This window comes from Vibrio sp. 970, assembly GCF_033339075.1.
This window is the reverse complement of the sequence record NZ_JAWOTW010000004.1, coordinates 346,028-389,160: the sequence shown is the minus strand read 5'-3', so window position 1 is coordinate 389,160 and position 43,133 is coordinate 346,028. Positions and strand designations below refer to the sequence as shown.

Genomic DNA, 43,133 nt, shown 5'->3' with positions numbered 1-43,133 from the left:
AGTCTTTCTAAACCAGACAACTGAGTGATGGTGACGCTTATGTCATCGACAGGTACGGTTTTTGTTTTCAAAAAAAGTTGCGTCATGATTATGCTCCTGCGCCAGCGGCTTGTTCAGCAATCAGCATTTCCGCGAGTTTTGGCTTGCCAATGTTTTTGAATTTAACTGAGCGAGTGATTTTCTCTTTAATCGTCACCGCTTTACCCAATGAGTTGATGTAGCCCGAATACGCATCCACAGTGCCATTCGGGTACTTGGCGCGGTACTCGGTCACCACTCCTTTATCGACATCATCAATGAGCTGCTGTTGGCCAGGCTCTCCTGGCTTCCAAACGATAGTTAAATTGGTTTCGCCTGCTGACTTTTGACCTGGCGTTGTTTTAGCCCAATCAGACTCAGGATCGTCTAGGTAGTTATCTTCTTCGTCTTCTACGGTGATTTCACCTGGTTGAAGCTCTTTAACGCCGCCTAACTTGTCCCATTTGTCGTCATTAAGGTAATCTGCAGGCGTTTGCAGTTCTTGGTTGTCTTTCAATCGCCAGAACGTAGTGCCAGCGCCTTTGATTGATTGAGTTGGGTCCGACATGATTAAACCTCTTCGGTGTATTCAATAGTAAATGTTAAAACCGAGGAACCCCATGGGGCCCCCTCTTCGCGTACATAAGAAAAACCAGAACGATTACACAGACTGAGCAAACCATTAGCGGTGTAGTGACGGTCAATTACGCCCCGAACTTTCTCACTAAAGGTATCGAGGTCGTCATCCAGTTGATTGGTGGCTAAGTCCATAATCTCTACAGCAAGTACCGAGCTCCACTCCTCTTCATCAAAATCCTGCCCAGTGGATTCACCATCAAGCAAGTAGACTGAAATGGCTGGAACTTCGAGGTATCCTGTCTCACCGTCATCACTGGCTGTAACTGGTTCACCTCGGCCAGAAAAATAAGCAGCGATAAGAGGGTGCCCTTCACTGTCAATGAGTGCTTTTTCCAAGTCAAAAATGACCTGTTTTCGAATTTGTTTGTTAATTTCCACGCCCTACCTCTCTGCGGATTACAAGCCTGATTTGCTGCCCCATGGCATAAGAAAGCTCTTTCGGCATATCTGTCTTCATGAGCTTTTTGCTATTTGTTTCAAAGGCAGTGGTGATTTCGTTTTTGATGGGAATTGCGCACATCTTGATTGGGTAACGAGCATCGCTGGTACGTTGCATGATATGCCACTTTCCATTCTCCAATTTCTGAAGAAAGGCATTGTCAAACTTATGCTTACCCACTTTTATGGACGTAAAGCCGGATACTTCACGCTTGGTATAGCGACCATCCTTGCCACGGGTTGCGCTTTGCACCTGGTAACGCCCTTTTTTGCGGCGGATTTGAGTACGGGCTTCCCCTATGTGAATGGCTGGTATGTCATTGCGTCTGACTCTGACGTAGGCAACAGGTTGCTTTGGAGATGCCTTTTTGGATACTCTGGCATAGCGTCTTATGATTTTTTGCTGAACCTTAACCACCTTAGAGGTGTCTTTTACTGAATGGCTAATAGCTCTCTTAGCGATTCGGTTTATTGCCATAGAAGCTGCACGAGGTACCGCTTTTTCGTCTAAAGCACTGAGGTTCTTTACTGCAGTTGCCAACTGGCGGTCTAGTTCATTCATTTCAGATCAAAACTAATTAAGCCATCATGGTACTCGGGCACATCAGCAACCACATGGCTTCGGCCTTTATAGGTAACTTTGTCACCTTTGCGAACCTTCACTCCTGATGAGCCAGAGATAGACAAACGGGTCACATTGGCAGCCATCATCCCAAATTGATCTTGTGATGTATTTGGAACCACTTTTGCAGACTGACCCGCAATGGTGGCTGACTCTCCGAATGCGCTAAATAAAGCAGCATCCATTTCAGCCACAGATTGAGACCAATTACTCATCTTCGTCCTCTTCGACTTCAAGATCGTCTTCTGGTATCCAGACTGCTTTCTTTTGGCCAACCAGAGAACGTGCTTCAGACGGTGTAATGTCGCAGCCTTGCCCCACTTCAAGTGCAGTTTCAGGCTTCAATAATTGACCGCGACAACGAAATGGTTGTGTAACTAAAATTGCTTTAACTGACATTTGTTTCTCCAAATAAAAAGCCACTCGATTGAGTGGCTTAGCTAGTAGTTTTTGGTTGATTAGGCTGCTGGTTTTTTACCTAGGCAGAAAGAAGCAGGATGGCGAACAGTTACATCAGCGTCTTGGAATGCAACAACACGCAAGCGCCCTTTCGCACTATGAGTGTATGGGTCAATAGTCAGGTCTAGGCCTCCCCACAAACCAATCAGCATTTCGGACCAGACGCCAAACCAATAATCACCGTTGTTGATCTGGTTAGAAATGTGCGTGCCGTAGCCGTTTACAGTGTTACCCCCTTCCCAAATAGGTGAGCCGTTGGTATTAGCAAACTTTTGCGTTGTCTTACAGTGACCACGGCCAGTAGCGTTCATCATGTAAAGCATGGAACCAACATCAGCATTGTCAGCAGTTATCTCTGTTTCCATGTTTACAATTTCTTGGAACGTCGGATTAACCGCAGTGAAATCTACACCGTTCACACCCGTGATGTTTGCTAGACCAAGCGGTTGATCACCACCAGTGCCGTACAAGGCAGCTTTATCAATAGTAAGAGCCAGAGCTTTAGCAATATCCGCACGAGCCAACATCTCAACATCTGGTGAAGACTGCATCAGCATCTTACGAGTCATTTCTACTAGCGCAGCACAAGTACGGTTTTGTAGGCCACGCTCACCAAAGGTGATTTCAGATAAGGTTGCATCTACATCTTCACCAAGCCAATAGCCCGTAGCGCCACCCTCTTGAGTCGGGATAGATAAATCACCGACTAGGCCTGTTAGCGTAGTTGCGTAGTTCATGACTGCTGATTTGTTATAGAGCATATCAATGAAGCTACCCGCCATATGGTCAGTAGCAATCAAGTTGCTACCGGAACCACTAGCACTTACTGGCGCAGCTGCACGAAGAACATCGTTAGGTACAATAATACCTTGTGCTTCACGCTTCATTTTATCGGCTGCGGCTTCAGAGGCTTCAAGCTCAAATGCAGCTGCTCGACGATACTTTTCATTCGTTGGCTGAGACAGGTAACGCAGAACGTTCAGGAATGAATACTGACGAATTTCATTGTCAGACAAGCCAATGTCTGGGCTGTCTGCAACCGTTGGTGTTGCGCTACGTACTCCCGCTGGTTGACCGCCATTCTCCGACGCTGCATCAAGTAAGGCGCGTTGGTAATCGGCAGCTGTCTTCTTTTTGTCTCGAAGATAAGGGTTAGGATCAACACCACGACTTCCGTATTGCTCGAACAGGTCTAAAATATCACGCACACGGTTTTGTTCTGCTTCAATACCAGCTTGACGTTCTGTGTTGGACTCCTCAAGAACTTCAATAATCTCAACAATCACATCGTTCTCATCAACTTTTGCACGAACTAAGCGGCCACTGGCATCACGCAGGGTTTTAGTCTTCATATTGGATTCACTCCGGTTTTCAATTTCACGTTCATTTTCTGTTGCGCCAGTTGGGATGATGATCCCCATATCACGCAGGTGGTTTTGGTATTTGGTTGTATCTAAGCTGCGCCCAACACCAACGGAAGGGTCAGCGGGAACCGTGACAAAAGACAGCTCGAACGGCTCCCAATCTGTCACACGATAGGTGCGAACATCATCCGTATCACTTTCAAGAACCATCGCATGGACGATGTAACCAATAGAAACGTGCTTACGAATGCCATCTTTAACGTCCTGCCAAATTTCCTCAGCTCTTGGGCTAGTACCGAACCGAACAACCGCTCGGCCCTTATTCTTTTCGATTCGAGCTGATTCAATGACACCAACTAGATCGTCCCAGTCATGGTTAACCAAGGCAGAAGCACCAGCATCAAAACGTGCCATGCGTACTGCACCAGATGAATGGTCGAGGACTTCATAGCCAAACCAACGCTCAACTGGATATTCGCTAGAGAAAGCCAGTTCAACCGTACGGTTTTCTTCATCCACTGACTCAACCGTGTAGTTTCGATACACAGGTTGACCTGTGACCTGACGAATCAGATCACTCGTCGTCAGTTTCGTCTTCTTCTTGCTCACTTTGATTTACTCCTGCAGGTTGCCCGGTGGCTTTTATTCCCAAAATCTGGGCTATCATTTCGTCTGGAATCCCTTCCGCTCTTATTGCCTTGATGTCCTCTGCATATCCCTTCCAGACATCTACAGGCTCACGACCAGATTCACGTATTGCTTCACCAGGGGACTTACGACCATTTTCTTGAGCTTCGGTAATGGCTTTCTCTTCTTTAAGAGGGTCAATCCATTCCCAACGGCGAGGTTGCCAATCTGCTTCTAGGAATTTGCCTAAGCGGCTAGCTGGGATAGGATTACCATTGGAGTTAATGACTTTTCCGGCAAGTAATGAATACTGAAGCCAACGTTCATAAACTCGATGACAAACCGACTCTATGAACCATTCTTGTAACTCTTTCCACCCGTCACGCTCGTCAAGCTTGCCTTGGCGAATTGAACTAAGGTTGACACCTTCCAAGTCATTGGCGTACGTGTTGTAAGCCATACCTTGACCCGTAGCCATTCCTCGCAACATATGCTTTGAGAACGTTGCCGTCTCTGTTGAAGGAAAATCCGGCGAGTAATCAACAGGAGTAAAGCCTGGAGGCAAAGTCACAACCGTATTGGGTTCTAACTCAATCTCTGGCTCTTCAAACTCTTCGGATTCATCCGGTTCATACACATCAGCGTCTGCTTGAAGTACCAGTGTTTTACTAGCACCCGCTCTGGCGTTTACAACAGAAGCTTCTTCAAACCCAGAAAGGTTACGCATTCGACTTAATGATGTGTGATTCCATGGAATACCACGGAATTGCTCAGGATGCTCTTGGTCATAAACGTGCAGCATGTCTTCAGCGGAAACACGTTCAAACTCTTTACCTCCATGGCGAAATGCTTCAGCTAAAACACCTGCTTTTGTTTCAACTAAGTAAGCAACCAGGCGTCCATAAGGGGTCATTTCGATGCCGTTTCGAATTACGTTTCCGTTTGCTAGTCGGCTTTCGTTGACCTGAATCGGTACTCTTAGAGGGTCTATGAGCTGAATAGCAAATCCCCAGGGACCAGCATGTGGGCCTTCAACGATTCGTATGAACGCTTCACCGCTCCCCACTACCGTATTGAGAATGACACGCTTGGCTCTGCGCCAATCAAGGCGCCCATCAACGGTACAGTTTTCGCGTCGTCCCCACTTTTTAAAAGCTTTCTCAACGGCGGCATTTCCGTTGGTATCCAATGAACCATCAGGTTCTTTGCCCCGAACCTGAAGAACAATACCTTTATGTCCGAGTACATTTTTACGAACTTCTCGGACAAACCCTCGGGCATAGTCATTGTTACTGATCTGTTCGCGTGAGCGAGCGACTAAAACCGAGAGTTTTTGATCAATCACCTTGCCAATGGGCACAGGTGAAGAATCCCAAGTACTATTGTTTCTGTCTGGATCAGCTGCCGAGAATAGGCTTCGAGAAACAGGACTCAATTTGACATATGGCGTCTTGCGACGTTTCTTTTTGGCCTCTGGCTTAGCGTTGCGATTAAAAGGATTCCACATCAGCGCATCCTCACTTTATGTACTGTCAGAAGACCTCGGCCAGACTTCTTACGCTTCTCCTGATTCACCCTATTGAGAAATCGCTGCTCTAACTGCAGCAGTTCGCTCAACGGGGTCTTCTCCAGACTACGACCACCAAACGACAGCTTAAGCTGATCAGATGTAGCACGATTGGTTAACGTAGCCTGAATAGCTGCCAATGCTTTCTCTGCTTCGCTGCGAGGGTCATGTACATCCAATGCTGCCAAGTCTGGCAGTACAGTTAATCGGCTGGTAAGAGGCTGATGTACATCGGTGCCATCAGTTACACGCAACACAACGCTGTATTCTTCTGCGGGCCAGTTCGCTGTCTCGCTTGCTGGTATCGAGAATTGGAACGCATCACCCTCCGGTGTGCCGACAATGTCTGCCTTACCGGATGCGGAACGTAGATAGATAGTGGCTACCCAAGAACTAGCGGGGTAATCTGGATAAGAGAGTTTGAAGTTGACCGACAGACCTGAAGTGATCTTTGTCGGTATTACCATGATTTAGCAAAGTTTCCTTTTCGCCGTACTAAGCGGCGCTTGCGTTTTTTCAACTTAACAGGCTTACGCTCTTCCTCGTCTTCCTGCTCGTCTGCCTCATCGGCTACCGATTCAGGTTGAGTTTCTTCCTCATCATCAATCGGTTTTGGTTTCTTTCGGTCAAGTCGTAGCATTCTGGCCACCATATAGTTCATACCTTCACAGTCGAGAAAGTGGTTGTCTTTACTGACTCGATTCCACTCTCCTTTTTCATCATCAAACTCCTCAGCAACAATCTGCTTACAGTAATCTTCTGAGACATCGGAAGGCAGTAACCAATCACCAACGGTGCCGCGTTTCCAACGGACACGGTTATGTACCCACGCTTTCGCCAAGCTGGCATCAAAGTCCCATCGCTTGTCACCACGCTTTCTAACCTTGCCCTGCTTATCAACTTCAACGCGAGTGACACGAAAAGGTTTGGGGAGCTTCTGCCAACCCATTAACGCTCGTGCACGAGTTTTATGGCGACGAACCCAGGCATAAACCTCATCAGTTCTGTAGCCTGCATCGACACCGCACTGCTTGATTTTTAAGTTCCCCCATTCGTGCTCCATCAAGTCATCTAGTTCACTCCATACCTCCGGCTTATCGGTATCCCCCCATAGCTCGCCAAACTCAATCAGGCGTGAGGACATACCATCAACCCAACCGCGTACGATATAAACAAGACGGTTTTTCTGGACATCCACAGTACAAATTAGTGTGTGTACCCCATCAGGAACTTCACCTGATGAGAACGTCGAGCGTAGCTTGTAGACTTCTTCCCACTCAGGAGCATCACCAACAACAGCAAATATTTCTCCAAACCCTGTGTTATAAACAGAGAGTAATTGGTGTGGGTCACCGCTTCTCTGCGCTTGAAGGAGTTTTCTGGCTAGATAGCCATAACTCTTTTTACCGGAGAACGAGCAAAGACCACTCACCCAAATACTGAAGTGGTTGTTGTCTTCCAGTGGATGAAGCATGGAATGAAATGGGACAACGGTTGATTCACCGCCTTGTGTAATTAATACAGAGCTATCGTCGTACTTCTTAGCGTATTGCCCAGGAGCAATAGCAATGCCTTGAGCGTTCATTACTTTGCGGTGTTTGTCTTCAATCTGTCCCCCACAATGAGGGCAGATTAAACGGGCTTCACGCGATGCAGCTGCGGGAGAGCTTTCATTCTCTGTGCCTTTGCCTGGCCACCAAAGTAGATCACTTCGTGGTATGAAATACTCACCGCAATCTGGGTCAGGGCATGGGACAGCCCATTCATGTCGAGTTCCTTGTTCCCACTCCAACCAAATCGGGCTCGACACTTTGCCTTTTGGTGCAACTGCCCAATGAGTCATCCCTGTTTCAGGGTGTGCATAGGTACTTGCCTTACCATGCGTTGGCGTACTAGTTAACCCAAGCTTTGAGTCGATATAAGCATCACCACGCGCTTCTGCAATTTCCGCTAATGAGCCCTCACCTGTTGCATTGGTATCAGGACGGTCTAACTCATCAACTAGCGTGATAACCGCAGAATCCGATGCCAATTCAGTTGCCGAACCAGCCCATGCAAAACGCAAAGACACGCCCCCAATACGCTTTTTATGTTTGGGGCTTTTATCATCGTACTTTAACCACAGCGTTGAGCACTCTCGGAGCATCTCCATTATTTTGGGCTCAACGACGTTGTTAATGTTCGACTCGGTCGGCCCCACATAGATGATCGGTGCAGGTTGGTCATCAAGGCGCCATCCAATCACGTTTTGCATCGTGGCCGACTTTCCCATCTGCGTTCCCATAACAAAGGGGATTTTTGAATAAGCAGGGTCGGCAAACGCGACACAAACAGGAATCATGTATGGTGTTGAAGTCGTATCAAACGGACCAGGTATTGGCGAACCCGGAGGCATAATTCTATTCTCAGTTGCCCACTGCGCAGCATTCCTCAGCGGCTTCGCTCTGATCATCTCTGCTACGTTTTGCAAGATACTCAGCAACGAACGCACTGAGGTGGTCAGCGGTGGCAGTGCGTATACGTCGAGCTTCTCGGTCAATTGTGTTTTTGCATTTGGCGGGTTCATGTTCTGACGCTACCTCTAAAGCTGTTCGAGCCCCTATGCCATCCAGCTCACTACCAAATAAGTTTCCAACCATGTAAAGGAACTGGGCTAACTCTCCCAAATCCATCACTGTTTCTTCGGCCTTTTGAGCTTCAATTTCAGCTTTGCGGCGTTTGGCAGCAGTGAGCAATAAGTCTTCACCATCTTTGGTACCAACTTTGGGGCTACTGTGCTCTTTCTCGTACTGGCCAATTTGCTTTTTGATTTCACGGTCGATAATCCACTGAATGGCTTTATCTGTTTCAATGATTAGAGGCTTACCTCGTCCACCACCGCCTTGGTGTGGCAAGCCCTCTTTGATGAGGTCACCCACCCACTTCGGTGAGTAACCCATAATTCGAGCAAATTCATTTCGGTTTACTTCAGCCATAGCGACATTCTTCTAGCGTTACGCGTTATGGTTCACTCCCTTCTCGACCCACCCGATAGAAGGGAGTAAAAACCGGACATTAAAATGAGGCGGAATCGGCGAGTCTCAGCCCCGTGGGTTATTGAACCTCTGGGAAGGACCCGCAATCTTTCGCAGCCCTTGTGGGACAAGGCGTGAGTGGGATTTGACTTGAAATTAATTGAACAGCGTTTTTAAACCCAATTTTCACTGTGATTTTCAACCACTCAAAAAACGCTGAAATCAGGCGTTTTTGGGGTCAAAACCAGTAAAACTCCCTTCTACTCCTTTCTCGGTTTTTTGGTCATTTAGACGTCCAAACATCCAAATAAACACCTATCACCACAATTAACAGATTTTCTTAAGAGTTAAATCGGTCAGCGATGCGTGAAGCCTTATCGATTCTAAGCTCACACTAGATGATCATGTTTTAGGATCTTCCCGCGATCTTCCCATGGAAAAAAATAAAGCCCTGCAGATCTAACCAATTGTGATAAGTCTGCAAGGCCTTAAGTTTCAAGGCTTCCGTTGTCGTGTGTATGTAAGCTTGGTCTAGGTCTGACATCTTGTGATTAAGAATGCGTTCACGTACAAACTTATCGACACCTAAGTCAGTCAGCCTAGTGCCAACTAACTTACGGCAATGGTGGCTAGTAAACTCACCCTCACTCCATTCCGCATATGTACTGTTGGCCGTGTCCTTACAGATGGGTGCATCCCCTTTCGCATTGGGAAATATAAACTTCTGTCCTTCCTTTTGGGTAAGGCGATACTGTTGAAGTAGGTTTTTAATCTGCCAGGTCATCGGTAACATCAAAGCTTCACCGTTCTTGGCATTACAGGCGGGTATCCTCCAGATATTCTCGTCCCAATCGATATGGCTCCATCGAGCTAAGCGGGTTTCACGAATACGTGTCCCGTGAGCTAACTGCATCAACACAAACACCTGCTTTTGCACTGAGTGTGTCTTTAACCTATCAAGTAATTGGCTCACATCATCAGACTGAATTTTCCCCTCGTTAGGTGTGATTTTCTTGCTGATAAAATCAGTAAATACCATCGCAGCCACTGGGTTTGAAGCGATATGCTCTTCTCGATATGCCTGATTAAACGCTGCTTTTAAAATAGCAAAGTAGCCTTTAACCGTTCTAAGTTCATAGCGCTCACGCAGCGGCCAAACCAATAAGTCCTTGATATGGTGCTTCCGAATATTAGCAAGAGGCAACTCCCCAAGAGCTGGTAACAAGTGATTAAAGACCACCGACTTAACGGCACTTTTCCTCTCTGAAGAGATATCCTTGTTCGACTCAATATGCTGCACATACCAGCGCAAGCAATCACTAAAACAGGTCCAGTCTGTAACCACTTGGTCCGTATCCGTCGCCATCCTAGCAATCTTTTGGGGTAACAACTCAAACAGTGCCTTAGCGCTTAGACGAGGCCAAAGTCCAAGCCGTTCCCATTTTGGTTTTCCGTGTTTTCCGTTGTTCTTTCGTTTATCAATCAACCACCAAGTAGCACTCTCGCGAGACTTGTGAAAACGAAGCTCTAAAGCATACCTTTCATCCCTAAGCCTCGTGACAGTATCACTTTTCAAATAGCTTTTAATTTTCGTATCAGAGATACGCAACCGTACTGTAGTCATAGAGTTAAACCGCTAAATCTGTCTCTCCAGTGTCACGCCGCTTCTTCGCCTGTGGCTGACGTTTCCAGTAATGAAGGGGAGTTTCGCCCCTCAGCTTGAGCCTTATTGATTTTCTTCGTGCGCTCTCATGTTAAGGATTAAGCAACGGGTCAGGTTACTTCATGGTCATAGCTAACACAGAGAAACAGCGAGGCACCAACGCATGTCCGTGAAGACATTAGGAATAGGGTCACCACCGTAAGCACTGTTACTAAGTGGCCGAAGCCTGGCAATGCTCGACGACATTGCAAATCGTTAACGTCTTTGCTTTTGGTGGTAAAAATGGGGTTACTGCTCTTTACCGAGGTGCTTTTTCACAATATCAATCAAGCGATCGTCCGTGTCGGTTTTGGTGTTTTTGGCATGAGCATCAGCAATCGTGATAAGCAGCTCAGTCACCGATTCAGGGCTAAGTAGCTTTGCAGCCCAGTAACCAAGCAAGCTTTTAAAGAAGGTAAACAAGAAAACTTTCATAGTATTAGCTCCAATAAAAAAGCGGCCGTTATAGGCCGCTTCTAATTCAGTATGTCTTTAGGGAATTTATCGATGAAGTCGGAGACCTCTCCTGCTCCTTTATGTGTGTTGTAATACGTCTTCCAATATCGTGCCAAGGCAGGAATATCACCTGGACTAGGTAAAGACTTAGGAACGCGTAAGTAATGCACTCGGCACATCGCCACCGCATAAGCTAAGTTCGTGATAAGTTCCTGTGCTGTACCTTCTTTTACGAGCAGACTTACCTTTTCTTTCAACTCAGCGCGATAAGCCAAATAGTTTTGCCAAATATCGTCATGAGTGGCGGGCTCCATCTGCACGATACCCAGAGCCGGACCTTTACCAATTTGCTTAAGGTACTTGCCTCGGCTCTCAACAAAGATAGTGCCGACCACCAATTGCTCTGCCGATGTACTATACAAGCCAAGCTGCTTTAAAGTCGGCCTAACGACCAATTCGGTCAGTTGCTTTGCATCCATCTATTTTCTTCCTCTGTTTACGCTTATCGAAATGAACCCAGATATCAAAAATTAGCCTCGCAATGACAACGACAAGACCACCGATAGAAATTAAATTAGCAATGGTGATATCAGAGCTACTGGCAGCCAATTCACTGGATTGTTGGGCCTTAGCAGCCACGGTTTCACTGAATATGCTAACCCCAGTGCCGCCACAATACGCGATTAGCCTACCTTTCCATTCATGGAGGTTTTCAAGAAATGTTTTAACCATGTGGAACTCTTAGAAACAAAAAAGCACCCGAAGGTGCTCCGAAACAGTTTTGTTGAGATATAAAAAAACCCCGCCGAATGGGCGAGGTTTTTCATATTGGGAAGAGTGCGCCATTTAGGGGTGAATGTCAACACTCACCCACCATATCATTCATCTACTTTGAACACGATTTAAAATAGTTAAATCTTTAGTAGGGCATTTAGTAATACATTCGTGATAGACACTGTTTTCTAAATACTTCATTGCCTGTAGCGGTAAAGGGGCTTTACGTGAAGAACAGATTGTATCTTGAATATAACCTTCTAAGGACTTTAAGCTTTCATTTTGATCAAAAGCTTTCAAACTATAACTACATATTATTTCTGATTGCGCGTTCATTTTCATTTTGGGAGTGACAGACCCTAATTGTCCAGGCCGAAACAACAGGGATGGGCTAAACTCTAAGTGCTCTAAAAAACCATATCGTTCGAGCAAAAGAAAATAATTTCTAAATGAATTTGTTAATTTCCCTCCCTGACAGCAATTAACAGATAATAGACATAAAACATTATTAGGTATCATGGACCGTACAAGACTGGAGTATCGTTTTTCTTCTAAAGACACATTAGAGTTCAAGTACTCTTCGGAAAAGTTCCTTTCTGTATTCTCAACATGGTTTGTTGCTACAAATTTCAACAACTGATATAGCATCCGAAAATAGCGACGCAATTGGCTATTTTTTTCAATCATCCTCTTAACAAAAGAAAACTCTATTTCTCCAAGGTTGACTAAATGTAAGCCTTCATTTCTATTTTCTTTATTACTCGATATGAGGTCGTCTAGAGCTCTATTATGCTCCGACAGCAGGGCATAAAAACTTGTTTCGAACTGCTGTATCTGAGTCGCCAATCGTTGTTCTGTAGCTAGCGCTTTTTGCTCTGCGGCAGCGCTTTGAGCTTCGTCTACTTGTTGACGTAATGCGTCTGCTTGCTTTTCATTAGCTATTGTTGTTTTCTCGATCTCTTTTCGTGTTAACTCCAACTCTTCGCGAGTTAAGGCCAACTCTTTCAGTGATAGTTGATGGCTTCTATTCTGCTGGTAGATGGTAAATAACAGCCCCATAAAAGAGAAAAAAGACAATATAGGAGCAGAAAAATTATTAAAGAAGGAGCCTGATTTATCAAACCACTCGACATTTACATCGGTTTTACTGGTAGCGCCATTTAATGGGAATTCACTTGTATAAAACCACCAAAGGAAACACATAATAAATATGGCACTGAAAAATAAAGCCAAATAAGGAACTTTTGATGGCTTACGCCTTCCAATAGGCTCTGGCTCTACTCCCAACATAGCGCAATTCTCATAGAAGTAATCTACCCTATTTTTAAATTGCTTCTCTAACTCTTCAATAGAGCTAGCTTGGTAAGTGCGATCGCCATTCATGTTGACGACTTTCCCAGAAAACGTACCGTCTTCTAGTACTTGAACTGATCCGCGAAATCTTTTGTACTTGAACTCTGGGTGTTCACTAAGCATTTGTGCTTTTCCTAATACACTAATATTTTTTAAATTCTAAGAATTAAGCGCTGAGTAATACGTTAAACAGCCAATCAAGATATAGCGTAACATTATAAGCATTTCACCTAAACCATTGAATTAGCTATTAACTCACTCCATATAACTATGGCTAACAAAAACAACTAAGGATACCTATGTCTATTCAGAACATTACATTCCGTACTCGTGATGAATACAGCCGAGCCCAAACCGCTGGCGGTATAAAAAAGCTACTGTCGAATGAAACTCTACACATTTCCCGACTACTGATAAACGGTGACTGGGGTGAAGGTAAAACAGAGTTTTGCCACAAACTACTTAATCATTTTGGTGAAGACTACCACCTTGTATATATTGATGCATTTGCGTCTGACAGTGTGGACAACCCTCTCCTTACAATTACCGCGGAAATAGCAAAACTCATCCCCAAAGGTAAAACTCGCGCGCGCTTCGTTAAAAAAGCAATCCCTGCCTGCAAAGTAGGTTTTAAAACTGCAGGAAAAGCAGCCGTGTCTTGGGCATTCAAACAAAGTACTGATTCTATAAGTGACGACTTCGAAAAAGAACTTCAAAAAGGAGCGGAGCAACTTTCTGATTTAGCGGTGGAGAGCGCACTAAAAGAACAAATCGAAGCCGAAAAAAGTATCTCATCACTCTGTGCTGCACTAAAGTTGTTAACTGAAGGAGAGAATGGTAAACCGCTTATCATATGCATAGATGAGTTTGACCGTTGCAGACCGCCTTATGCCATCTCCATGTTAGAGACGATAAAACACGCTTTTGACCAAGATAACGTTAGCTTTATCTTTTGTGCTAACAAAGAAATTTTGGAACAATCTATCAGGCACCACTACGGTGTCGAAGACTCCACTCGCTACTTAGATAAGTTTATGGATTTCTCGATCGAGCTACCGAGAGCACAACGTGGTACATCAGGAAGAGACTTCGAATTTAATCGAGTATCCATTAGTCATTTAAAGTCTGAGCTACAACGCTACAACCTAACAAACCTAGCATCACTTTTTGCGATGAGGGAGTCGAGACCGTCTTTCTTCTTAGAGCTGTTAGAACGCGTACCAACATTTACTTTAAGAGACGCCGAAAAATTCGCACGTAATATCGCCATTTATAGCGCATTAACAAGAATAGTGTGGGATGAAGATCTTGACAGCCAAATGGCTATGTTGGGTATAACAGCATATACGTTTTATAAAAGTGAGTTTGAAAACTTGGAAAAGTCTGAATACACCGGAGATCAGATAGTTAAACACCTTATTAATTACTCAGGTAGCAACCATTTCGAACGAGACAGGAGTGCTAAAGCCTGTGCTTTTGCCATTGTGATGTATGGAGCAAAATCCATCCCCCCAATGTATAACAAACCAGATTTTCTTACTGCAACACAAAATGGTATCGGTGAATACTTTCTTGATACTGAGCATGAATTATTACATTGGGCCGCAAAATTTTCAGGAGCTTATAAAACCATGCTTAACCTAGCATAAACTATACAAAACGCCCCTCAGGGCGTTTTTTGTTTCAGTACTAAGCCATGTCTTACTTCTAAAACTGCGAAAGTATTACGAATTGGTCGTCCATAGCTTCATACAAGTCATCGAATGTATAGCAGGCAATGTGCTTGCTATCGACTAATAACCTTTCCACTCGAGCATCAAAGCGCTCCTGACAATCACCAAGTTTCAACCCATCTCTGCGGCCAATGATAAGAGCGCCGTTGTACTTAATGGAGTAGTGTCCAAACTCAGACTGCATGTTTGGAGTCTTATCGTTAACTGCGAGGTGCAGGTACCAGTCGATAACTTGGCTATATCCGTGTTCAAATCGGCTAGCCCACGGATACGTCGATGTCTTCTTGTTGATTTTTTGGTTAAAAATTGAATTTAGCTTCGCGTCTTCAAACTCAATAAACGAAAATGTTTTTTGATTCTTATCCGCGACAACAAAGTCTGCACGATACTTCCCAAGAATAGGCAACTCTTCGTTAAACATTGATGGGGCATCAACGCCAACGACCCTACCCATCAATAGCACAAGCTGATCTCTGTCCTTAAAAAACTGAAGTAACTCGGTTTCTGAAAGCTCAGGTTTTGAGTTAAGAAGCTCATTAAATTCATCAAGTTCTTTGCGACACTGCTGGCTTTCCAATTGCCCACTTTTCATGAGAATCATTTATTAGACCTCATCACTGTGGACACATTACTTTCCTGCACGATATCTACAATCCTCGTAGTGCCATCCTGCTTTGCATAAACGAGCCAATATCCTTTACCTAACGCACTCCGAAATAGTCTTTGTTTCTTAGACAAAGTAATAGGCTTTAGAGACCTCTCATTATCGGACTTCAGCCAGTCTACCGCGCGGCGAGCTTTCACTCGTACATCACGAGGAATAGATTCCATCGCAGACATTGCTTTTGGAGTGACTTTTACCATCTGAGACACAATATTCCCCCTAATGTTATCGCGTAAGTCATTGTTAATTTAATTACCCAGTTATTCAAGCCACCCGCTCCTTATCAATTCTCTCCATTAGCGCCAGCATCGCAGCATTACGCTTAGCAGCCAGCCAATCTGCTAGGCCATCGAGGACGGGATGGTACTGGCGTTTGAATACTGAGAACGTACAAACGAAGCTACCAGAACACATTGCAGCGAAGCGGCTTTCTAGGTCCCACGCTACTCGGCCATCGTTGCAATGCATGCATTTTCGATAGTGACGGTTTGGAGCTCGGTACTTACCGCTTCCACCGCAGCAAGAACAAATACGGCCTTGTGGTGTGATCGCTTCTTCCACAGCTGCGCGCACAATGGCAGCGAATGCGGCTTCGCTCTTTTGGCCGCGCCAGTCATCGGTCAGCGTAAACACTTCAGCGAGTACCGCCTTTTCCAGTGCTCTTCTCGATTGCGCGTTATCCAGTAACTCCACAAACAACACCAGAAAACCGACCGGAGATTCCTTCCAGGTAATTCCCACCATGCCGAGCTGGTCTTCCAAAGAAAATAATCCTTTGCCGCCCTTATGCGGTTCGTAATTTATGCCTTTTAAATCGAACTTAGCCAATAACGTTTCTGGTCGCATTTATGCTACCTCCTTGCTGTTCCTCACCTGTTTGCGAAAACTCTCCCACGTAAAGCTCACCCACTCGCAGCTCTCCAACAAACGCTCCATCACTCGGGCTCCAAGAACCTGAGTCAGGTCATCAGATTTCAGATTGGTCAGAATGCCGGTTGGCTTCTCGTTGGTATAGCGTGAGTCGATGATGGTGTTAATCATGATCGCCTCGTGGTCATTCATTCGCTGCACCCCAACCTCATCCAACACCAACAAATCGACCTGAGCTAAATACTTCAGAAACTGAGCTTCTGTAACGTTCGATTGGCGGTTGTACTTATCGCGAATTTTCATCATCAACTCAGCGACCGTAATCACCAACACCGTACGATTGCGCGTCATCAACGAGTTCGCCATTGCACAAGCCAGATGGTTTTTACCCGTTCCTGTCGATCCAGAAAATACAAAGTTTTTCTCATCACCTTCCAAGAACTCAGAAACCCAACGGCGAGAAACACTAAACGCCTGACGTTGGCCTTGGTTCTCCGTCACGTAATTGGCAAATCGACACTTCAAGTGCTTCTTGCCTACTCCACTGCGGCCAAGTAAATCCTGAACTTTGCTCTGCTGGTAGTTCTGATACACCGCATGGCTTTGCTTCTCAGCTTCCTGCTGAGCAAGTTGAGCCATCTGCTCTGGAGTGTACGGCACAACGTTCGCAGGCATCGCTTGCTGCAGTTTTTGGAAAAAGCTGTTCATTGGTCACCTCCGTTTTGGCGGTCTTTGAACCACTGAGGTGGTCCGTAATCATCAGGGTTGGTTTGGTCTGAAAACTGCTCCACCGGAATCAGCTTCGAGTTTGGCGAGGACAATTTAAGGCTAAACAACCCTTGCCACTCGTTGTCGATGGATTGCTCAATGATTTGGCGCTGCATGCTCACCACGTTCTGGGAGAGTTTGAGCAAGTCGAGCATTTTGGTGCGCTCGCCCCGCTCAGTTTTGAAAGGCTTTTTGATTCGCTTACGGAATGCTAGGTACTCAGCCCAAGCATCGTGATCGAGCATGGCTGGAATTTGCTCCTCAGGAACCAAGCTACTTGTGATGGGAGACTTTTTGTTTACTTTTTCTGTAGTAGTCTCTGGTAATCTCTGTGTAGTCTCTGTTTTAGTTTGGCTGATTGGTACAGCACTGCTTGGCGCATTTGTACGTTCTAGTTTGCTCCATTTGTGCAATCAAGTTTGGCTCATTAATGCGGTAGAAAACTCGGCAAGGAACACCTTGCTTTTTCTCTTCCAAAATACCTAACTGACGCAGCTTTTTACGTGCAGTATCAAGCTCTCTTCGAGTCATGCCCGTTTCGTCTTGCCACTCTTCCTGAGTTTTGTAAAACCACCCTGAAGCGTTCGTTCTTCGGCTCCAGTAAATGCTCTGGCTAAGCATTAATGCGCCTGTGATACCAATACCCATCTTCACAAACGATCGATGAAAAGCGATGGGTCTATCCAAATACTCAATCACACCGCAGTCCCCGCTTTCATGGATTCAAAGATTTCCATCGCTTTAGTCCGTGATACGACGAAACGACAAACACCGTTATTGGCCACCCAGATATAGCAGCCGTGATAGTTCTGTAAGCTAAGGCTCATTGCACAAAGTTCTCCTAGTTAGATGCGTGTTATGTGGTGGTCAGCCACTACGCTTTTGATTAGGCTGCTTTCTTCGCCATTAACGACTCAAGGTATTCCAGAAGTGGCGCATGAGATTCTTTAGCTTCTTGAACTTCTCGATACGCATCGCGCAGCTGGTCAATATTCGCGTTCTCCCCTAAAGAGATCACCGCACGGAATGCTTCAGATGTTTCTTTGTTGTGGTTATGCAAGAGCAAATCTCGGCTTAAGTTTGCATCACTCGCACCAATGCAAGTAACAGAGAACCCAAGCGGGTTGAGAAATTGGTTAAGCATGTCGCTTGCGCGTTTGGCAGGCATCGCCTTAAGTACCGCAGGTAACAAATCCATCATCGTGGCTTTGGCTTCTACGCTTGTGCGCTCAACGTAACGGAAAAAGTTTTGAGCATTGTTCTTATCATCAGCGCCCGGTACTTTAAGTAGTTCTTTACGCTGAGCATCGACTTCATGTTCAAGATCGAGTTTGTGATATAAGCTCGCGACGCGGTGAGCAATACACTCTTTACTCAGTTCCGTGCGCCAACTTTCTATTGCGTTACGCATAACGCTTTTAAAACTATTATTCATGGTTTTTCCTTACTGGTTGTTTGTACAGAATGCTGTGAATCAGCCTAAATTTTGTAAGTTGCGTTATTCTTCTAACGGTCACTTTGAGAATAAATGCACTCCATAGACTTGGTCATAAACGCAAGTGGTCGTTTATAGAGACCATCTGATTAGGGTTTGGAAACACTTGCTCAAAAGTACAGTTGGCACCAAGCTCATTCAGTGAATTTACGATGTCCCAACACTGATTGAAGCTTGGGCAACGGCGTCCTTTCTCATAGTGGTAAATAGAGCCTGGTTCTATCCCTGACTTTTCTGATAAAGACTTTACTGAGATAGAAAACTGCTCCCGTATTTCTCGTATTCTTTGCATGTACACCTCTAAATCAAAAAACAACTACAATGTACATTATGTATATATCAAGATCAACACAATGTACATTATGTCAATTGCATCATTTTGTACGAAATGTACATTTATGGAATGAAGATGAATTGGACAGATCTGGTTAAAGCCAGAATTAAAGAACTTGGGATTACCCAAGAAAAACTAGCTGAGTTAGTTGAAGTAACTCCTGGCGGAATGGGTCATTGGTTGAACAAACGAAGAGAACCAACGTTAGAACAAATAGCTAAGATCCTCAAAGCTGTTCAGCTTGATAAGTTGGTATTGCATTCAGATGGTACACTTGAGTATCCAGATGATGCTTTGGGCAACACCTCTGTAATAGACATACAACCATCGTTTACACAGTCTTTTCCCGTGCTAAGTTCAGTTCAAGCAGGTAACTGGTCAGAGGCTGTCGAGCCTTATACTATCGAAGAGATTAGTGAATGGCACCAAACAACCGAACGTACAAGTGGTCGCTGTTTTTGGTTAAGAGTCAAAGGCGACTCCATGACGTCTCCAACAAGTATTAGCTTTCCAGAAGGAACTCTCGTTCTTGTCGATACAGAGAAAGAAATAGAGAATGGCTCTCTAGTTGTAGCAAAACTAGTTGATGTAAATGAAGCCACATTTAAAAAGCTAGTTATCGATGCAGGACAAAAGTTTTTGAAGCCGTTAAACAGCTCTTACCCACAACTGCCCATCAATGGTAATTGCAAAATCATAGGCGTGGTAGTAGACGCAAAAATGAAACTCTTCTAGATTCTTTCCTCAGTTTAGTTAATTACAAGATACCGCTTTGATAGCGGTATTTTTTTATCTCTCACAAATAAATATACATTTTGTATTGACACAAATATGTACGAAATGTACATTTTAATCATTCAAGTAACTTACCGACCTGACCAATCGGTTTTCCGAGAACTTTGTGCAATGAGAGCTTAAAGATGAAAACAATGACGTTAGACCAAACCCATCAACTGCTGAACAACCTGCAACTACTCAATGTATGCAGCCATCAGTTTGAAGAAGTGACAGCTGAGCTAAGTAAGGATGATCCGCTCCGTATCGCTGCGACTTCCATCTTTGAAGGAGCTGAGGATTTTAAAGGGCTAGAGATTCACGTAAACGAAGAAGATTTTGAAAAGGCGCAAGAGCTATTCAGCCAGCTGGTTAGCCTGCAAGCCGCAGTGGAAGCAAGAACACTACCCCACTAGAAAGAGAACACCCCTATCGGTGACCAAACCAACAGGGGTGTTCTTTGTGCAATGAGACTTACGCCTCGCAATCAGTATATATCCGGCTGACCACCAATATCAAGGATTTAGGCTGATTGCGGGTATTCACCCCACGACCAATAGGACATGTGCAATGAGTATTTTAACTTACCGCAACAGCCAAGAGGCATTTATAGGTAAACACATAACTTCTCTGTTAGAGCAAGACGGCCATGAAGAACTCGACATTAAACGAGCCGTTGAACGCGGAATCGATCACTATCGTAATACCGCTGGATTTGCCAAAGGTAAAGTGTTCGATGAATGCCTAGCCAGAGCTAAACAGATGCTCTCTCCTAAGAAGCCAAAACGCACTAGAAAAAGCAAAATAAAATGACACCTGAAGAGCGCAAACGTAAACAAAACGCCAAGCGCGCTCAAAAATGTAGAGATAAGCGTAAAGCCAACAACAACCATGATTTGCGCGTATCTCTGAACCCTCAGGAACAGGCGAAGCTAGAGAAAATCTGTCAGTTCTTCGCCTACCCTGCTGAACCGTACACCAAGGAAGAAGCGCTTCAGTCACTGATCCACCGTATTTATAGCGAAATTCCAGTGATTGAAGCGCAATTGGGGAAATGCAGTAAGTGTGGAGAACAGCTGCCCGAAGGGTGCGCAAAGTTAAGCGAAGGCGGTTTATTTAAAGGTGACGCGACTTGCTGGCACACCGCTAATCGAGTTCGTATTTATCAACCATCGGAGAAAGACAATGAAAGCAGACCAAGTGGCAGTTAAGGCCAAGGAAGAATTTGACGACATGGTAGATGAAACCGCGCTGAGTGACTACGCGGTAAACGAAGTCGACCTTGGAGAGATTGAAATCAACGGCAAGAAAATGACTGTCTATTTAGGCATTCGCCAGAACTAAAGCACTAAACCAACACAACCGATTGACCACGGTTTACGACTAACAAGATACAGGAGCTTTGTGCAATGACTTACTCGAACCTTAATACATCACCTATGAGCTTTACATACTCTGCCCCCGCTTTCGTAGTTGAATCTGCGAAAGAAGCAGACAAGCCTGTATATGACGTAGAGCGTTATCCAGAATCTTCCAACAAGATCATGTGCCATCAAGAGGTGTTAGATTTCTTCAATAAAAAGCGAACCACCATCATTGCATGGCGCAAGAACCGCAACTTCCCAGAGCCAATTAGCAAATCACCGCTGCGTTGGATTCGCGCAGCGGTGATGGAATGGGTAGAGCATGAAGGCGGGTTTAAGGCTGGAGTTTAGGGTGTTTTTGCCCTAAATTACTTCAGCGTTAGGGAGCAGTGTTAAATTCTTTGTGAAGGGTTTTAATGCAACAATGAAAATTCATAAGCTGCTTGTTAAACCTTTACCTAAGAGCTACAGATCTAAATTTATCAGATAATAGTTGCTCATAAGGATTAATGACTTCGTCAATAACATTACGCAACATAGCAACTAAATCAGCGTCAACTATTGGTAGCATGATACCTCGTCCGTCTACATATGTGTCATTACATCTATCAAGTAGCAAATCCATATTATCTGTTTGACGACACAACAGCAGGCCAACCTTACCTCGATTGACAGAAAACCTCCCAGCCAATTGATCAAATTCTGGATTAACAACTTCCTTCGTATAATTCTTACATTCTACAAAGATAAACTGAGCGGGTGTTTGATAAGTTGTATGTAAGCGATAGAAAAAGCCATTAATTGCAGCATTATCAAATGTAATATCAATACGCTTTCTACCATCATGAATTTCTTGTTCAACAATGGGTGAAATTACGTCTGGATAAAACAGAAACTCTAGAATGCCTACCACTACACGATGATATAAAGTAGCATCGTTACTCCCACTTGGAACAGAATTTAATTTTTCAATTAAATATTCCGCAATGGCTATCGGGTCTTCTTCAACAATTTCTTCGTTTTTTATCGCTTCACTATTATGTGTTACCCAGTCTTTAAAATCAGCGAATACGTCGGGATGACTATCTGTAAAATTTGCTAAAAAATCTTTAGAATATTCAGCAACGGTCTCCTTTAAAGACTTTTTGGTAACATAAGGGGTGCCATCTCGCCTATGCTGAACCAGAAATGAACCTGATGTTATATGTTCACGTTGGAGATATTCTAAGACAAAGTGATTGAAATATTTTTGTGGAGTATACTTTTTGGCGTATGACACTATATTTTTAGGCGTTAGAAGAATTTTTCTACCTTCAATCACAAGCATCTCAGTGTAGAAGTTAATCCATGACCGAGTAGATGCATCCCAGCAAATCCCGGATTGGACATTATCTTGTAGTGGGATTCCCCAAAGCCTGCACTGAGCCTGTGTATACTCGATAAGGTGACGACGAATTATATTCGTGGTCATATCTGAAATTTTATCTTTATCGATACCATCGATAAACAGCCTAAAATCCTCTAAGTCTTCAACTATTCCAGTTTTAACAGCATCGCTTTGAACAATACTCTGAAAAAGTTTATCTCCATCAACTTCCCCGATGGCGTTACCGCGAGGTCGTCCTCGAGATAAACCCAAACACGTCTCATTTGGTTCGTGTAAATTGTTAAATAGACTTCTGGCTTGAGCTTCTGAACCAGTTCGTACAAGTGATACGAAGGTTTGAAAAAAACTTCTCAGAGTCCTTGACGCTTCTGTTGATAAAAAATCAGGTCGAGTACCTAAGAAGAATGGGTCGACGAATAACGGTGTATCAGTATCAATATCTATATCGACGAAATCTACCTCAAATTGAGTTGTTCCTAAGTTAAATATTTCACTTATTTTCATTATCTCACCTTGGTTCGATCTAGACCCCATGACTAATATTGCTTAAGTGACGACCAACGCAATACTTCCAAACACCACCTTAATCACTAAATTTACCGCAGATTACTAATGCCGTACGTAGCGAATCACTCTTTATCAGTTTGTTTTATTTCTATAGTCCCCAGATGTATTTTTTTTAGTTCATAGACAGGAATCAAAGCATCGTAAAGTGCGTTCAGTTTAACTTCGATGTCGTCGAGATATGTTGTTAACTCACCTTTTTTTGTATTGAGGTATTCTTCAACAATACGGTTGAGGATACGCTGTTCAAGAATTGGCTTACCTCCATTTTCTACTGATAGGTGACTAGCTTGTAAAAATAGGGTTACGTTGTCCAAAGTTTCTTCACTGTATCGATCATGGTGAATTACGCTGTTGCGTACAAAACGATATTCATTACATTTTTTGTTTACCGCTTTCATGAGATTATCAACGCCGAAACGTTTAATATGCTCGTTACACACAATAGTATTATGAGACATACTTTCGTTAGCTAAACCTAAATCAAATACTCGGCTTACTAAGATTAACGCTCGGTCATAAATTGATTGCACACGAATTATACTATTTTCCACCCATAGCTGAATTAACTCCGCTTTGTCACCGTTATTATTTGACGCAATAGAGTCTAATGCTGAAGTATTTAACAACGACAATGATAACCTCGCACTTTCAATGGCATAATCGAGCGAACTCAATGCTTTTCCACAATTTAACATGTAAATATCAGAGTAGTTCGATACATCAACACTACCTTCTTCTGGGTTGATTTTCCCTTTCATCAATGGACCATCAGGATCCAAAATAATTTTGTTCTTAATTTGATGCATGAATACCTCTAAAAATATAGCGCCCGTCAAGTGTAGAGCAACGTTATAACCTGACCTAATTCATTTTCCTATAGACACTAAAACCGCAAGTGCCAAACATTGTAATTCCGACTTAAATACTTTGTTATGCATTTGCCACGTAATTCACATGAAGATTCTCAAACTCAGTAATCAAAGCCTTTAGGCAATCACTCAGCTCATCCTCTAACTCGAAAAATTCACGAGATTTTTCATGTAGGGTATCCATATTTGGATTGTCGCCAATAGTAACAATTAATGCCTCGTGAGCTATGTAGTTTCGCTGCTTTCTTAGCTTATTAAGACGTTTATGTAGCTCTTTATTGCCGTTTAGTTTTACAAATGTATTAAGCAACCTTTCTAACGGATAGTTTTCAACATCTTCAATCGAGAAATCGAAATGAATTCGGTCACCGACAAGAGCATGAATAAAATCATATGACTTGCCGATATACAGCTTCAATGACAACTCTAGAAGCTGAAAACTAGTCAGTATCCCGACTGTTCTATCTCTGTACAATGCTTGCTCTTTCTTCATTTGCTCTCCTGGCGCATAATACGTTGATAATCTACGATCAAGGTGCTACATATTTTCTAAGTTCATCCTCTAAAGTGCCTTTAAGCTCACTTGATTTCGATACACAAAAGTCATAAAAGTCTTCTTGTTTATCAAATACTTTTTCAATATTAGATTGCTTTAATCCAGGCATCCTAGCAACATTTAAAGCCCCTTGATACCTTCTCACTTGCATATCAATGGTAATAGCAAAATTCTCAATACTTTCACATAGTTCGGAGGACAACCAAATTTTATTCGATTCTAGAACATCTCTAAATTTTTCTACTTTCTCATAGAAATCACCAAATTGAGTTTCTTCAGTCGTTAAAAGCATTTTCGTGCTAGTTCGATATATAACGGATAAATGTTGGTAGACAATATCTATTGCTTCTATTTTTCTATCATGAAACTTTGATAATTTAATTTGAAACTCAATCGTCCCTTTCTCAATATGTCTTTTTATATCTTCAGTATCGGTAGTAATGGCTTTATTCTGATTTCTTATTTCCTCAAAACCTGATTTAATTGCATCCAACTCCCCTGACTTCTTCCACTTGGAAGAATAATAAATGGCAATTATAGCTAACAATGCTATCACTACGTTTAGAAATATCGCTTTATCATTTGCACTAATCAATGCATTAGATATATTTAATAAATCTTCGTATTTCACTATTCCTCCTACGAGCTTAATGTTTAATATTCACCTTAAAGGCGTCATTCCTTCCATTATCATGCCGCCTTTTACGGATAGGTTCAAAAGTTAATCAGTGAGTTAGTGATCTATGCGACTAATTGTTTAGCAACCATCACACTAAGTCACAACTAGTTTTTCATGCTCCAGCTCTTTTTGCACTTGAGCAAACAGCGCATCTGCAAACTTTTCGTATGCTTCTTTTTGGTCTGATAGCCAGTCGTGCTTGTTGTAAATGGCCATTACGCCGACCAGCTCATGCCCGAGCATTTTCTCGGTTACGTGCGGCATGGTGCCTAGTTCTGAACAAGTGGTGGAAATACTGCGGCGGAAGTCGTGGGTTCTCCAGTGAGGTAGGTTCAGGTTATCGCGTAACCTTCTAATGTAGCGGTTTGCTGCGGATATGCAGATGGGCTTATGAAGGGATGCGCCAGGGAAAAGGTATTCATCATAGATGTTCATCAACCTTTCTAGCATCGGCTTGATGTGTTTGGGGATGGGTCTGCGAATGGTGTTACCCATTTTGCTTAGTTCTGGTGGTACCGTCCAAATGTCGTTGACCATATCGAAGTGTTCACGCTTGGCCAAGCGAAGCTCTGATAACCGGTTACCCCATAACATTGTTATTAAGTGCAGGTTCTTGGTCGATGTTCCTGCTTTGCTGCGTTCAATCGCGATCCAAACTTTGGCAAGTTCAGGAAGTGATAGAACTCGGTCACCGGCACTTGGTGACTCACCAACATCTTGCTGGCGTATTTTCTCAAAGTGCGTCCCATCAATGAGGAACTTGGATTTACAAAAGTTAAGACAGGCGCGCATTTTAGAAAATGCAGAGTTTGCCGTCTTCGGATTCTTCTTGGCAATGTCATCGAACCAACGCATCCATTCGCGCGCGGTGATCTTTTCTACATCGACATCAGGAAAGGCGTTGTAAAAGTAGTTGTTTGCCACCGAGCGGTAAAGCACCTGCGTCCCCTCTTTCTGAGTCGAGACTTTGTGCTCAAACCAGTAGTCGAGACAGTCCTTCAGGGTAACAAAATCCGTCTCACCCGTAAGGGCTATCTCTGGGTTTCTTCCCTCTTCTTTAAGTTCAAGCATCCTTTTATGGATTTGCCTTGCATTCTTGAGGGTGGTTATCGGATACTTGCCTATACGAATGCGTTTGTTTTTACCATTAAACCTGCAACGGTATTGGAACGTGATGTTTGCTTTGGGTGATATCTTCGCTATTAGTCCTTCGCCGTCATTCAGTTCTGCCGGGCCGCTATACTCGCTTAGTTTTGCAATAGCTTTTAGCTGCTTGTCTGTAATGCTCAAGTTGTCTACCTTAAATTAGGACGCAGCACTTACAAAATTTGGACACATATTTAGACGCAAGTGCAAATGTAAAACGCGTAAAAACAATTAAAACCTAACGAAAAGATAGCACATAGAACACTGCTAATCGACTGATATACAAGGCTAGTTTTGAAGAACAACGAACAGAAAAAGACATCCATGAATAATACCGAACAGCCTACATTCTTCTTCTTTGATTATGAGACATGGGGAACCAACCCCGCGAAAGATCGCCCAAGCCAGTTTGCTGGTGTTCGTACAGATGAAAACTTTAATATCATCGGCGAGCCTTTAGTCATGTACTGTCAACCACCGGCTGATTATCTTCCGTCTCCTGAAGCTGCGCTTATTACTGGTATTACTCCGCAAAAAACGGTTCAAGAAGGCCTTTCTGAGCCAGAGTTTATCGCTAAGATTCACACTGAACTCGCGAGACCAAATACCACCAGTTTAGGCTACAACAGCATTCGCTTTGATGACGAAGTGACCCGTTATACTTGTTATCGCAACTTTATCGATCCATACGCATGGAGTTGGCAAAACGGTAACTCACGTTGGGATTTACTCGATGTACTACGCGCGTGCCATGCCCTTCGCCCAGAAGGCGTAGAATGGCCAGAAAACGAAGATGGCTTCACTAGCTTTAAATTAGAACACTTGTCTGTGGCTAACGGCATAGAACATAGTAACGCGCACGATGCCATGGCAGATGTGGTTGCGACTATCGAAATGGCAAAGAAAGTAAAAGCAGCGCAACCAAAATTGTTTGATTACTTTTTTTCTATGCGCCAAAAGCGCAAGCTCAATGATTTAGTCGACATCGTCAACATGACACCGGTGATGCACGTTTCAGGCATGCTAGGGCGCGAATGTCAGTACACTAGCTGGATTGTGCCTGTTGCTTGGCATCCAACCAATAATAACGCCGTTATCACCATCGATTTAGCGAAAGACCCTCAACCTATTCTTGAGCTATCCGCAGAAGAGCTGCACGAAAGACTCTACACGAAGCGCGAAGATCTTGGTGAATTGCTACCAGTGCCAGTTAAACTAGTTCATTTGAACAAATGCCCTATTCTCGCCCCTGCAAAAACGTTAACGGCTGAAAATGCAGAGTCTATTGGCATTGATCGCCAACAATGTCTCGCCAATCTCGCTTTGTTGCGCCAACATCCTGAAATTAGAGAAAAGCTGATTAGCCTCTTTTCCGTCGAGCGTAAATTCGATAAAAGTGATGACGTCGATACACAGCTTTACGACGGGTTCTTTTCTCCGGCTGATCGCGCAGCTATGGATATCATTCGAGAAACCGACCCGAATAATCTTGCTGCATTAGACATTGAATTTGATGACAAGCGCATTAAACCTCTATTGTTCCGCTATCGTGCGCGTAACTTCCCAGGCACATTAGACGAGCAAGAACAAAGACGCTGGGCACTACACTGTCGAGAAGTGTTTGAAAGCCAAATTGAAGAGTACATGCTGAATTTAGAAAACTTAGTTCACGAACATGAAAGTGACGAAAAGAAGATTGCGATATTAAAATCCGTGTACCGTTATGTAGAGAGCTTAGCTTCCTAACTCCTCCTAATACAAGCGCACCTTATGGTGTGCTTGTTGTTTATATACTGTCAAAATGATTAAAGAACGATTCTTACAACTGATCCAACTGCTCATTTCAATCTTCCTCATCATGGGAGCACTTGGCATCGGAATTACCATTCAAAAGTTCACTGGCGTTTCCGTTCCAGGAAGTGTCATCGGTATGCTCGTACTGTTTTTCTCCATGACTCTTGGGCTTGTAAAAGTCGACTGGGTCAAACCGGGCGCCACGCTATTTATCCGCTATATGATCTTATTGTTCGTTCCTATTAGCGTGGGATTAATGCAACATTTCGATATGCTACTCGCTAATGCCCTCCCTATCATTGCTAGCGCAGTTGGAGGCTCACTCATTGTACTAGTCAGCCTCGCTTGGCTGCTGGACTACTTGTTAAAGGAGAAGCACTGATATGTGGTTAGTTGTTACCATTGCGGTTTTTCTTGTCGCGCGCCAAATTGCAATCAAAGTGAATAATCCTCTAGCAAATCCTTTGCTGATCAGTATTGCAGTGCTCATTCCTTTGCTTACTTACTTAAATGTACCGTTTGAAACGTATTATGCGGATAACGAAGGGATCAGTTTTTTACTTCAACCAGCCGTAGTTGCTCTGGCTTATCCACTATATGAACAACTACCACAAATTAAAGCAAACTGGCGAATCATCACTTTTGCTTGCACAGTAGGCAGTGTGATGTCGATGATGACAACCACCTTGATCGCAGTCGCTTTCAAAGCGGATATCAGTTTAATCGCGAGTCTAGTGGGTAAGTCCGTCACTACACCAATAGCGATGGAAATATCGAGTCACCTCGGTGGTGAAGCCGCCGTTGCAGCGATCTTGGTTCTGATTGTCGGTTTATTGGGCGCAATTTTGGCATACCCAATTTACAATTTGATTGGAATTAAACACCCGATTGCACGTGGTCTGACAATGGGTACAGTCTCTCATGCCTTAGGCACCGCTACTTGTGCAGAGAAACAGCCCATAGATGCCGCGTTCTCATCACTCGCATTGGTTTTATGTGGGATCATAACTTCTATTTTGGCTCCAAGCTTTTTTGCTTTGGCTGTCTGGCTATATCAATAGTTAAGCGCTCTCGGTCTGCCCTCCTTCCGGCAGGCCGTAGCCTTTCCGCTTCTTCCTTACCCTTTTCAAAACCCTATCTTATCTATCAACCTCACCCAGTAATATCGTGAAGGGACTTGATCGAGATATACATTCATAGCATTAGCATTCTAGGTGCTACCACTCGCTCTAGATTACGTAGGTATAAAGTAGCATAGCGGTAAAAGTCGCGTTAGTAACATACTCCTGCTCCTTGGTCATATGAATATATACTGATATGGTTAATTGTGAGACGGAGATAACGCTTCACACCTGTGCAATCGAATACATGTGTGAGCTCACTCTAATTATGTAACAGAATTATCAATTGCATTATTTATCGTGATCTAACGCACGGAACATTTCTATCTTTCACATAGAATAACTGTCCATGCAATAACAAGGATTCAACATGAAAAGTCGCATTGAACAGGCGCTAGCAGGCGCTCCAGAAGCACTTTCCAAACAACTTGCTCCTATCATCCAAGCTGATGATTTTGATGCTACGCTTTCAGTTCAACAATTTGAGCAGTTGCTTTCAGCTACCGGTCTATCAGACAAAGAGCTTCGTGTTGCGCTACTTCCTTTTGCCGCAGCGTACTCCTATGCTCCCCTTTCTGACTTTTATGTCGGCGCTATCGTTCGTGGTCTTTCAGGTCGCCTTTACTTCGGTGCCAACATGGAATTCTTTGGTGTACAGTTGGGTCAAACGGTTCACGCAGAGCAGTCTGCGATTAGCCATGCTTGGATGAAAGGCGAACGTGGTGTTAAGGATATCACTATCAACTTCAGCCCATGTGGTCACTGCCGCCAGTTCATGAATGAGTTATCTACCGCAAACGAGCTTAAAATCCAGCTCCCAGAACGTGAAGAAAAGTCACTTCATGAATACCTGCCTGAAGCCTTTGGACCAAACGATCTCGGTATCGAGTCCGGCTTAATGGCAGAAGTTAAACACCAATTCTCATGTGATGATGAAGACGCACTCATCCAAAGTGCAGTTGAAGCGATGAACATGAGCCACTCTCCATACACCAACAACTTGAGTGGTTTAGCATTAGAGATGACTAGCGGCCGTGTATTCCAAGGCGCTTATGCAGAAAATGCAGCGTTTAATCCTAGCTTGCCACCGCTACAAGTTGCGCTAATCCAAGTTTTACTTGCGGGTGAAACCTTTGACAGCATCAAAGCCGCTGCATTGGTAGAAAACTCTGAAGGTAAGATCAGTCACTTAGCCGATACGCAATCAACGTTGGAAGCGTTGAATCCAGATATTCCGCTTAGTTTTGTCAACGTATAAACGACAAATTCAACAAAAAGCTCTACAACATGTAGAGCTTTTTTATTACCTAAAAACCAAAAGCAAACGTTTGCTTTGTCATAAAACTTCAGTATGATCTCCTGCAATTTATGTCTCATCACTCTATTTTGTAAGGGAACACTATGTTTGGCACTGCAACTAGCGCAAATGCTACCCGTGTATTACTTTTAGGCTCTGGCGAACTCGGTAAAGAAGTCGCCATTGAATGCCAGAGACTTGGTTTAGAAGTGATTGCTTGTGATCGCTATGCCAATGCTCCAGCGATGCAAGTCGCTCACCGTAGTTATGTTATCGACATGTTAGATGGGAACGCCTTAGAAGAAGTTATTACGAAGGAACAACCTACTTACGTCGTACCAGAAATTGAAGCCATCGCAACCGGCAAACTGGTAGAGCTTGAAGAAAAAGGACTGAATGTTGTTCCAACCGCTAAGGCAACCAGGCTAACAATGAATCGTGAAGGTATCCGACGTTTGGCAGCAGAAGAACTGGAATTGACGACTTCACCTTATCGTTTTGCAGATAACTTTGAAGACTTCAAAGCCGCGGTTGAGCATGTGGGTATTCCGTGCGTGGTGAAGCCTGTGATGAGCTCTTCAGGTAAAGGGCAAAGTGTTATCAAGACCGAAGACGACGTTACAAAAGCATGGGATTACGCTCAGGAAGGCGGGCGTACGGGTGCAGGTCGCGTTATCGTGGAAGGTTTTATCGACTTCGATTACGAAATCACTTTATTGACCATCAGAGCCGTTGACGGTGTGCATTTCTGTGCTCCAATTGGTCATCGTCAGGAAGATGGCGACTACCGCGAATCATGGCAACCGCAAACTATGTCAGAAAACGCAGTAAAAGCGGCTGAATACACGGCTGAGAAAGTGGTAAACGCGCTCGGTGGCTACGGCATCTTTGGTGTAGAGCTGTTTGTCAAAGGCGATAAAGTCATTTTCAATGAGGTCTCTCCTCGCCCTCACGATACGGGTATGGTTACAATGATTTCGCAGGAAATGTCTGAGTTTGCTCTCCACGTGCGCGCGTTTACCGGAATGCCAATTAATAATATTGTACAATATGGCCCATCTGCGTCTGCTGTTATTCTTGGACAAGGGACTTCCACAAACATTCGCTTTGAAAACCTAAGCAAAGCTTTAGCTCAACCTCAAACACAAGTTCGTCTATTCGGTAAGCCAGAAATCGATGGTCGCCGCCGTTTAGGTGTTGTCCTTACGCGACGAAAAACCACCGAAGAAGCCGTTCAAGATGCTGTTGAAAGTGCTTCAAAAGTGAATATCATTTATTAAATACGAACCACTCATACAAAAATAGCGCAGCTCAAATTGCTGCGCTATTTCGTGTTCCAAACCGAAGAGAGCCTATTCACTCTCGATTAAGTACACTTCTTCAGAGAAGCGACTTAAGCCTTTTTTCGCAATTTTAGGATGATTCTCGTCAGCTTCATCTACGTTCAAACAAGTAACTTTGTAACCTGAAAATAACTGCTCAATCTCTTCGACCGGCACGCTAAATGGAGGCCCCGCCATCTCTTCTTGAGGATAGTTGAGTGTAACAAGCAAAATACGACCGCCTGGGTTCAAAAGTTGCTTGAGACGCTCTACATACTCCTCTCGCATATCTTGCGGTAAAGCAACCAACGCGGCGCGATCATAAATGATATCGGCTTGAGATACTGGTGCAGTGAAAAAGTCCCCAGTATAAATAGAGAGCTCATCAAATTGATAAAGCTCGTGCATGCCATTAAGAGGCGTTACCGTTGGCGTGTAAAAATGTTCAGCAAAAAAGGCACGCACAGCAATATGGCTTAGCTCAACACCTTCAACCGAATCATGCTTCATCGCTAGCCAAATCAAGTCTTCTGACTTTCCACATAAAGGAACTAACACTTTATCTTCACGCTTTGGATTAGTGTGTTTCCAATATACTGGTAATAGCGGGTTTACATCTTCCAAGTGAAATCCGATCTGATTGCTGGCCCATTTGTTATGCCAAAATTCTTGGTCTCTCATTTTACTTTCTACTTGTCGGCTGTTTTCATTTTGAGAGGTAAGACTAACGTTTTTTTTCAATTTGTCTATGCCGTTCATCTTTGGTTAATACTGCGGTGATAGGATGTAATCGGTCTCATAGGAGACGCGCCTTTATCTGATAATCAGAATAAAGAAAAGAGAAATGGTGATCTAACGCACGATTCTACTTCAAGATAAAACTGAAACCTTGGAATCTTTCGTAATGGCCCCATTTATAAGTTAGTACCTGATTTGCCGAACTTAGCGACCTTTATGTTCCCTATTTTCTAAGTACAAGCAAGTTAAGGAGAGTGAATGAGCTTATTTCTTCGTACTACAGCATTGATGCTTTTGGTACTTAGCCGTGCACCGGCATTTGCCGCACTTCCAATTACCCCTGCGCCTAATGGCGAACAAAATCGTTCAACCAGCCAAAACGAAGTTTGTTCGAAACTTTTTAAACACAGCCTTAGCGGTTTATATGGCATTCAGTCAATCGACACCACACCAACTCAGCCATATTCTGACTTCGACATTCTTTACAGCAAAGCTCACCAAGCGCAATTTGAACTTGAAACTATCTGTAAAAGTACCGCACTTCTTAATGACGCTCAGCCATACTTCGCAGGCGTGAAATCCAAACAACGAGCAGAAGAAAAGATAGCTTTAGAATTAGGTGGGAAAGTTGAACGTATTACTGACCTAGCACGTGCAACGATTGTAGCTGAAGACGTCGCGAGCTTAGTCTCCATTTATGAAACTTTAGAGCGTGAAACAACTATTGTGAAAGTAAAAAATCGATTCAAAAAACCTGGCCCTTCAGGATATAGAGACTTGAACTTGCTCGTTCGTTTACCAAAAACAAACCTAGTAGCCGAAGTTCAACTGCACTTGAAAGCAATCGCAGATGTAAAAAGCGGTCCCGAACACGACCTATACGAAAAAATCCAGAAACTAGAACGTCAAGCGATGTTGGAAAAACGTGAGCTAAGCGAAATAGAGCTTGCCTCTATTCGCAACATGCGTACACAGTCTAAGAACTTGTACCAACAAGCATGGCAACCATACTTAACAACGCATCTAGAAGCGGCGTAACCGATATCATTAAGCGTCTCTCATAAACAGAAAAACCACCGCATTGCGGTGGTTTTCATTTGTATGCACACGAATTTTACGCAAAAAAAAGACCACGCCTTAGCGTGATCCATTTATTCGGCTTACTGTACTTTCTTCAGGTTTTCTACACGAGCTTTTAACTTCTGACCCGGGCGAAAAGTCACTACACGTCGAGCAGTAATTGGAATATCTTCACCAGTTTTCGGGTTACGACCAGGTCGTTCATTCTTGTCACGAAGATCAAAGTTACCAAAACCTGACAGTTTTACCTGTTCGCCACTTTCCAGTGCCTTACGAATCTCTTCAAAGAACACTTCCACCGTTTCCTTGGCGTCCCGCTTACTAAATCCTAATTTATCAAACAGGTTTTCTGCCAGTTCGGCTTTTGTGAGCGCCATAAAACTTTCCTCAAAGCTATGTTAAACAATGCTACGTTAGTGTAGCGCCAGAGCAGTTTTACCCTACCAATTCAACAACATATCGGGGTTACATCAGGAAGTGTATGACAAGCTTATGATTTTCGCCAACTTTTTTCTTGGCGAACAAAAGGAATAGCACTACGTAAATTATTGTTAAACGCCAGAAATTTGATATTTTTGTTTTTGTTTCATCTTTATCAGGAAAAACATCCAGATTATAAAACTAAAAGTAGTTTAAATATCAACATTAAACACTATTTAATAAAAATATCAGATATTGGTTATTTAACAGACACTTGACATAGAACTTGTCGTAAATTCAGTGATTTGTATGTAACTCGATACGTAACAATTAGATTAAAAGGTATGACCACCTGTACTTTGCAACTGTGCTTAGAAAGCTTGATTAAACCCACGCTTCTCGCTGTTTAACGATGACGCCATATATAAAGATTGATAATGTGGAAGTTCGTGTATTTCCTCATTAGCTTCTTACACTGCTTCTAGGCGACCATGATTAATCAAATCATAAATATTCTTTTCCCTGTTTTTGCTCTTGTCGGAGTTGGCTATTTGGTCGGTCGTTACATCAAGCCTGACTTTCGCCCAATAAACCGCATTAATATTGAGGTATTTACGCCAGCACTGGTATTTTCGTCACTCGTTAGTATGCCGCTCGATTCAAATCAGGGGCCGCTTCTTTTGGCGGCAATTGTCGCGGTTTTAATTCCCGCACTACTCATGATCCCGGTATGTCGATGGACGTCACTCTCGTTTAAAACCTGGGCGCCACCACATATGTTTCGCAATAGCGGAAATCTAGCTATTCCTTTGTTTACCTATACGTTTGGAGAAATTGCGCTGTCGTCAGCAGTGCTTTTATTTGTCGTGTCAGCATGCTTGCATATCAGCTTAGGCGTAATGCTGCTTAGTCATGGCAACCCTTTTAAGCAAATAGTCAAGATGCCAATCTTTTTAGCAGCGTCTCTGGCTCTGTTTCTCAACGTGTCAAATGTGGGTGCATGGGCGCCTTTATACGAAGCCACTGCTCTACTTGGGCAAGCGGCCGTACCCGTGATGCTTTTATCTCTGGGGGCACAAATGTGTCATTTAAGGTTGGACGGTTTAAAGATTGGTGTGTTGTGTACCGTGCAGTCACTGGCAACTGGTGCTGTCGCTTTTGCACTTATTTATTGGTTAATTCCCCTTCCAACGATGCAATTGCAAATGATGGTGCTCTTCACAATGCTGCCGCCAGCCGTCATGAATTACCTATTTGCGGAAAGACTGAATATAGAACCCATGAAGGTGGCGTCAATGGTACTATTTGGCAACTTTTTCAGCATTCTTACGCTGCCTCTTCTGCTTAGCTATACCCTCTCACTCGCTGCCTAACCGCCAATAAGCTATCGTTAGCGTGTATTAGCTGAAAAACAATACGTTCCTAATCTCGGGTAAGGGCCATCCCTAGTTTGGTCTAGTATTTTAAAATAATGAGGGGTGGTGCGAGCAGTAAGGAACTTGAACAACGATAAGGTAATCCTAAAAATAAAAAACCCTGCCAAACTGGCAGGGTTTTCATTTCTTAAGAAGATACGTTACGCGAGATTAGTCACGTAGAGACGCACCAAACTTCTCAGAAACGTGAGCAACGATAGCGTCAACCGCACCAGCGATATCTGCATCTTCCAGCGTACGCTCAAGTGACTGTAGAGTCAGAGCAATTGCTAGGCTCTTCTTACCATCTTCAACGCCTTTACCTACGTAAACGTCGAACAGTTTCGCATCTTTAAGGAACTCGCCACCTTGCTCTAGACAAGCGTTAACGATGTCACCAGATGCAACAGCTTCATCCACTACTACCGCGATATCACGACGGTTTGAAGGGAATTTAGAAAGTGCTACCGCTTCTGGGATCACTTTGCTGTTAATTGCAGACCATTCGATTTCGAATACGATAGTACGACCGTTTAGACCGAACTTACGCTCAAGCTCAGGGTGAACGGTACCGATCACGCCTACTTCTTTGCCGTCTACGATGATTGCCGCAGATTGACCTGGGTGAAGTGCTGGGTTAGCTTTTTTGCTTTCAGGTGACAGTGCAGCGAAAGAGTACGCTTTTTCGTTTGCAGATAGCTCTAGAATCGCTTCTAGATCGCCTTTAAGATCGAAGAAATCAACGGTGTTAGTTTCAATATCCCAGTGCTCTTCACCGCGAGTACCAGCAATAACACCTGCAAGCATCGGCTCTTGGCGCATGCCGTTTTCTGCAGTTTCACATGGGATGAAACGTAGGCCGTATTCGAATAGACGAACGCGTGGCTGTTGACGCTTCTGGTTGTGAACAACCGTGTTCAGCAGACCTTGGATAAGACCAAGACGCATTGCTGACATGTCTGCAGAAATTGGGTTTGGAAGCACTAGAGGCTCAACACCAGGTACAACTAGCTTTTGTTGCTCAGGCTCAACGAAGCTGTATGTAATTGCTTCGTGGTAACCGCGGTCAACAAGAAGATCACGAACGCGTTTCAGTGGAAGATCCGCTTCAACGTGGTTGTGCATCTTAAGTGCTGCTGCTGGGTGTTGGTTAGGAATGTTGTCGTAACCGTAGATACGGCCAACTTCTTCAATCAGGTCTTGCTCGATAGCGATATCGAAACGCCATGTTGGCGCAACTGCCATCCAACCTTCTTCTGAAGCTTCAACAGTCAAACCTAGTCGCTCTAGGATTTCTACTACGTCGCTATCTGCAATGTGGTGACCTAGCAGGTTGTCTAGCTTAGTACGACGTAGAGCAACTTTGTTTGGCTTAGGTAGGTCTGCTTCAGACTCTACTGCAACAACAGGTGCTACTTCACCACCACAGATCTCAACTAGAAGCTGAGTTGCACGCTCCATTGCGCTTACTTGCAGTGCGTAATCTACACCACGCTCGAAACGCATTGAAGAATCAGTGTGCAGACCGTAGCTACGTGCGCGACCACGAATATGGTCAGGTGCAAAGAATGCACACTCTAGTAGAACGTCTTTAGTCTCAGTTGTTACACCAGACTCTTCACCACCAAAGATACCTGCGATTGCAAGTGCTTTGTTGTGGTCAGCAACTACTAGTGTATCTGCGTTTAGTTCTGCTTCGCTGCCGTCAAGAAGTGTTAGCTTCTCACCTTGCTCAGCCATACGAACTACGATGCCACCTTCGATCTTCGCTAGATCGAATGCGTGCATTGGTTGGCCTTGCTCTAGAAGCACGTAGTTAGTGATGTCTACTACAGGGTCGATCGAGCGAATACCACAACGACGCAGTTTCTCTTGCATCCATAGTGGCGTTTCAGCTTGAACGTTTACGTTCTTAACTACACGACCTAGGTAACGTGGACACGCAGCTGGCGCTTTCACTTCGATAGACACTTTATCGTCGATTGAAGGGGCAACTGCTTCTACTAATGGCTCTGTCACGTCAGCACGGTTTAGTACGCCAACTTCACGAGCTAGACCACGAATGCTGAAACAGTCTGCGCGGTTTGCTGTTAGGTCTACGTCTACTGTTACGTCGTCTAGACCTAGGAATTCACGGAAATCAGTACCGATTACTGCGTCTTCTGCTAGTTCCATGATGCCGTCTGACTCAACGTCGATACCTAGTTCAGTGAACGAACAAAGCATGCCGTGAGATGGCTGGCCACGTAGTTTCGCTTTTTTGATTTTGAAATCGCCTGGAAGAACAGCACCAACTGTTGCTACTGCTACTCTCAGACCTTGGCGACAGTTAGGTGCGCCACAAACAATATCTAGAAGCTCTTCTTCACCCACGTCAACTTTAGTTACGCGCAGTTTGTCTGCATCTGGGTGTTGGCCACATTCAACAACGTGACCGACTTTAACGCCAGTAAAAGAACCAGCTACAGGAAGAACGTCGTCTACCTCTAGGCCGGCCATTGTAATTTGGTGAGTTAGCTCGTCAGTAGTAACCGCAGGGTTTACCCACTCACGAAGCCATGATTCGCTGAATTTCATGTTGATGAACCCTCTGGATTACTTGAACTGTTTTAGGAAACGAAGATCGTTCTCGAAGAACGCACGTAGGTCGTTCACGCCGTAACGAAGCATTGTTAGACGCTCAACACCCATACCGAATGCGAAACCAGAGTATTTTTCAGGATCGATACCTACGCTACGTAGCACGTTCGGGTGAACCATACCGCAGCCTAGTACTTCTAACCATTTACCGTTTTTGCCTTTCACGTCTACTTCAGCTGAAGGCTCAGTGAATGGGAAGTAAGATGGACGGAAACGTACTTCTACTTCTTCTTCGAAGAAGTTACATAGGAAATCGTGCAGGATGCCTTTCAGCTGAGCAAAGTTTACGTTCTCATCAACCAGCATACCTTCCACTTGGTGGAACATTGGCGTGTGCGTTTGGTCGTAGTCGTTACGGTATACACGGCCTGGTGCGATGAAACGGAATGGTGGTTTACCATTTTCCATCGTACGGATCTGTACGCCTGACGTATGAGTACGAAGCATCAAGTCTGGGTTGAAGAAGAAAGTATCGTGGTCAGTACGCGCTGGGTGATCAGCTGCGATGTTTAGCGCATCGAAGTTGTGGAATGCATCTTCGATCTCTGGGCCTGCCTCGGTGTTAAAACCAAGTTCGCCAAAGAACTTCTCAATACGCTCTACAGTACGAGTTACTGGGTGTAAACCACCGTTTTCAATACGACGACCTGGTAGTGTTACGTCGATTGTTTCTGCTGCTAGTTTCGCTTCAAGCTCAGCACGTTGTAGTGCATCTTTACGAGCTGCGATAGCTTGCTGAACTACGCCTTTCGCTTTGTTGATCTCTTGACCAGCTTCACGGCGTTCTTCTGGTGGTAGTTTGCCTAGGCTTTGAAGTTGAGCAGTTAGCTCACCTTTTTTACCCAGATACTGAACACGCACTTCATCAAGTGCGACTAGCGATTCGGCAGCTTCAATTGCAGTGCTCGCGCTAGCAATGATCTCTTCTAGATGTTGCATCGTTTCCTCATCTACCTGTAGGTAGTGTCCATAAGGGAGTGATTGGTTTTTTGATAGCTGTACATAGTAGCCAAACCGGGCACCAATGCCAAATTGAATTACGAAAAGAAGAGGTTATTGAATAAAAAGAGCACAAAAACGTCAAAAATGTCATCTTTAGTTAATCTGCCGTTTAGGTGTGCCCTTTTGTTTTAGAAATAGTATTGAATAGATAGCTCGATAAAATCGTCATCTCTAGCGAAGTAGAGCAAATCATTTGGTGTTTCATTTTTAAACAACCAAGCATCAATTTGCCACTTAACGTGATTCGATATTCGGCTCGATGCTTCTAACTTAGCATTGTAAACATCATCGTTATCTAAATCCTTCGTAATTCCCGTCAATACTTCCGTTCCGTCCTCATCATTGAGCGCCCAACGAATACCTGCAAACACATCATTTTGACCGATAGTTTGTGCGTTGTTCCCACGACTGTCATAGAGGTACTCACCAATAACCCCCACATCCCAAACCGTGTCAAATGCACCGACGAAGGTATACTCAAAGCCCGTCACAAGACCGACATGATTATCAGCACTATCTCGATAAATACTTTCCAGTTTCCATAACCAATCGCCAACGATTCCTTGCACATCCAGACCGACATGATTCATCAGAGCGTAGTAAGGCTTTAATTCTCCGTACTCAAAACGAAAGTAAGGATCCCGGTTTGTTCCATATAAATAGCTCAGGCCTACGTCCCAATCGCCAAGCATTTTCGAATATCGAAAAGCCACATCTACGTGCTTCTCTTCTCTGCTTGATTCATAGATAGCATCATCAGAGACAACGGGGTCGGTTCGCAAGCGGCCATCTGTACCCGCAAACGTTCGTTCCCTAAAGTAAGGTAACAACATTGCGTGGACGGTACCCCAGTCTTTGAAAGAGGTAAAATGTAACATCGGCTGACCGAGTTTATCTTCACCATCGACGGCTTCAATGGCATCTGTTTGGTTTACTACATCAACTAAATGGGCTGATTCAGTCACTCCCCAAAAGACCTTACTAATCCCAACTCGAAGCTCATAATCATCCCAATAAGTCAGATAAAGTGCCTCTCGCATGTCGCCATGACTTCGCTCATCGTCTAGACCATCCAGACGATAGAAAGGTGTGAAAGTAAAGTTTGCATCACCATTTTGCATCTCCCAGTAAAATTCTGGCTGCAAAACCAATGACGTTTGCGCTTTGCTCTGACCCTGAGAGCCCGTTTTAAAAAACTGACGATGCTCAATATTGACTTGTCCTGCGAGCTCGACGGCAGTCAGAGGCATTGAGTAAAAAAAGGCTGCTGCACTAAGCAACAACCCAACATTTAATCGCTTCATTTTTCCTCCACTACCTCACTCGCTTCAACACATTCTTATGAAAGTCATTGTCTTGTAATCCAGTGTTAAAACGCATTTCGCTAGTCGTTAGCTCAGTACTTTTTCCTGTTTGATGGTTTGTCATCGCCATAGTGTGCGCTCGCCAATATTGGTTGAGATATTGCTTGTAATCGGAAAAAGAAAGCGTTTTTAACAAAGAGCCTTTGCGGTCGTAAAACTCAACTTTAAGTGGACGATAATGCGCTTTATCTAACCATACCGTTTGCTTGGTATAACCTGAGTTCTTATCGGTCGGAATTTGCTCTACGACGAAAACATCTTGCCCGTTTATGCTGTCATCTTTTAGGTAGTTGAAACGGTATTTTTCAATCTCAAAGGAACTGAGATCCTCATACGCGAATTCACTGCCCATAAAAGGACCTGATTTGTTACGCGAGGAAATACGTTTCACACGTTTCAGTGCAGGAAGGTAAAGCCATTGGTCATCGGCACCCACCGTATGAGAATGGTTGAGAAACGCCGTGCCTTTTACATCTCTCGGTTCATCAAATATCGTGAGCCCTTTGTCACCATCGCCATCAACTTCAAGTGATTGTAAGCGCATTAAACGTGTGCTGCTTTCTCCTTGCGCGTTTCGCAGAATCATTTGCATCGTAGCAACAGAATCCCCCCACCCTTCATCACGGGCTTTGCGCTCTTGGGCAATTTCTAGTCCTTTGGTTTCATCCGCCAACACCGCATGACTCATAATAAGCGAGACAGAAAGTACTGATACTTTTAAGGCATTTTTTACTAAATTCATATTCAATCCTTTAATTCGTTATGACTGAGTAACAGTCTTGGTTTGAGAGTCAGTTGATTTAAGCTTATTTCGGCGCTCCACCTCGTCGTAAACGCCTTTGTCAAACAACATCAGTAGAGTCGGTAGGAAGATGAAATCCACAACAAGAGCAATAAAGATGACAATGGCACTCAGCTGTCCCATATCGGCATTTAAACGGAAGCTCGACATCGCCAGAACAGAGAAACCAGCAACAAGCACGACCGTCGTAATCCAAAGTGCGCGCCCCACGGTACGAAAGGCGTAGCGAACCGCTTGCTCCGCACTGTGGCCATCTTTACGAGCGTGTTGATATTTAGAAAGAAAGTGAACGGCGTCATCGACAACAACACCAAGCGTTAATGTCACAACGACAGACAATCCCAAGTTAATCTCGCCAGAAACCAGCGCCCAAATACCAAAACCAATAAGCGCAGGAGCAATATTCGGGACAAGACTAATTAAGCCAAGCTTGAACGAACGCAAGGCAAAGATCAGTAATGCAGAGATTAAGACAAGAGTAATGGGCAAGGTTGACAGCATGCTGGCCATATTCGTTTCACCAATATGCGCAAACATCAATGAAGGACTAGACGCAACAACATCATATTGAGGCGCGTTTTCGTTAAACCATTGGTAAATGCGATTTTCCAAATCAACAAGCTCGACGCTGCCCAAGTTCTCCACGGTGAGAACCATCTTGATCGACGACTTATCTACATTGATTTGGTTGTTCAAATCTAAACCATACGGTAGTGACATTTCATAAAGCAGCAGATATTGAGCCGCTAATTCTCTGTCTTGAGGGAGCGAGTAATAAGCCTGATCATCTCCATGCATGTTCTTGTTTAGGCGCTTATAAACATCGCTCAAGGTCGCAACATGGTCCGTTTCTGGCTGCAACCTTAGCCAGTCAGTAAATTTACCCACGGAATTGAGAAAATTAGGATCGGCAATGCCCTGCGATTCGTTGGTTTTTATCGCGATACTGATGTTCGCCATGCCACTGATTCGCTCTTCCATAAAATCAGCCGCTCGGCGAAATTCATTGCTATGGCCAAAGTACTCGACGGATTCATCATTGACTTTGTTCAGCGGAATCAAGCTCGCACTCGCGACAATAACAAGCACCGACAACGGCAATAACGCATGTCGCTTTGACACCACGAAATCTCCTAAATGATCCATAAAGTGCTTTCTTTCATCAGAAGTATCCGACTTCACCGTAACCGGAAGGATATTAAGCAAGGCGGGAAGTAACGTGATGGAAAGGAAACAAGCAACCATGACGCCAAGGGCTGATAGGTTGCCGAAATCTCTCAGGATTGGAGAATCCGACATATTCATCATTAAAAAGCCGATCGCGGTGGTAATGGAGGTAATCAAGATAGGCATGAAATTGAGCGCAATACTTCGCTCAATAGAGTGGGCTTTACTAAAGCCGTTTTGCATAGACTGACGCATTGTCGCGATGATGTGTACACAGTCTGCGACGGCAAGCGTCATCACCAAGGTAGGCACATTAACGGTCGCCGTGCTTAAGAACATACCAGCCCATCCTGACAAGCCCATTGTCACCATAACCGAGCCGATAATAACGATGAGTGTCGCGATGACGCTAAGCAATGAGCGCAACATGATGGTCAGAAACACCAATATCACTAGTAACATAGTAGGCACTAATGTTGCGCTATCATCTTGGGCTGCAGTCATAAACGCGTAGTTCATTGCAATAATACCAGCCTTATGGAATTCCGTGTCTGGGTACACTTGCTGATAACGCTCAATCATTCCGTTTATGTAAGCAACCACCTCTTGTACTTCAGCAGTTTTATCTATTTCAGGGAGTTGGACCGTAATGTTTACGACCGTGACATCTCCTTTTTCAGAAATCAGTGAACTTTTCAAAACCGGCTCACTCAACGCAATACTTTTGACTTT

General features: G+C 44.0%; 49 protein-coding genes (1 of these 49 cut by a window edge). 14 read left to right on the top strand and 35 right to left on the bottom strand.

Annotation, left to right across the window (positions count from 1 at the left end):
* Positions 1-88 precede the first annotated feature (88 nt).
* The 15 genes from R7Q11_RS08805 to R7Q11_RS08735 form a co-directional block, all read right to left on the bottom strand.
* Positions 89-586, bottom strand: coding sequence for a phage tail tube protein (locus R7Q11_RS08805; RefSeq protein WP_225466376.1), 498 nt, complete (start codon positions 584-586; stop codon positions 89-91).
* A gap of 2 nt (positions 587-588) precedes the next feature.
* Positions 589-1,035 (bottom strand): phage minor tail U family protein, encoded by a 447-nt coding sequence (gene gpU / locus R7Q11_RS08800; RefSeq protein WP_225466375.1) that lies wholly within the window; start codon positions 1,033-1,035, stop codon positions 589-591.
* Complete coding sequence (locus tag R7Q11_RS08795; RefSeq protein WP_225466374.1) at positions 1,025-1,657, bottom strand: phage tail protein; 633 nt, start codon at positions 1,655-1,657, stop codon at positions 1,025-1,027. The genes gpU and R7Q11_RS08795 overlap by 11 nt, the downstream gene beginning before the upstream one ends.
* Entirely contained in the window at positions 1,654-1,932 is a 279-nt protein-coding gene (locus tag R7Q11_RS08790) for an ATP-binding sugar transporter from pro-phage family protein (protein WP_025766788.1), read from the bottom strand. The genes R7Q11_RS08795 and R7Q11_RS08790 overlap by 4 nt, the downstream gene beginning before the upstream one ends.
* A complete protein-coding gene (locus R7Q11_RS08785; protein ID WP_025632827.1) occupies positions 1,925-2,116 on the bottom strand; it encodes a hypothetical protein in 192 nt (63 codons plus the stop codon). Before R7Q11_RS08785 ends, R7Q11_RS08790 begins: the two co-directional genes overlap by 8 nt.
* A 59-nt stretch (positions 2,117-2,175) precedes the next feature.
* Positions 2,176-4,149 carry a phage major capsid protein gene (locus R7Q11_RS08780; RefSeq protein ID WP_064368151.1) on the bottom strand — a complete coding sequence of 658 codons (1,974 nt, stop codon included), beginning with the start codon at positions 4,147-4,149 and terminating at the stop codon, positions 2,176-2,178.
* Positions 4,115-5,674 carry a phage portal protein gene (locus tag R7Q11_RS08775; RefSeq protein WP_225466373.1) on the bottom strand — a complete coding sequence of 520 codons (1,560 nt, stop codon included), beginning with the start codon at positions 5,672-5,674 and terminating at the stop codon, positions 4,115-4,117. Before R7Q11_RS08775 ends, R7Q11_RS08780 begins: the two co-directional genes overlap by 35 nt.
* On the bottom strand, positions 5,674-6,201 hold the full coding sequence (locus R7Q11_RS08770) for a hypothetical protein (protein ID WP_025632833.1): 528 nt from the start codon (positions 6,199-6,201) through the stop codon (positions 5,674-5,676). The genes R7Q11_RS08775 and R7Q11_RS08770 overlap by 1 nt, the downstream gene beginning before the upstream one ends.
* On the bottom strand, positions 6,195-8,129 hold the full coding sequence (locus R7Q11_RS08765; RefSeq protein WP_225466372.1) for a terminase gpA endonuclease subunit: 1,935 nt from the start codon (positions 8,127-8,129) through the stop codon (positions 6,195-6,197). The genes R7Q11_RS08770 and R7Q11_RS08765 overlap by 7 nt, the downstream gene beginning before the upstream one ends.
* 10 nt (positions 8,130-8,139) lie before the next feature.
* A complete protein-coding gene (locus R7Q11_RS08760) occupies positions 8,140-8,709 on the bottom strand; it encodes a terminase small subunit (RefSeq protein WP_025632836.1) in 570 nt (189 codons plus the stop codon).
* Between the two features lie 448 nt (positions 8,710-9,157).
* The gene (locus R7Q11_RS08755; RefSeq protein WP_225466371.1) at positions 9,158-10,114 is read right to left on the bottom strand and encodes a tyrosine-type recombinase/integrase; all 957 of its coding nucleotides are present in this window, start codon (positions 10,112-10,114) and stop codon (positions 9,158-9,160) included.
* A gap of 585 nt (positions 10,115-10,699) precedes the next feature.
* Positions 10,700-10,885, bottom strand: coding sequence for a hypothetical protein (locus R7Q11_RS08750; protein WP_025766795.1), 186 nt, complete (start codon positions 10,883-10,885; stop codon positions 10,700-10,702).
* Positions 10,886-10,926: 41 nt separating this feature from the next.
* The gene (locus R7Q11_RS08745) at positions 10,927-11,385 is read right to left on the bottom strand and encodes a hypothetical protein (protein ID WP_225466370.1); all 459 of its coding nucleotides are present in this window, start codon (positions 11,383-11,385) and stop codon (positions 10,927-10,929) included.
* A complete protein-coding gene (locus R7Q11_RS08740; protein WP_225466369.1) occupies positions 11,351-11,638 on the bottom strand; it encodes a hypothetical protein in 288 nt (95 codons plus the stop codon). The genes R7Q11_RS08745 and R7Q11_RS08740 overlap by 35 nt, the downstream gene beginning before the upstream one ends.
* 150 nt (positions 11,639-11,788) lie before the next feature.
* Positions 11,789-13,156 (bottom strand): putative phage abortive infection protein, encoded by a 1,368-nt coding sequence (locus R7Q11_RS08735; protein ID WP_225466368.1) that lies wholly within the window; start codon positions 13,154-13,156, stop codon positions 11,789-11,791.
* A 176-nt stretch (positions 13,157-13,332) separates the two neighbouring features.
* Here R7Q11_RS08735 and R7Q11_RS08730 point away from each other — a divergent pair, with 176 nt between their 5' ends.
* The gene (locus R7Q11_RS08730) at positions 13,333-14,682 is read left to right on the top strand and encodes a P-loop NTPase fold protein (RefSeq protein ID WP_213987707.1); all 1,350 of its coding nucleotides are present in this window, start codon (positions 13,333-13,335) and stop codon (positions 14,680-14,682) included.
* A gap of 58 nt (positions 14,683-14,740) precedes the next feature.
* Here R7Q11_RS08730 and R7Q11_RS08725 read toward each other — a convergent pair whose 3' ends face one another.
* From R7Q11_RS08725 to R7Q11_RS08690, 8 genes are all read right to left on the bottom strand, one after another.
* Positions 14,741-15,367 carry a Shedu anti-phage system protein SduA domain-containing protein gene (locus R7Q11_RS08725; RefSeq protein WP_213987708.1) on the bottom strand — a complete coding sequence of 209 codons (627 nt, stop codon included), beginning with the start codon at positions 15,365-15,367 and terminating at the stop codon, positions 14,741-14,743.
* Positions 15,368-15,694: 327 nt separating this feature from the next.
* Positions 15,695-16,276 carry a hypothetical protein gene (locus tag R7Q11_RS08720; protein ID WP_225466367.1) on the bottom strand — a complete coding sequence of 194 codons (582 nt, stop codon included), beginning with the start codon at positions 16,274-16,276 and terminating at the stop codon, positions 15,695-15,697.
* On the bottom strand, positions 16,277-17,008 hold the full coding sequence (locus tag R7Q11_RS08715) for an ATP-binding protein (RefSeq protein ID WP_225466366.1): 732 nt from the start codon (positions 17,006-17,008) through the stop codon (positions 16,277-16,279).
* Entirely contained in the window at positions 17,005-17,313 is a 309-nt protein-coding gene (locus R7Q11_RS08710) for a hypothetical protein (RefSeq protein WP_225466365.1), read from the bottom strand. The genes R7Q11_RS08715 and R7Q11_RS08710 overlap by 4 nt, the downstream gene beginning before the upstream one ends.
* A 100-nt stretch (positions 17,314-17,413) precedes the next feature.
* Positions 17,414-17,767: a hypothetical protein gene (locus tag R7Q11_RS08705; protein WP_225466364.1), complete on the bottom strand. Its 354-nt coding sequence runs from the start codon at positions 17,765-17,767 to the stop codon at positions 17,414-17,416.
* Positions 17,764-17,895 carry a hypothetical protein gene (locus R7Q11_RS08700; RefSeq protein WP_255201246.1) on the bottom strand — a complete coding sequence of 44 codons (132 nt, stop codon included), beginning with the start codon at positions 17,893-17,895 and terminating at the stop codon, positions 17,764-17,766. The genes R7Q11_RS08705 and R7Q11_RS08700 overlap by 4 nt, the downstream gene beginning before the upstream one ends.
* A 59-nt stretch (positions 17,896-17,954) precedes the next feature.
* On the bottom strand, positions 17,955-18,503 hold the full coding sequence (locus R7Q11_RS08695; protein ID WP_053807278.1) for a toxin YdaT family protein: 549 nt from the start codon (positions 18,501-18,503) through the stop codon (positions 17,955-17,957).
* Positions 18,504-18,615: 112 nt separating this feature from the next.
* The gene (locus R7Q11_RS08690; RefSeq protein ID WP_074191183.1) at positions 18,616-18,855 is read right to left on the bottom strand and encodes a helix-turn-helix domain-containing protein; all 240 of its coding nucleotides are present in this window, start codon (positions 18,853-18,855) and stop codon (positions 18,616-18,618) included.
* 117 nt (positions 18,856-18,972) lie between these two features.
* On the opposite strand from R7Q11_RS08690, the gene R7Q11_RS08685 reads away from it, so the two are divergent.
* From R7Q11_RS08685 to R7Q11_RS08660, 6 genes are all read left to right on the top strand, one after another.
* Positions 18,973-19,632: a LexA family protein gene (locus tag R7Q11_RS08685; protein ID WP_308414589.1), complete on the top strand. Its 660-nt coding sequence runs from the start codon at positions 18,973-18,975 to the stop codon at positions 19,630-19,632.
* A 185-nt stretch (positions 19,633-19,817) separates the two neighbouring features.
* Positions 19,818-20,087: a hypothetical protein gene (locus tag R7Q11_RS08680; protein ID WP_064490398.1), complete on the top strand. Its 270-nt coding sequence runs from the start codon at positions 19,818-19,820 to the stop codon at positions 20,085-20,087.
* A gap of 154 nt (positions 20,088-20,241) precedes the next feature.
* Positions 20,242-20,484 carry a hypothetical protein gene (locus R7Q11_RS08675; protein ID WP_025632642.1) on the top strand — a complete coding sequence of 81 codons (243 nt, stop codon included), beginning with the start codon at positions 20,242-20,244 and terminating at the stop codon, positions 20,482-20,484.
* Positions 20,481-20,882 carry a hypothetical protein gene (locus R7Q11_RS08670; protein WP_064490397.1) on the top strand — a complete coding sequence of 134 codons (402 nt, stop codon included), beginning with the start codon at positions 20,481-20,483 and terminating at the stop codon, positions 20,880-20,882. The genes R7Q11_RS08675 and R7Q11_RS08670 overlap by 4 nt, the downstream gene beginning before the upstream one ends.
* Positions 20,857-21,015 (top strand): hypothetical protein, encoded by a 159-nt coding sequence (locus R7Q11_RS08665; protein ID WP_020333055.1) that lies wholly within the window; start codon positions 20,857-20,859, stop codon positions 21,013-21,015. Before R7Q11_RS08670 ends, R7Q11_RS08665 begins: the two co-directional genes overlap by 26 nt.
* Before the next feature lie 65 nt (positions 21,016-21,080).
* Entirely contained in the window at positions 21,081-21,386 is a 306-nt protein-coding gene (locus R7Q11_RS08660) for a helix-turn-helix transcriptional regulator (RefSeq protein ID WP_140139313.1), read from the top strand.
* 103 nt (positions 21,387-21,489) lie between these two features.
* On the opposite strand, the gene R7Q11_RS08655 is transcribed toward R7Q11_RS08660, so the two are convergent.
* The 5 genes from R7Q11_RS08655 to R7Q11_RS08635 form a co-directional block, all read right to left on the bottom strand.
* Positions 21,490-22,926 (bottom strand): hypothetical protein, encoded by a 1,437-nt coding sequence (locus R7Q11_RS08655; protein WP_225466363.1) that lies wholly within the window; start codon positions 22,924-22,926, stop codon positions 21,490-21,492.
* Between the two features lie 125 nt (positions 22,927-23,051).
* On the bottom strand, positions 23,052-23,795 hold the full coding sequence (locus tag R7Q11_RS08650) for a Cthe_2314 family HEPN domain-containing protein (protein WP_225466362.1): 744 nt from the start codon (positions 23,793-23,795) through the stop codon (positions 23,052-23,054).
* A gap of 124 nt (positions 23,796-23,919) precedes the next feature.
* On the bottom strand, positions 23,920-24,351 hold the full coding sequence (locus tag R7Q11_RS08645) for a hypothetical protein (protein ID WP_225466361.1): 432 nt from the start codon (positions 24,349-24,351) through the stop codon (positions 23,920-23,922).
* Between the two features lie 37 nt (positions 24,352-24,388).
* Positions 24,389-25,045 (bottom strand): hypothetical protein, encoded by a 657-nt coding sequence (locus tag R7Q11_RS08640; protein WP_225466360.1) that lies wholly within the window; start codon positions 25,043-25,045, stop codon positions 24,389-24,391.
* Positions 25,046-25,186: 141 nt separating this feature from the next.
* A complete protein-coding gene (locus tag R7Q11_RS08635; RefSeq protein WP_225466359.1) occupies positions 25,187-26,383 on the bottom strand; it encodes a tyrosine-type recombinase/integrase in 1,197 nt (398 codons plus the stop codon).
* A gap of 180 nt (positions 26,384-26,563) precedes the next feature.
* On the opposite strand from R7Q11_RS08635, the gene sbcB reads away from it, so the two are divergent.
* From sbcB to purT, 5 genes are all read left to right on the top strand, one after another.
* Complete coding sequence (sbcB, locus tag R7Q11_RS08630) at positions 26,564-27,985, top strand: exodeoxyribonuclease I (protein ID WP_225466358.1); 1,422 nt, start codon at positions 26,564-26,566, stop codon at positions 27,983-27,985.
* A 55-nt stretch (positions 27,986-28,040) separates the two neighbouring features.
* Positions 28,041-28,415 (top strand): CidA/LrgA family protein, encoded by a 375-nt coding sequence (locus R7Q11_RS08625; protein WP_005397786.1) that lies wholly within the window; start codon positions 28,041-28,043, stop codon positions 28,413-28,415.
* A 1-nt stretch (position 28,416) separates the two neighbouring features.
* Positions 28,417-29,094 carry an LrgB family protein gene (locus R7Q11_RS08620; RefSeq protein WP_005377888.1) on the top strand — a complete coding sequence of 226 codons (678 nt, stop codon included), beginning with the start codon at positions 28,417-28,419 and terminating at the stop codon, positions 29,092-29,094.
* 430 nt (positions 29,095-29,524) lie between these two features.
* Positions 29,525-30,412, top strand: a complete 888-nt coding sequence (gene cdd / locus R7Q11_RS08615; RefSeq protein WP_005377892.1) for a cytidine deaminase — start codon at positions 29,525-29,527, stop codon at positions 30,410-30,412.
* A 143-nt stretch (positions 30,413-30,555) separates the two neighbouring features.
* Complete coding sequence (gene purT, locus R7Q11_RS08610; protein WP_017633939.1) at positions 30,556-31,731, top strand: formate-dependent phosphoribosylglycinamide formyltransferase; 1,176 nt, start codon at positions 30,556-30,558, stop codon at positions 31,729-31,731.
* 72 nt (positions 31,732-31,803) lie between these two features.
* Here purT and R7Q11_RS08605 read toward each other — a convergent pair whose 3' ends face one another.
* Entirely contained in the window at positions 31,804-32,454 is a 651-nt protein-coding gene (locus tag R7Q11_RS08605) for a thiopurine S-methyltransferase (protein WP_021707633.1), read from the bottom strand.
* A gap of 315 nt (positions 32,455-32,769) precedes the next feature.
* On the opposite strand from R7Q11_RS08605, the gene R7Q11_RS08600 reads away from it, so the two are divergent.
* The gene (locus tag R7Q11_RS08600; RefSeq protein ID WP_053350422.1) at positions 32,770-33,549 is read left to right on the top strand and encodes a phosphoribosylglycinamide formyltransferase; all 780 of its coding nucleotides are present in this window, start codon (positions 32,770-32,772) and stop codon (positions 33,547-33,549) included.
* 122 nt (positions 33,550-33,671) lie between these two features.
* On the opposite strand, the gene ihfA is transcribed toward R7Q11_RS08600, so the two are convergent.
* On the bottom strand, positions 33,672-33,968 hold the full coding sequence (gene ihfA / locus R7Q11_RS08595) for an integration host factor subunit alpha (RefSeq protein WP_005377899.1): 297 nt from the start codon (positions 33,966-33,968) through the stop codon (positions 33,672-33,674).
* A 534-nt stretch (positions 33,969-34,502) separates the two neighbouring features.
* On the opposite strand from ihfA, the gene R7Q11_RS08590 reads away from it, so the two are divergent.
* Positions 34,503-35,384: an AEC family transporter gene (locus R7Q11_RS08590; protein ID WP_005377901.1), complete on the top strand. Its 882-nt coding sequence runs from the start codon at positions 34,503-34,505 to the stop codon at positions 35,382-35,384.
* A 213-nt stretch (positions 35,385-35,597) separates the two neighbouring features.
* Here R7Q11_RS08590 and pheT read toward each other — a convergent pair whose 3' ends face one another.
* The 5 genes from pheT to R7Q11_RS08565 form a co-directional block, all read right to left on the bottom strand.
* Positions 35,598-38,003, bottom strand: a complete 2,406-nt coding sequence (pheT, locus tag R7Q11_RS08585; protein WP_225466357.1) for a phenylalanine--tRNA ligase subunit beta — start codon at positions 38,001-38,003, stop codon at positions 35,598-35,600.
* Between the two features lie 18 nt (positions 38,004-38,021).
* Complete coding sequence (pheS, locus tag R7Q11_RS08580) at positions 38,022-39,005, bottom strand: phenylalanine--tRNA ligase subunit alpha (protein ID WP_005385470.1); 984 nt, start codon at positions 39,003-39,005, stop codon at positions 38,022-38,024.
* Between the two features lie 191 nt (positions 39,006-39,196).
* On the bottom strand, positions 39,197-40,372 hold the full coding sequence (locus R7Q11_RS08575; RefSeq protein ID WP_132936595.1) for a hypothetical protein: 1,176 nt from the start codon (positions 40,370-40,372) through the stop codon (positions 39,197-39,199).
* A gap of 10 nt (positions 40,373-40,382) precedes the next feature.
* Positions 40,383-41,174: an outer membrane lipoprotein-sorting protein gene (locus tag R7Q11_RS08570; protein ID WP_225466356.1), complete on the bottom strand. Its 792-nt coding sequence runs from the start codon at positions 41,172-41,174 to the stop codon at positions 40,383-40,385.
* Between the two features lie 18 nt (positions 41,175-41,192).
* Positions 41,193-43,133 carry the 3' portion of an efflux RND transporter permease subunit gene (locus R7Q11_RS08565; protein WP_064353837.1) on the bottom strand. It continues 438 nt past the right edge of the window, so the window shows 1,941 of its 2,379 coding nt (coding positions 439-2,379); its start codon lies beyond the right edge, outside the window; its stop codon occupies positions 41,193-41,195.

Excerpts from the sequence above, each read along its gene's own strand:
- R7Q11_RS08805 (WP_225466376.1), bottom strand. The coding sequence starts at position 586 with ATGTCGGACCCAACTCAATCAATCAAAGGCGCTGGCACTACGTTCTGG.
- R7Q11_RS08795 (WP_225466374.1), bottom strand. The coding sequence starts at position 1,657 with ATGAATGAACTAGACCGCCAGTTGGCAACTGCAGTAAAGAACCTCAGT.
- R7Q11_RS08790 (WP_025766788.1), bottom strand. The coding sequence starts at position 1,932 with ATGAGTAATTGGTCTCAATCTGTGGCTGAAATGGATGCTGCTTTATTT.
- R7Q11_RS08785 (WP_025632827.1), bottom strand. The coding sequence starts at position 2,116 with ATGTCAGTTAAAGCAATTTTAGTTACACAACCATTTCGTTGTCGCGGT.
- R7Q11_RS08775 (WP_225466373.1), bottom strand. The coding sequence starts at position 5,674 with ATGTGGAATCCTTTTAATCGCAACGCTAAGCCAGAGGCCAAAAAGAAA.
- R7Q11_RS08770 (WP_025632833.1), bottom strand. The coding sequence starts at position 6,201 with ATGGTAATACCGACAAAGATCACTTCAGGTCTGTCGGTCAACTTCAAA.
- R7Q11_RS08765 (WP_225466372.1), bottom strand. The coding sequence starts at position 8,129 with ATGCCTCCGGGTTCGCCAATACCTGGTCCGTTTGATACGACTTCAACA.
- R7Q11_RS08760 (WP_025632836.1), bottom strand. The coding sequence starts at position 8,709 with ATGGCTGAAGTAAACCGAAATGAATTTGCTCGAATTATGGGTTACTCA.
- R7Q11_RS08755 (WP_225466371.1), bottom strand. The coding sequence starts at position 10,114 with ATGGCGACGGATACGGACCAAGTGGTTACAGACTGGACCTGTTTTAGT.
- R7Q11_RS08750 (WP_025766795.1), bottom strand. The coding sequence starts at position 10,885 with ATGAAAGTTTTCTTGTTTACCTTCTTTAAAAGCTTGCTTGGTTACTGG.
- R7Q11_RS08745 (WP_225466370.1), bottom strand. The coding sequence starts at position 11,385 with ATGGATGCAAAGCAACTGACCGAATTGGTCGTTAGGCCGACTTTAAAG.
- R7Q11_RS08740 (WP_225466369.1), bottom strand. The coding sequence starts at position 11,638 with ATGGTTAAAACATTTCTTGAAAACCTCCATGAATGGAAAGGTAGGCTA.
- R7Q11_RS08735 (WP_225466368.1), bottom strand. The coding sequence starts at position 13,156 with ATGCTTAGTGAACACCCAGAGTTCAAGTACAAAAGATTTCGCGGATCA.
- R7Q11_RS08730 (WP_213987707.1), top strand. The coding sequence starts at position 13,333 with ATGTCTATTCAGAACATTACATTCCGTACTCGTGATGAATACAGCCGA.
- R7Q11_RS08725 (WP_213987708.1), bottom strand. The coding sequence starts at position 15,367 with ATGATTCTCATGAAAAGTGGGCAATTGGAAAGCCAGCAGTGTCGCAAA.
- R7Q11_RS08720 (WP_225466367.1), bottom strand. The coding sequence starts at position 16,276 with ATGCGACCAGAAACGTTATTGGCTAAGTTCGATTTAAAAGGCATAAAT.
- R7Q11_RS08715 (WP_225466366.1), bottom strand. The coding sequence starts at position 17,008 with ATGAACAGCTTTTTCCAAAAACTGCAGCAAGCGATGCCTGCGAACGTT.
- R7Q11_RS08710 (WP_225466365.1), bottom strand. The coding sequence starts at position 17,313 with ATGCTCGATCACGATGCTTGGGCTGAGTACCTAGCATTCCGTAAGCGA.
- R7Q11_RS08700 (WP_255201246.1), bottom strand. The coding sequence starts at position 17,895 with ATGAGCCTTAGCTTACAGAACTATCACGGCTGCTATATCTGGGTGGCC.
- R7Q11_RS08695 (WP_053807278.1), bottom strand. The coding sequence starts at position 18,503 with ATGAATAATAGTTTTAAAAGCGTTATGCGTAACGCAATAGAAAGTTGG.
- R7Q11_RS08690 (WP_074191183.1), bottom strand. The coding sequence starts at position 18,855 with ATGCAAAGAATACGAGAAATACGGGAGCAGTTTTCTATCTCAGTAAAG.
- R7Q11_RS08685 (WP_308414589.1), top strand. The coding sequence starts at position 18,973 with ATGAATTGGACAGATCTGGTTAAAGCCAGAATTAAAGAACTTGGGATT.
- R7Q11_RS08680 (WP_064490398.1), top strand. The coding sequence starts at position 19,818 with ATGAAAACAATGACGTTAGACCAAACCCATCAACTGCTGAACAACCTG.
- R7Q11_RS08675 (WP_025632642.1), top strand. The coding sequence starts at position 20,242 with ATGAGTATTTTAACTTACCGCAACAGCCAAGAGGCATTTATAGGTAAA.
- R7Q11_RS08670 (WP_064490397.1), top strand. The coding sequence starts at position 20,481 with ATGACACCTGAAGAGCGCAAACGTAAACAAAACGCCAAGCGCGCTCAA.
- R7Q11_RS08665 (WP_020333055.1), top strand. The coding sequence starts at position 20,857 with ATGAAAGCAGACCAAGTGGCAGTTAAGGCCAAGGAAGAATTTGACGAC.
- R7Q11_RS08660 (WP_140139313.1), top strand. The coding sequence starts at position 21,081 with ATGACTTACTCGAACCTTAATACATCACCTATGAGCTTTACATACTCT.
- R7Q11_RS08655 (WP_225466363.1), bottom strand. The coding sequence starts at position 22,926 with ATGAAAATAAGTGAAATATTTAACTTAGGAACAACTCAATTTGAGGTA.
- R7Q11_RS08650 (WP_225466362.1), bottom strand. The coding sequence starts at position 23,795 with ATGCATCAAATTAAGAACAAAATTATTTTGGATCCTGATGGTCCATTG.
- R7Q11_RS08645 (WP_225466361.1), bottom strand. The coding sequence starts at position 24,351 with ATGAAGAAAGAGCAAGCATTGTACAGAGATAGAACAGTCGGGATACTG.
- sbcB (WP_225466358.1), top strand. The coding sequence starts at position 26,564 with ATGAATAATACCGAACAGCCTACATTCTTCTTCTTTGATTATGAGACA.
- R7Q11_RS08625 (WP_005397786.1), top strand. The coding sequence starts at position 28,041 with ATGATTAAAGAACGATTCTTACAACTGATCCAACTGCTCATTTCAATC.
- R7Q11_RS08620 (WP_005377888.1), top strand. The coding sequence starts at position 28,417 with ATGTGGTTAGTTGTTACCATTGCGGTTTTTCTTGTCGCGCGCCAAATT.
- cdd (WP_005377892.1), top strand. The coding sequence starts at position 29,525 with ATGAAAAGTCGCATTGAACAGGCGCTAGCAGGCGCTCCAGAAGCACTT.
- purT (WP_017633939.1), top strand. The coding sequence starts at position 30,556 with ATGTTTGGCACTGCAACTAGCGCAAATGCTACCCGTGTATTACTTTTA.
- R7Q11_RS08605 (WP_021707633.1), bottom strand. The coding sequence starts at position 32,454 with ATGAGAGACCAAGAATTTTGGCATAACAAATGGGCCAGCAATCAGATC.
- R7Q11_RS08600 (WP_053350422.1), top strand. The coding sequence starts at position 32,770 with ATGAGCTTATTTCTTCGTACTACAGCATTGATGCTTTTGGTACTTAGC.
- ihfA (WP_005377899.1), bottom strand. The coding sequence starts at position 33,968 with ATGGCGCTCACAAAAGCCGAACTGGCAGAAAACCTGTTTGATAAATTA.
- R7Q11_RS08590 (WP_005377901.1), top strand. The coding sequence starts at position 34,503 with ATGATTAATCAAATCATAAATATTCTTTTCCCTGTTTTTGCTCTTGTC.
- pheT (WP_225466357.1), bottom strand. The coding sequence starts at position 38,003 with ATGAAATTCAGCGAATCATGGCTTCGTGAGTGGGTAAACCCTGCGGTT.
- pheS (WP_005385470.1), bottom strand. The coding sequence starts at position 39,005 with ATGCAACATCTAGAAGAGATCATTGCTAGCGCGAGCACTGCAATTGAA.
- R7Q11_RS08575 (WP_132936595.1), bottom strand. The coding sequence starts at position 40,372 with ATGAAGCGATTAAATGTTGGGTTGTTGCTTAGTGCAGCAGCCTTTTTT.
- R7Q11_RS08570 (WP_225466356.1), bottom strand. The coding sequence starts at position 41,174 with ATGAATTTAGTAAAAAATGCCTTAAAAGTATCAGTACTTTCTGTCTCG.